51 protein-coding genes and 2 pseudogenes (1 of these 53 cut by a window edge) are annotated in these 56,995 nt (G+C 57.5%); 21 read left to right on the forward strand and 32 right to left on the reverse strand.

The window, feature by feature from the left end:
* Window positions 1-430: pseudogene (locus tag AMR74_RS00005) on the reverse strand (ISH3 family transposase); the annotation flags it as partial.
* A gap of 85 nt (window positions 431-515) precedes the next feature.
* Here AMR74_RS00005 and AMR74_RS00010 point away from each other — a divergent pair.
* Window positions 516-1,716: pseudogene (locus AMR74_RS00010) on the forward strand (RNA-guided endonuclease InsQ/TnpB family protein).
* 261 nt (window positions 1,717-1,977) lie between these two features.
* Here the strand turns inward: AMR74_RS00010 and AMR74_RS18300 are convergent.
* From AMR74_RS18300 to AMR74_RS19465, 9 genes are all read right to left on the reverse strand, one after another.
* A complete protein-coding gene (locus AMR74_RS18300; protein WP_139042944.1) occupies window positions 1,978-2,262 on the reverse strand; it encodes a hypothetical protein in 285 nt (94 codons plus the stop codon).
* Window positions 2,263-2,575: 313 nt separating this feature from the next.
* The gene (locus tag AMR74_RS00015) at window positions 2,576-2,983 is read right to left on the reverse strand and encodes a DUF7475 family protein (protein WP_053770043.1); all 408 of its coding nucleotides are present in this window, start codon (window positions 2,981-2,983) and stop codon (window positions 2,576-2,578) included.
* Window positions 2,984-3,058: 75 nt separating this feature from the next.
* Window positions 3,059-6,601, reverse strand: coding sequence for a UvrD-helicase domain-containing protein (locus AMR74_RS00020; RefSeq protein ID WP_053770044.1), 3,543 nt, complete (start codon window positions 6,599-6,601; stop codon window positions 3,059-3,061).
* Window positions 6,594-7,751, reverse strand: coding sequence for a hypothetical protein (locus AMR74_RS00025; RefSeq protein WP_053770045.1), 1,158 nt, complete (start codon window positions 7,749-7,751; stop codon window positions 6,594-6,596). The genes AMR74_RS00020 and AMR74_RS00025 overlap by 8 nt, the downstream gene beginning before the upstream one ends.
* Window positions 7,752-7,852: 101 nt before the next feature.
* A complete protein-coding gene (locus AMR74_RS19460) occupies window positions 7,853-8,674 on the reverse strand; it encodes a hypothetical protein (RefSeq protein ID WP_240471114.1) in 822 nt (273 codons plus the stop codon).
* Window positions 8,675-8,772: 98 nt separating this feature from the next.
* On the reverse strand, window positions 8,773-9,315 hold the full coding sequence (locus AMR74_RS18305; RefSeq protein WP_139042945.1) for a hypothetical protein: 543 nt from the start codon (window positions 9,313-9,315) through the stop codon (window positions 8,773-8,775).
* 150 nt (window positions 9,316-9,465) lie between these two features.
* Window positions 9,466-9,888, reverse strand: a complete 423-nt coding sequence (locus AMR74_RS00035) for a hypothetical protein (RefSeq protein ID WP_053770047.1) — start codon at window positions 9,886-9,888, stop codon at window positions 9,466-9,468.
* A gap of 365 nt (window positions 9,889-10,253) precedes the next feature.
* The gene (locus AMR74_RS00040) at window positions 10,254-10,457 is read right to left on the reverse strand and encodes a hypothetical protein (RefSeq protein ID WP_053770048.1); all 204 of its coding nucleotides are present in this window, start codon (window positions 10,455-10,457) and stop codon (window positions 10,254-10,256) included.
* Between the two features lie 2,154 nt (window positions 10,458-12,611).
* Window positions 12,612-14,897, reverse strand: a complete 2,286-nt coding sequence (locus tag AMR74_RS19465; RefSeq protein ID WP_240471115.1) for a hypothetical protein — start codon at window positions 14,895-14,897, stop codon at window positions 12,612-12,614.
* A 1,496-nt stretch (window positions 14,898-16,393) separates the two neighbouring features.
* Here AMR74_RS19465 and AMR74_RS19480 point away from each other — a divergent pair.
* Together AMR74_RS19480 and AMR74_RS00055 are read left to right on the forward strand one after the other, a co-directional pair.
* A complete protein-coding gene (locus AMR74_RS19480; protein ID WP_240471128.1) occupies window positions 16,394-16,600 on the forward strand; it encodes a hypothetical protein in 207 nt (68 codons plus the stop codon).
* The gene (locus AMR74_RS00055) at window positions 16,593-16,964 is read left to right on the forward strand and encodes a hypothetical protein (RefSeq protein WP_053770049.1); all 372 of its coding nucleotides are present in this window, start codon (window positions 16,593-16,595) and stop codon (window positions 16,962-16,964) included. The genes AMR74_RS19480 and AMR74_RS00055 overlap by 8 nt, the downstream gene beginning before the upstream one ends.
* A gap of 64 nt (window positions 16,965-17,028) precedes the next feature.
* Here the strand turns inward: AMR74_RS00055 and AMR74_RS00060 are convergent, their stop codons facing one another.
* The 3 genes from AMR74_RS00060 to AMR74_RS00070 form a co-directional block, all read right to left on the reverse strand.
* Entirely contained in the window at window positions 17,029-18,351 is a 1,323-nt protein-coding gene (locus AMR74_RS00060) for an RNA-guided endonuclease InsQ/TnpB family protein (RefSeq protein ID WP_053770050.1), read from the reverse strand.
* 422 nt (window positions 18,352-18,773) lie between these two features.
* Window positions 18,774-20,384, reverse strand: coding sequence for a hypothetical protein (locus AMR74_RS00065; RefSeq protein ID WP_053770051.1), 1,611 nt, complete (start codon window positions 20,382-20,384; stop codon window positions 18,774-18,776).
* Complete coding sequence (locus AMR74_RS00070) at window positions 20,381-21,157, reverse strand: ABC transporter ATP-binding protein (RefSeq protein ID WP_053770052.1); 777 nt, start codon at window positions 21,155-21,157, stop codon at window positions 20,381-20,383. The genes AMR74_RS00065 and AMR74_RS00070 overlap by 4 nt, the downstream gene beginning before the upstream one ends.
* 212 nt (window positions 21,158-21,369) lie before the next feature.
* Between AMR74_RS00070 and AMR74_RS16975 the strand changes: the two genes are divergently transcribed.
* Window positions 21,370-22,626: an RNA-guided endonuclease InsQ/TnpB family protein gene (locus AMR74_RS16975; protein WP_077152230.1), complete on the forward strand. Its 1,257-nt coding sequence runs from the start codon at window positions 21,370-21,372 to the stop codon at window positions 22,624-22,626.
* Between the two features lie 276 nt (window positions 22,627-22,902).
* On the opposite strand, the gene AMR74_RS00080 is transcribed toward AMR74_RS16975, so the two are convergent.
* Entirely contained in the window at window positions 22,903-23,334 is a 432-nt protein-coding gene (locus AMR74_RS00080; RefSeq protein WP_053770054.1) for a transcriptional regulator, read from the reverse strand.
* 132 nt (window positions 23,335-23,466) lie between these two features.
* Here AMR74_RS00080 and AMR74_RS18885 point away from each other — a divergent pair, with 132 nt between their 5' ends.
* Together AMR74_RS18885 and AMR74_RS00085 are read left to right on the forward strand one after the other, a co-directional pair.
* The gene (locus AMR74_RS18885) at window positions 23,467-23,613 is read left to right on the forward strand and encodes a hypothetical protein (protein WP_158293543.1); all 147 of its coding nucleotides are present in this window, start codon (window positions 23,467-23,469) and stop codon (window positions 23,611-23,613) included.
* 183 nt (window positions 23,614-23,796) lie between these two features.
* Entirely contained in the window at window positions 23,797-24,597 is an 801-nt protein-coding gene (locus AMR74_RS00085; RefSeq protein ID WP_053770055.1) for an SWIM zinc finger family protein, read from the forward strand.
* 12 nt (window positions 24,598-24,609) lie between these two features.
* Here AMR74_RS00085 and AMR74_RS00090 read toward each other — a convergent pair whose 3' ends face one another.
* Window positions 24,610-25,782, reverse strand: coding sequence for a tubulin/FtsZ family protein (locus AMR74_RS00090; protein ID WP_082356834.1), 1,173 nt, complete (start codon window positions 25,780-25,782; stop codon window positions 24,610-24,612).
* 345 nt (window positions 25,783-26,127) lie between these two features.
* Here AMR74_RS00090 and AMR74_RS00095 point away from each other — a divergent pair, with 345 nt between their 5' ends.
* Window positions 26,128-26,448: a hypothetical protein gene (locus AMR74_RS00095; RefSeq protein ID WP_053770056.1), complete on the forward strand. Its 321-nt coding sequence runs from the start codon at window positions 26,128-26,130 to the stop codon at window positions 26,446-26,448.
* A gap of 34 nt (window positions 26,449-26,482) precedes the next feature.
* On the opposite strand, the gene AMR74_RS16980 is transcribed toward AMR74_RS00095, so the two are convergent.
* From AMR74_RS16980 to AMR74_RS00100, 3 genes are all read right to left on the reverse strand, one after another.
* Window positions 26,483-26,884 (reverse strand): DUF4864 domain-containing protein, encoded by a 402-nt coding sequence (locus AMR74_RS16980; RefSeq protein ID WP_077152231.1) that lies wholly within the window; start codon window positions 26,882-26,884, stop codon window positions 26,483-26,485.
* A 624-nt stretch (window positions 26,885-27,508) separates the two neighbouring features.
* Complete coding sequence (locus AMR74_RS16985) at window positions 27,509-27,832, reverse strand: hypothetical protein (protein ID WP_077152232.1); 324 nt, start codon at window positions 27,830-27,832, stop codon at window positions 27,509-27,511.
* Between the two features lie 257 nt (window positions 27,833-28,089).
* Window positions 28,090-30,144: a cryptochrome/deoxyribodipyrimidine photo-lyase family protein gene (locus AMR74_RS00100; RefSeq protein WP_082356835.1), complete on the reverse strand. Its 2,055-nt coding sequence runs from the start codon at window positions 30,142-30,144 to the stop codon at window positions 28,090-28,092.
* Between the two features lie 250 nt (window positions 30,145-30,394).
* Between AMR74_RS00100 and AMR74_RS18310 the strand changes: the two genes are divergently transcribed.
* The gene (locus AMR74_RS18310) at window positions 30,395-30,829 is read left to right on the forward strand and encodes a hypothetical protein (protein WP_139042946.1); all 435 of its coding nucleotides are present in this window, start codon (window positions 30,395-30,397) and stop codon (window positions 30,827-30,829) included.
* Window positions 30,830-31,611: 782 nt separating this feature from the next.
* Here AMR74_RS18310 and uvsE read toward each other — a convergent pair.
* Window positions 31,612-32,508: a UV DNA damage repair endonuclease UvsE gene (gene uvsE / locus AMR74_RS00105; protein ID WP_053770058.1), complete on the reverse strand. Its 897-nt coding sequence runs from the start codon at window positions 32,506-32,508 to the stop codon at window positions 31,612-31,614.
* 688 nt (window positions 32,509-33,196) lie between these two features.
* Between uvsE and AMR74_RS00110 the strand changes: the two genes are divergently transcribed.
* The 4 genes from AMR74_RS00110 to AMR74_RS00125 all read left to right on the forward strand — a co-directional run bounded on the left by AMR74_RS00110 (window position 33,197) and on the right by AMR74_RS00125 (window position 36,279).
* On the forward strand, window positions 33,197-34,078 hold the full coding sequence (locus AMR74_RS00110) for a ParA family protein (protein ID WP_053770059.1): 882 nt from the start codon (window positions 33,197-33,199) through the stop codon (window positions 34,076-34,078).
* Complete coding sequence (locus AMR74_RS00115; protein ID WP_053770060.1) at window positions 34,078-34,512, forward strand: hypothetical protein; 435 nt, start codon at window positions 34,078-34,080, stop codon at window positions 34,510-34,512. The genes AMR74_RS00110 and AMR74_RS00115 overlap by 1 nt, the downstream gene beginning before the upstream one ends.
* Window positions 34,513-34,654: 142 nt before the next feature.
* On the forward strand, window positions 34,655-35,044 hold the full coding sequence (gene tnpA / locus AMR74_RS00120) for an IS200/IS605 family transposase (RefSeq protein WP_053770061.1): 390 nt from the start codon (window positions 34,655-34,657) through the stop codon (window positions 35,042-35,044).
* A complete protein-coding gene (locus tag AMR74_RS00125; protein ID WP_053770062.1) occupies window positions 35,041-36,279 on the forward strand; it encodes an RNA-guided endonuclease InsQ/TnpB family protein in 1,239 nt (412 codons plus the stop codon). Before tnpA ends, AMR74_RS00125 begins: the two co-directional genes overlap by 4 nt.
* 134 nt (window positions 36,280-36,413) lie before the next feature.
* Here AMR74_RS00125 and AMR74_RS00130 read toward each other — a convergent pair whose 3' ends face one another.
* Window positions 36,414-37,643: a tyrosine-type recombinase/integrase gene (locus AMR74_RS00130; RefSeq protein ID WP_053770063.1), complete on the reverse strand. Its 1,230-nt coding sequence runs from the start codon at window positions 37,641-37,643 to the stop codon at window positions 36,414-36,416.
* A gap of 375 nt (window positions 37,644-38,018) precedes the next feature.
* Window positions 38,019-39,689, reverse strand: a complete 1,671-nt coding sequence (locus AMR74_RS00135) for a transposase (RefSeq protein WP_053770064.1) — start codon at window positions 39,687-39,689, stop codon at window positions 38,019-38,021.
* Between the two features lie 500 nt (window positions 39,690-40,189).
* On the opposite strand from AMR74_RS00135, the gene AMR74_RS18315 reads away from it, so the two are divergent.
* A complete protein-coding gene (locus AMR74_RS18315; protein ID WP_139042947.1) occupies window positions 40,190-40,519 on the forward strand; it encodes a hypothetical protein in 330 nt (109 codons plus the stop codon).
* 451 nt (window positions 40,520-40,970) lie between these two features.
* Here AMR74_RS18315 and AMR74_RS17000 read toward each other — a convergent pair whose 3' ends face one another.
* The gene (locus AMR74_RS17000) at window positions 40,971-41,819 is read right to left on the reverse strand and encodes a hypothetical protein (protein WP_082356836.1); all 849 of its coding nucleotides are present in this window, start codon (window positions 41,817-41,819) and stop codon (window positions 40,971-40,973) included.
* A 168-nt stretch (window positions 41,820-41,987) separates the two neighbouring features.
* Here AMR74_RS17000 and AMR74_RS18890 point away from each other — a divergent pair, with 168 nt between their 5' ends.
* Window positions 41,988-42,146, forward strand: a complete 159-nt coding sequence (locus AMR74_RS18890; protein ID WP_167551880.1) for a hypothetical protein — start codon at window positions 41,988-41,990, stop codon at window positions 42,144-42,146.
* 84 nt (window positions 42,147-42,230) lie between these two features.
* Here AMR74_RS18890 and AMR74_RS18320 read toward each other — a convergent pair whose 3' ends face one another.
* Window positions 42,231-42,428: a hypothetical protein gene (locus tag AMR74_RS18320; protein ID WP_139042948.1), complete on the reverse strand. Its 198-nt coding sequence runs from the start codon at window positions 42,426-42,428 to the stop codon at window positions 42,231-42,233.
* A gap of 193 nt (window positions 42,429-42,621) precedes the next feature.
* Here AMR74_RS18320 and AMR74_RS17005 point away from each other — a divergent pair, with 193 nt between their 5' ends.
* Window positions 42,622-43,443, forward strand: a complete 822-nt coding sequence (locus AMR74_RS17005; RefSeq protein WP_077152234.1) for an IS5 family transposase — start codon at window positions 42,622-42,624, stop codon at window positions 43,441-43,443.
* Between the two features lie 149 nt (window positions 43,444-43,592).
* Window positions 43,593-44,102 carry a hypothetical protein gene (locus tag AMR74_RS18325; protein WP_139042949.1) on the forward strand — a complete coding sequence of 170 codons (510 nt, stop codon included), beginning with the start codon at window positions 43,593-43,595 and terminating at the stop codon, window positions 44,100-44,102.
* Between the two features lie 387 nt (window positions 44,103-44,489).
* On the opposite strand, the gene AMR74_RS00140 is transcribed toward AMR74_RS18325, so the two are convergent.
* Both AMR74_RS00140 and AMR74_RS00145 read right to left on the reverse strand, forming a co-directional pair.
* Window positions 44,490-44,984, reverse strand: coding sequence for a hypothetical protein (locus AMR74_RS00140; RefSeq protein ID WP_053770065.1), 495 nt, complete (start codon window positions 44,982-44,984; stop codon window positions 44,490-44,492).
* A gap of 1,093 nt (window positions 44,985-46,077) precedes the next feature.
* The gene (locus AMR74_RS00145; protein WP_082356837.1) at window positions 46,078-47,688 is read right to left on the reverse strand and encodes a transposase; all 1,611 of its coding nucleotides are present in this window, start codon (window positions 47,686-47,688) and stop codon (window positions 46,078-46,080) included.
* A 347-nt stretch (window positions 47,689-48,035) separates the two neighbouring features.
* On the opposite strand from AMR74_RS00145, the gene AMR74_RS00150 reads away from it, so the two are divergent.
* Complete coding sequence (locus AMR74_RS00150) at window positions 48,036-49,010, forward strand: deoxyhypusine synthase (protein WP_053770066.1); 975 nt, start codon at window positions 48,036-48,038, stop codon at window positions 49,008-49,010.
* A gap of 229 nt (window positions 49,011-49,239) precedes the next feature.
* Here AMR74_RS00150 and AMR74_RS17010 read toward each other — a convergent pair whose 3' ends face one another.
* Genes AMR74_RS17010 through AMR74_RS00155 form a run of 3 tightly spaced genes read right to left on the reverse strand, consistent with a single transcriptional unit; the run spans window position 49,240 to window position 50,811 of the window.
* Window positions 49,240-49,470, reverse strand: coding sequence for a hypothetical protein (locus tag AMR74_RS17010; RefSeq protein ID WP_240471116.1), 231 nt, complete (start codon window positions 49,468-49,470; stop codon window positions 49,240-49,242).
* Entirely contained in the window at window positions 49,463-49,648 is a 186-nt protein-coding gene (locus AMR74_RS17015; RefSeq protein ID WP_077152235.1) for a 30S ribosomal protein S14, read from the reverse strand. The genes AMR74_RS17010 and AMR74_RS17015 overlap by 8 nt, the downstream gene beginning before the upstream one ends.
* 2 nt (window positions 49,649-49,650) lie before the next feature.
* The gene (locus tag AMR74_RS00155) at window positions 49,651-50,811 is read right to left on the reverse strand and encodes an NAD(P)/FAD-dependent oxidoreductase (protein WP_205625940.1); all 1,161 of its coding nucleotides are present in this window, start codon (window positions 50,809-50,811) and stop codon (window positions 49,651-49,653) included.
* Between the two features lie 52 nt (window positions 50,812-50,863).
* Here AMR74_RS00155 and AMR74_RS00160 point away from each other — a divergent pair, with 52 nt between their 5' ends.
* From AMR74_RS00160 to AMR74_RS18895, 3 genes are all read left to right on the forward strand, one after another.
* Complete coding sequence (locus AMR74_RS00160; RefSeq protein WP_053770067.1) at window positions 50,864-52,150, forward strand: GTP-binding protein; 1,287 nt, start codon at window positions 50,864-50,866, stop codon at window positions 52,148-52,150.
* A 2-nt stretch (window positions 52,151-52,152) separates the two neighbouring features.
* On the forward strand, window positions 52,153-52,419 hold the full coding sequence (locus AMR74_RS00165; RefSeq protein WP_053770068.1) for a hypothetical protein: 267 nt from the start codon (window positions 52,153-52,155) through the stop codon (window positions 52,417-52,419).
* A 138-nt stretch (window positions 52,420-52,557) separates the two neighbouring features.
* Window positions 52,558-52,710: a C2H2-type zinc finger protein gene (locus AMR74_RS18895; RefSeq protein WP_008439973.1), complete on the forward strand. Its 153-nt coding sequence runs from the start codon at window positions 52,558-52,560 to the stop codon at window positions 52,708-52,710.
* An 87-nt stretch (window positions 52,711-52,797) separates the two neighbouring features.
* On the opposite strand, the gene AMR74_RS00170 is transcribed toward AMR74_RS18895, so the two are convergent.
* Window positions 52,798-53,205, reverse strand: coding sequence for a DUF7475 family protein (locus AMR74_RS00170; RefSeq protein ID WP_053770069.1), 408 nt, complete (start codon window positions 53,203-53,205; stop codon window positions 52,798-52,800).
* A 201-nt stretch (window positions 53,206-53,406) separates the two neighbouring features.
* On the opposite strand from AMR74_RS00170, the gene tsaA reads away from it, so the two are divergent.
* Entirely contained in the window at window positions 53,407-53,898 is a 492-nt protein-coding gene (gene tsaA / locus AMR74_RS00175; RefSeq protein ID WP_053770070.1) for a tRNA (N6-threonylcarbamoyladenosine(37)-N6)-methyltransferase TrmO, read from the forward strand.
* A gap of 453 nt (window positions 53,899-54,351) precedes the next feature.
* Here tsaA and AMR74_RS00180 read toward each other — a convergent pair whose 3' ends face one another.
* The 3 genes in view from AMR74_RS00180 to AMR74_RS00190 are tightly spaced (at most 1 nt apart) and all read right to left on the reverse strand, a layout consistent with a single transcriptional unit that may run on beyond the window.
* Entirely contained in the window at window positions 54,352-54,735 is a 384-nt protein-coding gene (locus AMR74_RS00180) for a DUF7124 domain-containing protein (protein WP_053770071.1), read from the reverse strand.
* A gap of 1 nt (window position 54,736) precedes the next feature.
* Window positions 54,737-56,029 (reverse strand): FAD/NAD(P)-binding protein, encoded by a 1,293-nt coding sequence (locus tag AMR74_RS00185; protein ID WP_053770072.1) that lies wholly within the window; start codon window positions 56,027-56,029, stop codon window positions 54,737-54,739.
* On the reverse strand, window positions 56,026-56,995 hold the 3' portion of the coding sequence (locus AMR74_RS00190; protein ID WP_053770073.1) for a metal ABC transporter permease. It continues 89 nt past the right edge of the window; only the last 970 of its 1,059 coding nucleotides appear in the window; its start codon lies off the right edge, out of view; the stop codon is at window positions 56,026-56,028. The genes AMR74_RS00185 and AMR74_RS00190 overlap by 4 nt, the downstream gene beginning before the upstream one ends.

Genomic DNA, 56,995 nt, shown 5'->3' on the forward strand with positions numbered 1-56,995 from the left:
TGGCGTAGGCGTGGAACGCGGTGGTTCCACGCTTTGCGACCGAATGATAGAGGCCGTCTGTGTCGTCTTCGTCACCGTAGTAGGGCCGCAGGTGGAGGTCTGCGCAGACCTCCACCTGCTCGGGGAGCAGTTCATCAAGGTTCTTTCGCAGGAGCGTGTTAGCGACTCGTTCGAGCCGATCCGGCTCGAACTTCGTCCGGAGGTGGTAGAGGATCGTGTTCGCAGCGGGTGTGTTCTGGCTCGAAGCACAGAGCGTAGAGACAGAGGTCCCGTCGGCGCAAGCGCCGACGAGGACCTCGTAGATGTCCTCAGAAGTGATTTGAGCATTATTCGCTAAGGAGAGCGGAACTTCCTCGTCAAGGCGGTTGACGAGAAAGTTAAGAAGCTGGTCCTCATGGATCTCACCGTCTGCTTGCTGGGTCGTAGACACACCTTCAGCAAGCAGACGTTCTAACTAAGCGGCTTTGTGAAGTACTGAGTATCGTCTCAAGCCGTCCGACGCCCACCGCAAGGAGTTGGACCGCCACCGCGATATTTGTAGGCAACTGTAGCAACTGTACAACCACACGCGCTACCGCCTCAACGAGTACCAAGACGCCCACGGCGAACTGCCGTCCATGACCACGCTTCGGTCGGAACTCCCCGACCTCAAGAAATGGTGGGACGGTCTCTCAGACGTATACTCAAAGGTTCTCCAAACCGTCGTAGAACGGCTGTTCGATAACCTCAACAGCCTCTCCAAACTCAAGGAGAACGGCTACGGCGTCGGGAAACTCAACTGGAAATCACCACGAGAGTTCCGCAGTTTCACGTACAGTCAGTCTGGCTTCAAGCTCGACAAGAAGGGCGGTCAGACTGTGCTGTCACTCTCGAAAATCGCGGACATTCCGATACGACTCCACCGCAACATCCCCGACGACGCCAGCCTCAAGCAGGTCACGGTCAAGAAGAAACCGACGGGCGAGTGGTTCGCCACGTTCGGCGTCCAAATCGACCGTGAACCGCCCGAACCCACCGAAAATCCCGAGAAGTGCGTCGGAATTGATGTAGGGATTCTCAAGTACGCCCACGACACCGACGGCACGGCGATCGAGTCGCTCGATCTCTCCGACGAGCGTGAACGCTTGGAGCGTGAGCAACGGAAACTCTCGCGGAAGCAACACGGGTCGAACAACTACGAGAAGCAACGGCGTCGCGTCGCGGAGTGTCACGCCGATCTCCGACGGAAGCGCCGTGATTTTCTCCATAAACTCTCGAACTACTACGCTCGGGAGTACGACCTCGTGGCGGTCGAAGACCTGAACGTGAAGAGGATGATGGAGTCGCCGTCGAACAGCCGCAATACGGCGTCTGCCGCGTGGCGAACGTTCTTTCGGATGCTCGAGTATAAGTGCAAGCGAGAGGGGACGCAGTTCGTGGCGGTCAACCCGAGAGGGACGACAAGAGAGTGCGCGGCGTGCGGCGTCTCGACGGAGAAGCCGTTGTGGGTCCGCGAACATTCCTGTCCTGCCTGCCGGTTTCGAGACGGATAGAGATGCGAACGCGGCGTGGAACATTCTTTGTCGCGGTATCGAGCAAGTAGGAGCGGGACGCTCCGAATTAACGCCTGTGGAGACTGCGCTCCCTACGGGAACCACCACGGTTTCTGCAAAGCGCGTCGTGGAAGCAGGAAGCCCTACCCTCAAGGAACGAGCCGCGTCGGCGGCGAGTGAGTAGGGTAGGGTAGTTCACTGATATATTGTGGTTGGGGTTCGTAGCCCCCTGGAGAGATCAATATAAAAGATAGCCCTGAAGAGGTGGGTTTCCGTGCTGTTTCCGCTATGAACAGGTTGGGCAATTACCCGCTCCGCAAAGCGGAGAACGCACAAGTGAATTCGCCTGTGTTTGTCCGTCCGTTTCTGGACGATACAGACACAACGGTGAAGCCTCGGGGCTCGTCCCCGAGGTACTTCACCTGCACAGATTGTGTCAAGCGACTCAAAAAAAGGTTCCAAGACTACTTCCGATTGCAACACCGACGGCGATTTTCGTACAGGTTTGCCAAGACTGCGAACTGAAGCTATAGAGGAGGAATACAACAGGAACCGCTCCGATAGCCGCAGCAGTCCAGTCTGGGATATACTGAAATGGATTTATCCAAAAATAGAGAACAGTAATACTTACCCCGATTATAAAAGCAAAAATACGAATCCACTGAAACTCTGACCGGTCTGGCCCATTAGATGGATTTTCTTCTTCGAGAAGATCACGCTTAGAGGGCATACTTAAATGTATGTGCCCCCGCCAATATGTTTTTTTGTAGCGCATCAGTCGGAGCCTAATAGCAAACTCTTAATCACTAAGCTAAACCCTTTAATTCGGAACAGTGACTTATATTCACTTCTATCATAGAACTATTTCAAGTTAGAATATATTTGAATAAGAATATTTTAACAAAGCCAGATACAAGTATATCCCTAGGGAGCGCAGTCTCCACAGGCGTTAATTCGGAGCGTCCCGCTCCTACTTGCTCGATACCGCGAGAAAGAATTTCTCAGTGCGGTCGAGAATCCTCGCCTTCAGGGCAATGAGGGTGTCAATTGCTCGTGCGGCTGTACAAATAAACCGACACGATCGCGAGGAAGGCCTCCGCAATTTTCGTAATGGTGACAATTGGGTTAATCTCCCCATTCATGTAGAACGCTTCAATCCCCCACCCTCGGAACGGGAATAACGCAAGAATCGTCACCAACGAGTATACTGCAGCCACAAGGAAAAATGAGCGTCGCCAGAACCGGGTGAAATATACTGCTGCTCCGCCGAGGAAACCCAGTCCGTTGAGCACGAAGAGCACTGCCAGCACAACGCTCATTTCAATCGCTCGTGTCGTCGCCACGAGATGGATGAGTCCCGTAATGAGGGCCAAAAGAACCGCCACATACCCGATCGGTTCCGACGGCCACTGAAACATACTGTCTGACCTTGTTGTATGGTTTGTACCCATACGCACAATACTGACTGAACATATAAAAAGGAACATTGCTATATAGAATCGTGGGAATCGACTGTTTAACCAATTTCAAGTGCCGGAGATCGACTCATCCGACCCAACGAGAGTGCGAACACGGCGCGCAAGGACCGTGGGCGGGAACTGTCCGCACACTGACCTTCGGACACACCCGAACGTTTCGACACTGGCGTGAATTGTCGCTGCCGGGCCAAGCTCTTGGCGGAGGATGTGCTCGTAGGCGGCGATCTGGAGTTCATACCGCGGTTGCGTTGCGTCGTGTGACTCATTCAGCGCAATTTTGAGATCGGCCAGTTGCCACTCGCCTCCGCCCAGATCTATGAGGATATCGGCCTCACCATGAACTTCTACCTCAACCGCTCCAGCAGTCACGAGTCCACTCAAATCGTGGTCGACATAGACAGCTTCTGCTGCTTGGATCTGGGCCCACAGATCGGACTTGAGGAAGTCCGCCACGACTGACACGTGGAAGAAGCTGACGAGGCCACCACGTTCAGTATCTGGAAGCATCTCGATCGACTGCGGCGTTATCTGTTCCATCGCGTGCTGAAGCGCGCTTCGGACGGGCTTGCTCCACGCATCAATCTCGGTGGCCGGCACGTCCATCTCGATGAGGGTGAGTAAGGCCTCGTGGAGACAGGTTCCGACGGCCTCTGGCCCAAGCGTCTCGAACGTGATTGGGAGGTCGTCGGCCACCGTCTCAGTGTCGGTGTGAATCGGCTCGTCAAGGAGGTGGGCACCCACGGTAGCGTCGACATCGTCAGTCAACGGATAAGCTGTACTCGGGTCGAGAAAGCGTGGGACCCACGACTCCAACTGGTCGCGTCGAGGCGGGACGGCACCCGTCACCGATAGCGGCGTGTCGTACATCTCGCGTGTCTCACTGCCGTCGACGTCATTCACACCGATCGTCAAATCACCGGCACTGGACGGCTCGTCGATCGCATACGTGGGTGTTCGTCCAGGCGAAAACTCGAGTGTCTCAAACAGGGTATCGAGCCAGCGATCACGCGGCTGTGCCGTGCCGGGTAACGTCTTCGGAAGCGGGATGACGAGATGGTCACGTGCCCGAGAGAGTGCCACATACAGGAGTCGCCACGCCTCCGCACGCTCGTTGGCTGCGACTGACTGGAGCTGGTCGGGACCAAGCAGGTGCGGGCCCCCACCGCCGGCGCCGTCGAGCCAGTGCTCGGTCGCCCACCGCAACCCGATATCGCGTGATGCAGCACCCTGTTTATCGCGACTGTCACTGCTTGGCGTGTAGAGTCCCCCATCGAATGGTGGCAGTTCGATATCGGGTGCTGTCTCGACGTTCGTCGGCGGCGCTAACGCCGCAACGCCACCCTGCGTCATGAACCGCTGAGAGAACGGGCCAGTGTCCCAGAGCTTGAACCCCGGCGTTGCGAGCACAATCACATCGTCTTGATCGCCTTTGAGCCGATGAACTGTGCTGAAGACGACGTCAGCATCAGTGGTCACACTCGGGATATCGGGCCCCTCGCTCGGAGCCGCCCGAAACGGCGCGAGTAGGTCACCGAGGGCGGCTGGTGGGTACTGCGTGTCCGCTTCCCAGTCGGCGACGGTGCTCGTGAGCGCGTCGAGCGCGGCTACTCGTTGTGCTGCCGGCAGGTCGGTGAACTGGTCGCCCGGGTCGGCTCGAAGCGCGAGTTGCTCGGTGATGTCTTCCAGATACACCGACGCTGGAACGCGATGGAACCGGCCCAGCTGACCGCGAAGATCGCGCAGGCCACAGAGGATGTCTCGGGTTTCGGCGTCGAGGTCGTTGGCCGCACAGATAATGTCAAGGTCGTACCCAGCCCGCTCGAAGCAGTCGTGGGCGCCTGTGAAATCGAACGGCGAGTCAGTCAACAACGCGCGTGTCTGGACCCGATCGGTCGGCGCAGTGAGCCAGTCACACACGGCGAGGACCGCCTTGACCACGGGACACGCAAAGAGTCTCGAACTCGCATTTTGAACGGTCAGTCCTTCGGCCTCGAACGCGTCTTTGTACGCGTCCATCCGCGTTCGCTTTCTGAAGACGACGGTTATCGACTGTGGCGACCCGGTCTCGTCAGTCAATGTCCCATCAGCGAGGCCTTGTGCGATGTACGTCGCAAGGATGTTCGCCTCGCCAGCGCGGCCGTCGGGGTTGACCCACCGTGTCTTGTCGGGCGCTGCCCCACCGGTGAACGCGGCGACGTGGATGCTCGGGTCGGCAGTTGGATCCCGAGATGCGTCGAGACCGGAGTAAGTCGCCGCAAAATCACTGAGCCCCCCGCGAGCTGGATCGTCGAAGACGGGCCGCATGATGGTGTTGATGCCAGCGGCGATATCGGGGGTTCCACGATAAGTTGTTGCGGCTGTCACCGTCGCATGGGTGTCCCAATCGATACCGAGATACTGGCCCTCGCGACAGGCAGTCGTGAACAGCGACGGATCGGCGTGCCGCCAGCGGTAGATGCTTTGGAGTGTATCGCCACACGCGAGGACGCGCATCGAGGGAGTGACAAGCTCTGACAGCGCCGCGTGCTGGATAATAGAGACATCCTGTGCTTCATCGATGATCACGCTATCAAGCCGCGCGTGGTACCGCTGACGAAGGGCTGTGTACTGGTCGGTCGTTGGCCCATCGCCATCGACTGGCCAGTCACGCTTGAACACACTGGTGACAAAGAAGGCGACATCGGTGTGAGTGACCACGCCATACTCGCGGATCAGGGCTCGGTACTGCTCGCGGTAGGCCTCAAGCACGTCACCAAACGCTGTCAGCGTCCTCTCCCATGCGTCATAGAGACGCTGGTCAGCAGCCACAAGGTCGTCCCACTCCGCTGGTGAGAGGGTTTCGTCGGTGTCAACTGCGGCGTCGGCGTCGACGATGTCTGCGATCGTCGCCACGATATCCGCACGACTGCTGGTTCGTCCGTCAGGATACACTGCCTCCTGTGTGGCACGGAGTTTGCGTTCGAAGGCGGCCGTGGTGAGTCGCTGATCGCGACAGTACTTGACAGCGTCAGCAAGCATCTCCTCGGGAGTGGCTGCCCAGCGGCCATCCGGGTATGCTGCTTCCAGTTCGGCTATCGCGTCTTCGTGGGCTGGATCGGCAGCGACGGCGTCATAACACGCGTTGTGAACCGTTTCCAGCAACGCCTTATTCCCGACCGTTGGCGTCTCCTCGAACCCCAGGTCGGTAGCCAGTTCTTCGAATGCGTCACGCAACACGCTGTCGACAGTGCCGATGAACGGTGCGTGCCGGACCCGCGTCACGAGATACGCGGTATCTGACTCGGTGAGTGACGCTGCCTCGGAGATTAACCCATGATCCACGATCTCCCGAATGTGTTCACAGACACCGGGTCCGATCGCGGCCGCCTCATCGGTGGTAAACGACATGACGGCCACGCTCTGGGCGGGAGTCTGGTCGCCACGAGCGTACCGCCGAATGATGGTTTCAGCCGCGATTCGCTGCATCGTCAGTGATTTGCCAGCACCGGCGACACAGTTCATGGTAAACAGTCCCGACTCGGCGTCGACGAATCGGTCTCTGATCGTTGCTTGTGCGTTCCGGAGTCTCCGTGGGTCGTCGTCGTTACTCATGAGGTGTCTTGGTGGGTGCTGGAACGGTATCTGTACTCGCAGAGAGGAGCGCGGCAATCGGCTCAGGAAGCTGCGGTGTCGTGCTCACCAGTTGGGTGCGGGCCTGCTCGGAGACAGTCTCCATCTCGAGTGACGCAAGAAACGGCGAGGGGTACACAACACCACCGTCGGCGGTCTGTGTGTACCGTGTCACGATCACGCCGCGCTCGGCGGCACGCATCGCATCGGCGAAGTGATCGCGATCACGGCCGTTTCCCCACGCGGTTCGCGGCGCAACGATATCTGTCTCACCAGCTCCCGCGAGAACGGCTTCCTGGAGCTCTGTGGGAACAACGCTGTCAATCTGGGCCGGCCACTCGGCTGCTGTCGCGCCGACCGCGATAACGAATGGAACAGACAGCGCCCACACGTCGTTTGCCTCCATTATGTCGATGGCCCAGGCGTTCGAGTGTTCACGGCGGCCCGGGCGTTGTGTCGCCAGCAGCTCACACAGCTCCTGTACAGCGTCCCACGATCGGGAGACCGTCCCGTCTGCGAGCCATTCGTCGTATTTGTGCAAGACCTGATCGACGAGCCGAGTGACCCTGACGGTTGCTCGCGCGGCTGTCTCCGTCGCCATGAGCGCCGGTGAGTCAGCCTGCTTGCGGGCGGGCACGCTCGTCTCGCGATACGCGTCGATCGACGCCCCCAGAACCGTTCCAACTGTCTCTGGCGTTGGCTCGCGCTCGGCATGCGACAGTAGCCAGTCACAGTAGGTTGTGAGTCGCTCGTCCGTGGTGTGTGTCTGTATCGTTTCGGCCCACTCGGCGATCGATCGATGCCCGGGGGGAAGGGCCTCGAGAGCGGCCTGGATCGTCGACTGTTCGAGTGGCCAGCTGGCTGTATCCGTGAGCGGCGCCCACCGCTGCGCCACTGGTTCCAACAGCGTTGTAGCAGCGACGTCGCCGGCGCCAAAGAGCGTACAAATCGCCGCTATCAGCGCGTATGGTTCGGTGCGGGTCACGCGCAACTGTGTCCAAAACACTGGCGTCACCCCATACTGGATGGCTGCCCGGGTCAGCGGCTGTTCATACGGATCAAGATCGCGAGCCACAACGACGATGTCGCGGACGTCCACGCCACGATCGCGAAGTTCGCTGATCGTCGCCATCACAGCACGCGCTTCCTCGCGACGCGTCGGTGCGGGCAATTCGACAACAGGACATGACGGTGCTGGCAGCTCGCCAGTGAGTGCCGTGCGGTGGGCGTGGGTCACAGATTCACCTCTCGCCCGGGATAATCAATGGACAAAAGATCCGGGAGTCGCATGGTGAGGTACTCGCTGGTTCCGGGGCGGAGGTGGAGTTCGATATCTGCCGTTGTTGCGGTACAGAGGCCATACAGGAAGTCAACTTCTGGTGCCGGGATGCTGCTCACACCGACGAGCGAGATCCGCTCGATATCGGGATAGCAATCGGTCCACACCTCGTCGCCGTCGATGAGGCGGCGCGTCGCCCGTCTGAGAAGCGCCGTCTTCGAGACCGCTTTGTCAGTCTGGTCGCGCAGCCACGTCTCGACGGCGAGGCCACCGTCAACCAGTGTGGTCGCCTCGTCCGCAATGGGAGTCGCAAACTCGTCGGTGACATCGCGCAGCGCCGCAATCCGATCCGGATGGAAGTTCGTCATTGATTCGACCTCTGAACGGATCTGCTCCAGTTGTTGGGGATCGACGTCTCGACGGGCAGCAAGCAACGGACGGAGTCCCGATGGCTGATCCGGTGTCGTCGTCGGAAGCGACTGGAGGAGCGCTAAACGATCGACGCGATCGAGGCTTGTCGGGGCCGGGTCTGCAGCTCCAAGCAGTACTTCCGCAACGGTTTTCGGGTCGACAAATTCAAACGCATTCTGTGGCTGTGTACGCTCTCGCAGTCGCCGTTGGAGGTTTCGTTGGTGGAGTTCGGTCGGCGCCAACACGAGTTCTGTCGGCGTCGCTGTGCGGTCAGCACGGTTGAGAAGCCGTTCTTCCTCGCCACAGTAAATCGAGATCTGCGAGGCAATATCGTCGTCAGTCGTGTGGAGGTCCGTTGTCGACATCAGATCTATCAGTAAGTAATGTACAACAAGGCGGTAATAAACTGCTTGCCCCAGAGCGGAAGTAGTCAGATAGTGTACTGAGCTATCAGTTACGTGACCTACGAGATGACGACCGTTGCAAATGCGTGTCCAAACTGTGGGCCACTTGTGATACCATCTGGTGTCGCCTCGATCACATTGAGCTGGGCCATCTTTTTGATTGCCTCATCGAGTGTCGCTTTCAGATCCGGATTGATGGGTTGGTCAGTATTGGTGTCGCCGTGGTCGTATGCTGTGACAAATCGTTCAAGCTGCTCACGGCGCACAGGTTCATCAAGCAGACTCACCGTTTGAAGAATCTGCCAAGCGCGCTCTTTAGCGACAATTTTGAACAGTTCGAGCGGACGAGACGGACCTGTTGATCGATATTGAGACGTCTCCAGGCCCTGTAGCGGCTGTGTCCTAAGTTGAGCCGTTGTGAGCGGTTCCCGACCAACGATCTGCCAGCGATTCTCGGCGTCGCGCAGTTCGATTAACCACCAGCCAGTGCTGTCCTCGCGAGGCACAAATTGGAGTCGGCGGCGAGAGCCCTGCTCCGGGCGATACGTTACAGAGAATCGGGAGGTTGAGGGCACATGATCAGGATCAAAGGATTCTGACATACATATCTGTCAAAACCAATCGTATTTAAAGGCCAAGGGCAGAAAGCATGAGTCGAGTAGCAGTTGGGCCACCAGAGAAGAGTTGGCGCATGAGATTGGCGAGAGTATCGCGTCGGTCCGATAGCGCAGAAAAAAATGGAAACCGGCTGGCTATAGTTCTTCGGTCTCGATCGAGAGGTCGTCAGGCGAGAGCTCCACGTCGTCGACGAGGTCGGCCACGATCTCGGCGGCCGCCTCGATAGCCTCCTTGACGTCGAACCCGAGCGTGGCCTCGATGACCTCGCCGTTGTGGACGACGGTCGCGACGACCGGCTGCTGGGTGTAGACGATCAGGTCCTCCTCGAGCGACTGGTACGGGCCCGCCGAGACGAACTGGCGGGCACACTCAAGCGAACAGAAGCCGACCGTCCCGTAGTCAGCGACCATCCCACGGGCGTCGCAGCCGAGGAGGAGTTTCAGCTGGTCGTCGACGTCGTCGTGACAGCCCTCACAGGCACACTCGATCTCGTCGTCAAGGGTAGTCGTCAGGTCAAACTCGGACTGGGGCGTCGAACCGCGAAGTGTTTCACTCATAGTCGGTTGGTCGGGTCACCCCCTCGGGGGAAACCCTCGTCTCCGGATGAGGCAATAATGTTGCCAGCTGAAGCGAGGTCAGGACTCGGCCGTAGCCGGTGTCTTCGACACCGTGCTGAACGGTGGGTTAGTAGTTGCTGCTAACGTCACAACCAGCCGTCCCACGGAGGCCGTTACGAGTGGGGAGTCACAGAGAGTTTCTCCCACTGGTTACCCATCGAGATCGACCCCGAGATCGACCCCGAACAAACCCGGATCGTTTCCCGTCTCCACTACCGGCTGGTTGCGGTTCCGTCAACTGCCGCAACAAACCCACCAGTCACCGGGCCATAGAGAGGGGGTCTCGACCCTCGCTGAGAAGCCGGTCAGAGGACCCGGCGTTTGCAGTCACTACACGCCACGTCACCACCCCCGAGACGAGTGGCCGACTCACTCGAACAGAAGTCACACCCCTCCGATCCACTCCGGGCATTCATCGACATGAGGACGGCAAGAACCACGCCGACGAGCAGGGCGATTGCGGTGCCGAACGAGACGGTGAAAACGACGAGTGCGAGAAGCGTGTTCATCTTGGGAAAACCTCACCGCTGGCCCGGCCACAATAATGCCACCATTGGGTTGGGGCCTGCCGACACTCCGTCCGAGTTAGGACGGTGTCGTCTCACCGTGTTGAGACAGAACGAGTCCCCACCGAAGGTGGGTGGCTCGTGGACGCCATTTAGTATACCAGATCGTTGAGAGATTCCCGGTGGGGATACTGGCGAGGACTCCCGCCAAGAGGGAGTCGTCGAGGTGGGGGCAACCCACCCAGCGGTGCGACGGCCAGCTGCCCTCGAGGCGTGTCGGTCGCGACCACTGTTGGTGGGGTGGACCCGACACCGTTCGGTCCCCGTCGGCTGTCAGACTCGAAGCGGCCATCTGCCGTGTCTGTGGTGGTGGCGTTCCGTCGCTGGTGACGGCCGACGGCGTCATCATCAGAATACTGAGAGGTCCGTCTCGCTGTGGATCCTGATCGTCGGATCCGAGCCGATGCCCACCGATGGTGAAGCGGCAACTGGTCGCCGCGTCTGTGGTCTCAAGAAGAGGCGGTGTCGATGCCGACTGGTGACCACGTCGTGACCCTCGGTCGGGAGACACCGCGAGTCGAGATCGACGAGTCGAGTCGCATCGACAAGCCCACCCGGACGAGGGGATCAGCGAAGTCGGTCACCGACGTCGGAGGTGAGAATCCCGCCGGGGTCGAAGCCGTTCCACACGGCGTGTGATCGTGGCGATGGTGACAGCCGGTCGGCGTCTGCGGTAGGGCCGACTGTCGGCAGACTCATCAGGTTCCTGAAACAGTCACGAGAGCCGCGACTCGGCGGTGAGAGACTGGTCGACAGCCGATGTGTTAAGGGAGTCTCTCGTCTGTGGATCGAAGAGTAGGTCGACGGCAGTCGACTGGTCCCCAAGGGGACTGTCCCGGTGGTGGTCATCGACCGTCAGGAGATGTGGAGTCAGTTGTGTCGATCGCGGTCGTCGAGACGACGAGTCGTGTTGCGTCCGGGGTCCACCTGACCCGTGGCGAAGTGTGTTGAGAGTGTTTCGAGATTCTGAGAGGATTTGTGAAACAGAGTGTGTCGATGAGGCGGTGGTAGTGCCGACCGCCGTGTAGTGGTGTCCTGTTCTGGTTGGCCGACTGCCCTCTGCGGTCAGTCTCGATCTTGGTGGTCATCCAGCTGGTGATGCTTCTGTCTGAGACCCTGTCTCTCCATGTCCCCTTCAGGGGACTGCTGGGGTGATCCCGGTTGCCTGCTGTATCAGGCATCTTACTCTTGGCCCTTGGGCCTGAACACCCCCCACCCAGAGGGGGTATTACCCGGTATATCACAGACGTACCGGGTCAAATTGGGGGTGTTCTGAGAGGGTGAAAATAAGTCGGTCTCGGAAACCGGCTGAAACGGCTTTCTAGAACACGCTCAGGTATGCGAGCGAGTCATATTTGATTGAGCAGTGATTTTGGTGTGGTGACCCCCGGACCACCCTTGCCGTCTTGCGATTTTGTGAAGTGGTCCAAGGGGGTGGGTTATCACCCCCTCAAATTGCGGTAAATCCCACCCCGTATGCTTATTTTCAGTCTTTAGCGGCGATGTATCTGAAATAGTATACTTTATTGTGGAAAAAAGACAAAAACCACAGTACTGTACCCCCCGGACCACCGCTGCCTTCATGCGGTTTTGTGGAGTGGTCCAAGGGGGGTCCGGATATACTGGCTACCCCCGGACCACCCGCTACGTCTGGTTATTTTCACAAATTCAAATATGCGTTATTCCTTGGCGATATTGGTGAAAATAACAGCAGATATGGCTTGTAGTTCATTACTACCGATTTGACCAAGAAAACAATAACTGGTGCCCACATGCTGGACCCCCCGGACCACCCGTGCAGTCTTGCGGTTTTGGGAAGTGGTCCAAGGGGGTGTTTTCGGCTGAATTGCTGCCTCGAGTTATGGATCAGATAGCAACTACTGCGAGCCCCGTCTGTTTGAGACACCCATCAGTTCTGTGTCGTCGCAACGTTCACAGGTACCATCTAAGCTAGCGACGAAGACCACCAACTCTAGCCCGGCAGGAAGATCAGAATCATGCGTCAAATCCCTGCGCTATGTTCGTGTAAAATATCTGGTTGATTCGAGAAAGAGACTGCCAATAAAATTTGGTCGAGGAATACGTTGGTTGCTCCGGCTACGCGAACTTCCCCTCGAGTTCCGCAAGGGTCGAGCCTTCGTCGGTGAGCTCGATACCGAACCACACACGTTCACGCTCGCCACTACTGAGTCGCGGTCGACCTTCCTTCAGTTCGACGTCGACTTGCGCTTTCAGCGGCCCGGTGAACGCACCCGGCGCGTACTCTTGGATCGCCACCTCATCCACCGACGTATCAGTACTATTACGAATGTGCCGAAGGCAGATTTGCGCCCACGAATTGAACGCATCACGGAGTTCGGCCTTCGGAACGAACACCGTCTCGTCGGTGTCGGTCGTGATCGTCTCGTCTTCCGTGTTGGTGTAACGACGGAGGAACTGCTTCAGTGGGTCGGGCATGTCGTCCCCGATGAGCGGCTGGCCATACTTCCGGTGGATGCTGTCGAACGCAACGTCTTCTGTGTCGACCGAGGGTGTCGTCGAACCGCTCTCGTCCCCGCCCGAGTCACTCCCGGATCCGCTACTGTCTGCGAGGCGTGCGGGCGTGTATCCTGTCGTGTCTACGATATCTTTGAGAACTGGGAAGTACACATCATCCGGGAGCTTGAGGTTGCGCTTTCCAGCTTTGTTCCTGCCCGGCGAGTCGGCATTCTGTTCGTCTGAATTACTGTCGGAATCATCGCTATCTCCACCGAATTGTTCGAGGTCGTCAGACTCGCAATAATCATGCTCGATCGCGTATCCCACAAGCCCCTTCAGGGGGATGGGCGTGTGCTCTGGAACAAGGTTGTTCTGCCGCGCGTAGGTCCACAGATGAAGGTACTCTAAATCATCGAGATTCTGACCACTCGCGGAATCCTTCGGGTCGCGCTTGCCCATGTCACAGAGGGCAAAGTGTTGGAAGTTATAGAGTGCCTCCCGCTTGTGGCAGTAGGCAGTTTCGTCGTCGATCACGACGAAGTAGTTCTCCGATTCACCGAAGTGACCGAAGGGGTTTTTCCCACGGGATCCGGGCGTGAGTCCAAGGTCGCGCAGGTCGAGACTCCAGAGGGGGTTGTGGCTCCCAGTGAGCTCGCGATAGTCGCCCGCTTCGATCCGGTCTTCGATCTCCTGTGGGTCGATGTCCATCGCGGTGCTGGCGTCGTTCACCAGCCCCCCAATGTTGCCCGTCGCGGCGGGGTGTTGAGACGGGTGGATTGTGGGGATGAATCCGAACAGCGAGAGGGGTGGATACACCGCGTTTTGTTCAGGCACAGGATCGAGAACATTACCCTCGCCGCGAAGCGTACTCGCGTCGCCAACAGGCCACCTGTGAGCGGCCGTCAGCGCCCCCGTGTCAGCGTCGGGATCAGCTGGGATGATGTGGGGGTCACGAACGGGGAGATCCACGCCCGTTTCCGTCCGGTCGATCGCCCCGACTGTCTGGGGCAGATCGTGGGCTGTGGGGTAGCCAAGCGACGCCGGATCCATCCCGGTTGGGTACTCGCCAACCGGGTCCGACCGGTCGGCGAGCGCCCGCATCCACGCAGGGGCCGTGGCCGGTCCATCACTCCCGTCGTCGGCGGGCGTCGGGCCATTCCCCATCGTCAGTCGAAGCGCCCACTTAGCCGGCGGCGTGAGCGCGAGCCAACCCTCTTGGAGGAAGTCGTCAAGGTCGCGCTTCTCATCGCCAAACTGCGGTAGCTCTAAGAGCCACACGTTCGTCCCGCCGTAGTCAGTGTGGGTCGGCTCCTCGTCGGGTGTCAGCGCCGTCTGTCCGTCCGCGTCGGCGCTCTCAGCGGTCTCGTCTGTCTCGGTGTCGACGTCGATCATACCGAGCCGCGTCGCGACTTTCTCCCAGAGCTCGTGATCATCCTCGTTGGGGTCGGCGTCGCCCTCGAGGACTTCCTCACGGTAGACCTCGGCGGCCGCTTGGACCGTCCCGGTGAACGTATCGTCTGGCGACGGCGTATGCGTGTCCAGTACCCGACCCATGTTGACGGCGCTATCCACGCCGGGCCCGTACTGGTGAATCTCGATGACCTCGCTGATCGGGCCCTTTCCGTGGAATTCGCCTTCAGACTCTAGCAGGTGAACGGGCACTTCTTCGGCCGTGACGGGCGTTTTGTCCTCCGCGTCGACATCGGCGTCAGCCGGCGGCGCGACGCGAATGTCCTGATCGTCGAGTTTGTCTTGGAGCGTCCCGTCGCGGGCGGCCTCGAGAACCAGCTTCCGGGTGAACATCTCGTCGCCGGGGAACTCACCGGTACAGAACAACTCCCGGATGTTCATGTCGCGTTCACACTCGCGCTCGTCGTGGTCGCGATCTTCTTCGGCCAGTACCACCCCTTTGGCGGGTCCGAATCTTGAAGGAAGTACACGTCGGGGATCTCCCGGCGCTTGATGATCTCCGCGAGCACGTCGCGGTGTTTCATCTTGAACGACTTCGTGACTGGGGAGATGCACGGAATGCCATGCGCATGGGCGGTAATCGCGTCGGCCATCCCCTCCGTGATTGCGAGAGGTTCGCCCTCGACGATGGTCTCCCGGCCGTAGATCGGCTCGTCAGCGATGGTGTAGTTCTTTGTCGTCGCGAGCTTGGCGTACTTCCCCTTCGTGAAGTCGTCGGGGTGCGTGCCGTGTTCCGTATCGAAGTCGGGCTGGCGCCCGATGAAGAAGGCGACCTTGCCGTCCTCGTCGTAGTACGGGAAGATGTAGCGGCCCCGGAAGAGACACGAGAGGTCGTCGGGGTCGTCAGGATCGTCTATCGTGGTGTAATCAACGTACTCCTCGCCGTCCTCGTTCTCGCCGTAGGCGTCGTTCGGGTATGTGAACAGCCCGGTCGCGACCATCGTGTGGTGACTGAAGCCCTGCTCCTCGAGGTGGAAGAATAACTCCTTGCCGAACGCAGGCGCCCACCCGAGCTGCTTGTCATCGACGAGGTCGTCGCTCCAGCCCCGATGGTCAGCGCCGAGATACTGATACGGCTGTTCGTCAGCAGCGAAGTCCTCGGGCTCAGCAATGCGCTCGGCGGCGTCTTCCGTGGACTGGATGCCGGCGGTCTGTGCGTCTTCGTTCGGCGGCATCGCGTCGGCAGCGTCGGGATCCTGCTCAACAGGGTATGCCGGGTCGGGCTCGTCAAGCGCGGTGAAGTACTCGCGTGGTGTCTCGGGTTTCCGGTAGCCCGCCTCGAACGCCTGCTCGTCGTTCCACGTAACGTTCTGGTCAATCGTCGTATCCAGCTGGCTGTGGAAGAAGCGGGCGGCTTCCTCGAGACACGCTTGGACTGCGCCGAGGTCCGGCGTGGGGCTCAAGCGAAGGTCGGTGGGGTCGGCGTCGACGAGCGTGCTGTTAGGCTCGGCACGCGGCTCGCCGGGTGCGGTTTGTCCCGTCGGGCGTGTGTCGTCGACGTCGCTCTCTGCGTCGGCTACGTCGTCTGCGGGCGGCTCTGTCTCGCCGTCGTCCGGGTCGGTGTCGCTTCCGGCGTCTGTCTCGGCGCTGTCCTCGCCCCCAGTGTTCGTCTCGGCGCCGTCGACGTTCGCTGTCTCCGTCTCGGCGTCGGGCGTGGTGTCTGCGTCGTCTTGATCTCCGGCCTCGCTGTGCGCGCCTGTGCGCCCCTCTGATCCATTCCGACTCTCGGACGGGGGAGTATCAACGTTCTCACGGACAACGCCTTGGTAGCGAGTGATGGCGTTCTCATCCCGGCGTACGCCGAGGCACTCTCTGTACAGGGGCTCGATCGCCTGCAAAAGCAGATCGATAGCGTTCGGGAGTACTTTGGTACAGTCAGGATCCTCGGAATCGTCGCAAACCGCGTCGAGCACAACAAGCAGGCCGACGCGATGCTTGAGCAGCTCCACGCCGAGTTCGAGGACGGACTCGGCATCCCAGTGTTCGACGTGTACAAGCGAGTCGACCTCCAGCGAGCGATCGCTACGCAGGAGCGCTCTATCTTTGCTGCCGAGGAGCTCGACACTGACATGGCCGAGGTGATCGCCGAGATTGCGGCGCTCGTCGACGACGAACTCGTGGGGCAGGCTAATGACTGACGACGAGGGCGACGCTAGCGAGGAGCTGGGGAAGACCGGGGAGAAGATGGGCGGCATTGCCGACCGTTTCGGCGCATCAACTGACACGACTGACACGATCGAAACGTCCGAAACAGGCAACACGACTGACACGCTCGCCCCCGGCGATGAGGGGTTCGTGCTGCGAGAGGACTGGAACGGGCGGACAATCTACCTCTCGGACGACGACGTCGACGAACTTGACATCCGCTACTCCGAGGTCAACGTCGAGTGGCAGCGTGAAGACGGCGAGCAGCTACCAAAGAACGAGAAGTTCTACCCAGAAGTAATCCGGGCGGGGCTCTCCGGGACATCGATTGAAGAAGAGCTCGGCCTCAAGGACTAGCTGTTATAATCTTTGACATCCTCCTCCGCGTGAACGCGGAGGAATCCCGACCGCATTTGGGATATTAGGGTTTACAGTCTACCACTTGTTCCTGCGGTTGGAATCCGCTGGACAAGTCGTATAGGTGGACTGCGGGCTGTGCCAACCAGCCGGTACGCCTATCTCCGAACAGCTGTCCGGGAGACTCGGAGTTACTTTTCTCGTTGATATTGAGTCGGATGTTCTCCGCTCCGTTCACGTCCGCGTTGAACGCCGCATCGCACTCCTCGCAGACGTACAAGCCACGCTCGACGCGCTGGCTGTCCTCCTCTCTCCCACACATACAACACGTCTTGCTCGTGGCACTCTCGTCTACTTCCACAACTTCGATCCCCTCGACCTTCGCTTTGTATTCGAGGATGTTGGTGAAGCGGTCGAATGCCCACCCGTGTAGATCGAGGTTGCCGTGCCTGCCCCAGTTTTTCGAGTTGCCGTTCTCGTCCTCACGGACGCCTTCCAAGTTACCGACATTGATACGGCCAACACCCTTCTCGATACATCGTTGGACGACGTGTTTGGCGAGACCGTGGAAGAAGTGGGTGCGGCGTTCCGACCACTTCGCATGGAGACGTGTAGCTCGTTCACCACCGCTGTCGTCGCACTTGGCAATTTCCTTCGGGAAGTAGTACCCGTCCTGTTTCAGACGGGTTCCGGGGTACAGGTCAGCGGCCTCGGTACTGTAGGCGACAGCGGCGAAGTTGCTGATGCCGAGGTCGATGCCCGCTGTCTCGGTACCCGGAGCAGCGGGAGTCTCGATCTCGTCTGTACAGACGAGGTGGAGTTCCCACCGCTCCTTCGCTTGGTAGTAGACGGCGCGAACCTGTTGAAGATTCTCGACGGTGACGCCGGGGCGCGTTTCGTATTCAACAAGGATGTATTCCCGCGCTCGGGGGTGTTCCTTGTGGTTCGCGCCCTTCGAGAGTCGCACGCGATTGTTCTTGGTGTCGTGGCGGATGCCGTTCTGCTTCCACGATACCGTGCTACGCGGGTGTTCTTCGTGGACGCGGTTGCCGTCGGTATCGTAGTAGTTGCGCTTGCGGTAGCCGGGCGGATTCGCCCTGTCGTCGGACTTCCTCTTTTCGTACCACGAGTTGAAGGCTTCAGCGAGTTCCTCCAGAACGCGCTGACTGGACTGCGAATGTAGCCCCTTGTACTTGTTGTGAGTCTTCAACTCGTCTTTGAGGTCGCCGTGATCGGGAATCTCCCCGGTTTCTTCCCAGACTTCTCGGGAGTGGTAGTTGGCGACGTTCCAGAGTTTGCTGGCGCTCCACCCGTGCCGGTCGAGTATCTCAGCCACTTGACTGTGGTTGAGAATTTTGGCGCGGTGGGTGCGGTGGACCTCCAGCATTCTGAACGCCTGTATAACCTGTTATACGAGCTTTTCTTGTAAAGGTTCGGCTGAGAACGTGGAATATTCGGCCTTGCCATCGGCGGTGGATTGTTGAACGGGTTGTCGGATTCATCCCGCGCCTAAAGGCGCGGGTATTCTTCTTGCGATTTATAACCCAAGTTGGTCTGCCATCCATTTTCTCCAGCCTTCCCGAGCATCGATTCCCAAGTAGCGAACATCGTTGTGTCTTCGACGTACGCATCGAACCCATCTTCTGGTATCTCTTCGAAGTCTTTCTCATCCTCGACTGTCCATGGGCTTTTCTCGAAGAACTCCCCGATGTCGCCGAAGTCAGAGAATGAAGGTTTGCTATGGCAATGAGGTCGAGTTAACGGCAAACGTGTACTCGACGGACGGTTCGTCTGAAACGACCGGCGGGGTCACGTTAGGGTATATCGTCGGTGCCGCCGGAGCGCATAGCGGTAGGAGCCGTACGAAACGCCGACCGTCAACAGCAGATACGTACCGAAGAGCACGCCGAACACGGGCGTTAGCACAACGTTTCCGGTGACGGCGAACCACGTCACGAACAGCCCGAGAACCGTTCCGCCACCCACGACGAACAGGTACACCATCATGACGAGCGTCGACGGGACGACCGTTTCCGTCCCCCAGAACTCGCGCTCCTCATAGATCGGATACGCCGAGCCGATACCGACCGCGAACATCGCCGCAGTGAGACACATTCCAACTCCAACGGCGGCGGTCGCCACCGCCTCAAGCACCAGTATCCCGAAACCGATCGAGACGAGCGAGCTGAGAACAGCGACCGGCACTCCAATCGCAACGCCGGCGAGGAGCCGTCCACGGACGAGATCCGCGGATGATGTCTCGGTGAGAAGGAGGAACGGTAGTTGCGGCCGCTCGTCACCGAGCGGGTTCAACCCGAAGGTAGCGCCTGAGAGGTATGTCGCGAGAACGACGCCGCCCCCAGTGATGAGGGGTCCGAGGGCGTCGCCCGAAAACTCGAGAAACATCGTCCCGAACGGTGCGATAAAAAAGACGGCAATCAGGAGATGACTCAACTCCGCCGGATCACGGCGACCGCGTACGAGAATCCCCCACGCGATACGACCGGGTTTAGTCCATGCGAACGGTCGTGGGGCAGAGAATCCGCCGCTCGATCGCCGCACCTGCGTCGACTCGTTGTTGTCGACCGGATCGGTAAACCAGAGCGTAGAGACCTGCCTAGTCGAGACGGCGAGACCGACCGGCGTGAGGGCGATTAACGCCGCGAGCACCGCCACCGCCCTTAGGGAAGTCGGTCTGGAGACCGGTGTTCCGACGAACGCGAGCGCAACGTATTCCACGAGGGGATCGAACGCTACTGTCGACAACAGCCGTTGCACTGAGAGGTCGGATTCGACGATGAACTGCCCGGCGAACTGTGACGCGACGACGAGTCCGACCATCGCGAGGACACCCACCGCTTTCAGGAGACGGCGAAGGCTGGGGAGTTTCCGCAGGAGTCGCAACACAGCAATTCCCCCGGCGTACCCCCAGACGGCGGCACAGCAGACGAGCGGCAGCGCGACCGCCCCGCCCGAAGCAACGAGCAGCGGCGAGCCCATTCCGAGTGCGAATGTGACCACCACTGCCCCGACCGGGATCCCGAACCACAGGGAGAGCCGCCCCACCTCCGCTGTGATGAGCCCGATAACGACTGCTCGCGGGTGAACCGCCAGCAGGACGAAATCCGCACCGTCGATATGTCCGAGCCGTTCGAGGGTCCGAAACACCGATATCGACAGGAGACTGAGAGGAACGAGCGTCGCAGCGGGCGCGAAGAACGGGACCGCCGCCACGGAGCGCGCGGTTTGCCCGAGCACATACGCCGTCGGCAGCGCGAACAGGAGCGCGCCGCCGAAGAACAGCGCCGTAAGCAGGAGTCCAAGGACTCGACGGGGGTTTCCGAGGTACCCACGGAGGCTTCGGACGAACTCCGCCCGCCCAATTTGGAGCCCGTGGCGAACGTCCTGTCGGACGCTCATTCTCTCCGGGAGGCCGCGTCTGTTTCGGGTTCGCTCGTGACGGCGAGGAACGCGTCTTCCAGGGATCCACTCTCGCCAGTCTCCGCACGAGCCTGTACTTCGGTGGGCGTCCCCTCGGTGACGAGTCTCCCGTCGAACAACACCCCGACCTCGTCGGCGACGGCTTCGACGACCGGGAGAATGTGTGTCGAGAGGAACACCGTGGTTCCTGCGTCGGCGAACGCGGTGATCGATTCCCGGATGGTTCGCGCCGCTCGGGGGTCAAGCCCCGATGTCGGTTCGTCTAGATACAGGACGTCCGGGTCGTGTAGGACACTCTGTATGAACGCGGTCTTCTGTTTCATTCCCTTCGAATACCCGTCGATCCGCCTGTCTGCGTCACCAACTAACCCGAATTGGTCGAGGTACTCACCGATGCGCTCGCGGGCAACGGACCGCGAAATGTCGCGAAGATCGGCGACGTATTCGAGCTGCTCGCGGGCGCTGAACTCGTCGTACAGCGGTGGCGTCTCAGGGAGATAGCCGACCCGACCGGCGATCGCACGCCGGTCGCTTGGGTCGACGCCACAGACGCGTACCGATCCGCCGTCCGGATCGCTGAGACCGGTAAGGAGCCGCATCGTCGTCGTCTTCCCCGCACCGTTCGGGCCAAGAAAGCCGTAGACGGTCCCGTGCGGGATGTCGAGCGTGAGACTGTCGAGAGCAACTTCTGAGCCGTAGCTCTTCCGGAGATCGGTCGCCAGAATGGCGGATTCGTCGTGGGTGGAGGGCATACGTAACGGATGTCATTTCTCGAACCGGTCGTCTATGCGTTTCGGAATCATCTTCCGATTATAAAGAACAAGGAGAATACCCGCGCCTTTAGGCGCGGGCTGAATCCGACACTCTGACCGACACCCCACCGAAGCCACTCCAATCGGATATTCCACGTCTGGTCATTGGTTTTAATATATACTTTCTCATAATACATTATGAAAACAGTTCGATGCTGGAGACAACACGCACCTACGTCGCACGCATCACGAACCACAGTCAGGTTCGTGACGACCTCGACCAGTGCGGGTTCTCCGCATCCAAACTGTGGAACGTCGGACGCTACTACATCCAAGGCAGGTGGGATGAAGACGGTAAGATACCCGACGAAGTCGAACTGAAGTCGGAGTTAAAAGACCACGAACGCTACAGTGACCTACATTCTCAGTCAAGTCAGCGAGTTCTCGAAGAACTTGCTGAGGCGTTCACGGGCTGGTACAATTCCGACGATGGCAACAACCCACCCGGCTACCGGAAACGTGGCGACGACCACCCGCGCTCCACCGTGACGTGGAAGAAACGAGCGATCAAGCACGATACGAAACACGGCCAACTCCGCCTCTCGAAAGGCTTCAACCTGAAAGAGTCGCGGTCGGACTTCATCCTCGCAGAGTACGAAACCCGTCCCGATATAGAAGTCGAGAACATCCAGCAGGTGCGTGCCGTCTGGAACGGCGACCGTTGGGAACTCCACCTCGTCTGTAAGAAAGAAATCCCAGTCGAAGACGCACCGGGTGACAACACGGCGGGGATCGACCTCGGTATCAGCAAGTATCTTGCTGTCGACTACGAAGATGGGGCGAGCGAACTGTATCCGGGGAACGTACTGAAAGAGGACAAACACTACTTCACCCGCGAGGAGTACCAGACCGAAGGCGAGAACGGACCGTCGAAGCGTGCGCGGAAGGCTCGACAGAAACTCTCCCAGCGCAAAGACCATTTCCTCCACACGCTCTCGAAACACATCGCTGAGCGGTGTGTCGAAGAAGGTGTGGGGAAGATCGCGGTTGGCGACCTCAGTGACATCCGCGAGGATGAAAACGGCAACTCGCGGAATTGTGGTCAGTCGGGGAACAAGAAACTCCACGGATGGGAGTTCGACAGATTTGTTCGCCTGCTCGAATACAAGGCCGAGGAACACGGTATCCTCGTTGACCGAGTGGACGAAGAAAACACCTCGAAGACGTGTTCGTGTTGCGGGCAGATTCGAGACAGCAACCGAGTGGAGCGCGGTCTGTACGTCTGTGAGTCGTGCGAGACGACGATGAACGCAGACGTGAACGGTGCGGTGAACATTCGCAGAAGGATAACTCAGAGTCCCCCGACGGGGGATATGAGTAACGGCTGGTTGGCACAGCCCGGAGTCTTCCTGTTCGACCGCGAGAGCGGACGGTTCACACCGCGAGAACAGGGAGTCTGTAAACCCTAATATCCCAACGCTCGGGATTCCTCCGCGTTCACGCGGAGGAGGATGTCAAACGTATCGGGGGTGATGCCGCATGGGTAGATAACGACGTGATTAGGGGGCGTAGTCGCTTCTGTACGGCCTTGGAGGATAGAATTGATACGTGCCTTCTGTTCGATTCATCTGTTCTAGATCGAAATCGAGACTGATCTCTCTTGTCTGCTCTGCGCTGGTTCTACTTCCGGAATATCCCAGACGTCGAGTTCTCTGTCCGGCAGAACGTACGCCTTGCGGTGGATTTCAGTTTCGTCTGTTCGGCCGCTCGACCTCCTCTGCGGCCTCGATTTCGTCTGTTTTCTCGACTTCGGCGAATAGTTCTCGGTATGCGTCGGGCTCAAAGAGGTTGTTTCGGTCGAACAGTTCGCGAGCGGCGTCGGTCAGCTGAAAGAACCGGTATGGATGACCCCGTTCAAGCCCCTCACGATCCCGTTCGATGGCCTCGATCAGTCCCACTTCTTCTAGCCGGATGAGATGGTCGGTGAGCGTCGACGCTGCGATACTCGGATTGTAGTATTCGAGTTCTTTCTTCGAGGGCGCGCCTTTCGGGTGACCGACGATGGTCCCGATGATATTCGCACGGGTCGTGTCGTCGAGGGCACTCAACGCTGCGATCGGATCGAGTCCGGCTGAACTCTCGGCTGGGGTGAGCGGGGTGGCGTCAGGCCGGGACATTGTGTATTAGTGTTTGTCTCCCGGCGATATAACCATTTCGGTGAAAATCGAAGTGGTAGCCAGAGTGCTCGCGTATTCCACTTCTGGTCGGATTTCCGTACCGTTAGGTGGCGGTGGTGAATCCTATCCAGTATGACCAACGACGACGCGACTCGTGCCGTCATCGACAAATTGGGTTATCAGCCGGGAGAGACGCTCACACCAGAACGGATCGAGGCAATCCAGACCCCGATGCATGAGAGCCTCGGACGATTTATCAGGCCGTTTCAGAATTGGTAGCGAATACTGATGGCACATAGAGGGAGCCCCAGAGTCTGTTTTCCATCCTATCCCGGCACTCAGTGACCCGCTCTCGGGCCCGTGACCGCTAAAGACCTCGAAGACGACGCTTTTGAAGGGTGGTGGTCACGAGTATGACGTGAGTACCGAGATCCCAGTAGGATAATTTCGGACGTGTTCCGTATGAACATCGACACAGAAACCATCCGAGACCGATGTACCGACCCCGTGTTTGAGCGGGGACAAACCTATCGCAAGGAGGGACGGATTCAGCAGCTCAACCGGTTCGACGAGCGCATTTCAGCAGTCGTCAGTGGATCGAACCCCTACGACGTGACTGTCAAATTCGGTGGCCAAAGTCTTGAGACCCGGTGTACATGTCCGTACGACGGCCAAGGCGACTGTAAACACGTCGTCGCGGTACTCCTCGCTGTCGCAGACGATCCGCCAGAAGACGGGAGTGAGCGTATCGACTCCGTCCTTGCGGACGTCTCTGACGAAGAGCTGCGTACGTTTGTCCGTGAAATTCTCGCCACACACAACAGGGCCCGAGAACAGTTTCTCGCACAGTTCGGTGACGAACACAAATCGGTCGATGAGTATCGACAAGAGATTAGCCACTTGTTCGAGCAACACGCCGACCCGGTCGTGTTCGAAGCGATCGACCTCTCCCGATTCTTCGATATTGCCGAACAGTACCGTGAGCGCGATCGATACCTCGCCGCCGCGACCGTCTATCGAGCAGTGTTCGAAGAAGTCGATGAGAAATTCACTTGGATCGACGGTTCCTACGACCACTACGCACAGACGCTCCAGACAGCTCTTGATGGATACATCGACTGTGTAGTGGCGGTTGATCCCAACCCCGAGGACTTCGAGACGTACGCGGGTGTTTTGGAAACACGGGCATCAACAGAGTCAGAGATTAACAACAGGCAGTTCTGGCGAGCACTCGACGCCCTCGAAGATCGATACGACGAATAGACCACCACGATCTCAAAACAGCGACTCCAGCTCCCCGTCGCTATCCATCAGCTCCGAGAAACGGTCCTCGCTCTCGTCAGTGATCTCCCCGAGATTCTGTTGTGCTTCGATTGCGACCTGCTGGAGTTCTTTCACTCGCGGGACGTTCGTCACGCCGCCGAGCAGTACGAGCGCTGCGACCGTCCCTTCTCCACGCCGCGGATAGTCACCACCTCGGACCTCCATCGAGCCGGTCTGTTCTTCGAGCCACTTGCGACCGTGCTCGATGCCTTTTCGATTGAGATACTCCGGGGGGCCGGCAACCACAAGCAACGCCCGCTCTGTCCCGTTCACCTCACAGGGTAAGGTGAGTCGACCCAGCGTCGCTTTCCGGACGAGGCTCGTGATCCGGTTGGTCGCCTCTGTACTGTCGATCCCAAAATTCGAATCGCCACGAAGTCGCGAGAGCAACCCCTTCCGCTCTGGTTCGTCTACCTCAACGTCGGCATAGCCCAGTGAGGAGATCCCACCCCCTTTGAGCGTGTTAATAATCTCCGAGGAGTCGACCACACTCTCGGCGATGTCGTTTCCTTCGGTTATCTCGCCCGCACTGAAGAGCACGCCAAACCGCTGGACCAGCTCCTCGTTGATCACATCGAACCCCTCCTCAACGGATTCACCCGAACTGCGCCACGCGTCGTTGTCGAACAGCATGAGGTTGTCCACCTCATCGACAAACGTCTTGAGCGACCGAGCGGCGTTCAGCGTGTAGATCCCGCCCTCGTTGCTGCCGGGCAGGATACCGAGTCCATACACAGGTTCGGTGTAGATCCGCTTGAGGTTCTCGGCGATCACGGGTGCCCCACCCGACCCCGTCCCGCCACCAAGCCCCGCAACGACGAGGAACGCATCGATCTCGTGGACCGGCACATCGTCGAGCGCTCCCTGGATCTCATCGATGTCTTCTTCGGCCACCTCTGCGCCGAGTTCGTTATCTGCGCCCACACCATGGCCCTTCACTCGCGATTGACCAATCAGGATCCGGCGGTCTTTCGAGAGGTGGTCAATTCCTTGGAGATCTGCTTTCGCCGTGTTGACAGCGATCGCTCCACGAACAATATCTGCGCCTGTCCGTGCGTCGTAGGCCAAGAATTCGTCGACCACCTTCCCACCCGCCTGTCCGACCCCGATCAATGCGAGTTTCATGTGAACACACCACGTGTAGATACGCAGGTTAGACACATAAAGGTTAGAAGCTCAAAATATCGGAGTGAAGATGTTGACATACGAAAAGCGTCGGTATCTCATACGTGCCCCTGAGAGTATCTCTCGAAGGTCGGTGACCAGGAGACGGAAGCCAGCCATGTCGGCGACAATACATCCGCTGAGAATAAAACAGTGTTCAGACAGGTATTGACGCCATTGTTCAGCAAGTCAAAGGGGTCAGGAATATCGATCCCAACAGACTGTTTGTTCAATAGGACTCCAACGGAGACAGTTGGGTGGTGGGGAAAGCCGTATTAATACTGGGGCTCATATCCCGAGTGTCGAATGGGCCAACAAACGCTCGGCGGCGACGACATCACGCTCTTACGCAAGAGATATCTCCAACGGGTTACCGAGGCACTCCCCGAGGCGGCAGCCGAGGCCGGCGACTGGCCGATTCACCAAGACCACTGTTTTGCCCGTGTGGTGCTGGACACACTGTTCCAAGGAGTCTGGTACGACCACATCGATGGAACTCCCGCATACGAGCAATTGTCAATCGAGGAACTGCGTGAGGCGATCGAGATCGCCGAGAGGATGCTCAAAGGTGGAAAGCGGACCGTTGAGGCGCTAAATCGGCAATCACTCGAGTGGCGGGGTCAGTGACTCAGACACAAGCGTCCACAGGCAGTCGGTCAGGCTACGCTTGAACGACGCTGTCTGTCAGCCAGTGCTCATCGAGTTCGCCGGGTCGACGTCGCGATAATCTGAAAACGTATGTCACTGTCCGCCCGTTGGGACCGGTCAGCGTGACGCGCTGTGTGGCATCATCGTCGTCACGCTCAACGGGGCCTGTCGTTGCCTCGACGTGGTCGATCATGGGAGCATACCGTGGATTGTGCACCATCTTTCGGAAGCGGTCAAACGGGCCTGTAGTCCGTCTGTTCGCCGGGGAAGCGAAGTTGTACGCGACGCCGATACCGGTGTCTTCGAACGGCTCGTCGTTGGTCGCTAGTGCCTTGAGTTGGATTGAGACCACCCGGCCGGGATCGTACGTGGGGCTTGGCGTTGGGAACTCCGCTATTGCGTACTGCTCAGCCATCTGAATGCCAGACTTAGGGTCGCGAGCGGCATTAATCGTCCGCTGAAACGGACTCTAGTTTAGTGTTGGACCTGATATGGAAGCCGATTAGTCGCGGCCGTGACTTCTGTCGTCGCGGTCCAACTTCGCGTCCTGGCCGGCACATTGAAACCACTGTTTTGATTCAGGAACGACGCCCATCGTAATCCCGACGAGCAGCGCAAAGTAGCCGGCGAGACCTCCGAGTGTCACCGCGTGAGGCGTGCCATTGCGAGGCTTTACTGACAGGGTCGCGGCGAGAAGTGCGACAGGCGAACCGAAGCGGATCGCTGGACGGCGCCAGAAGCGAGCCATGCGGTCTGGCCACCGTGCGAACACGGCCTCAACAAGCACCGCGACGGCCGCACCGCCAAAGAACGGGACCGGCCGAAGCATCGATCGTGGAGACAGCCCCTCTCGTCGTCCAGCGAGCCAAACGACGAGTGCGACCAACGTAGCCGAAGCGGCGTCAGTGCGTCGTGTCGACATAGTTCATAGTCTATCGCCCGTTTAAATATCGATATTGGTCGTGACCGACCTGACCGGCGTCACACGCTCTATCCACTGGTGCTAGAAATAAAGCTACGACCGAGCCCGCAGCCGTGCCTACCGCGCCTTGTCCTCGTTGACAGCCGCAAGAACGTGATTGAGTTCTCGGCCGACTGCGTCTACGGCGGCATCAAGTGAATCGAATGTGTCGCTCCCCGCATCACTACAGCCGCGCTTACGGACGAGTCGGACAGCCGCGTCACTCAGGATATCAGGACGTACTGCGATTTTCGCCGCAGTACAGGGACTTTCCTCGTCTGGAAGTCGGTACTCGACGATCCCGCCGGGCTCTTCGTTTCGGTCCCAGTCGCCAGGCGCCGCTGGAAGCTCGTTGACCAGCACTCTTGGATTCGCCGCTGTTGCGACGCTTGTGGTGGACATACAAGTTGTTCGGTCGTCACGCACAAACCAGTGTCGGCGTCTTCCAACCGGGCACCTACTGTACCCGCAGAGCGTTTCACCCGGGTCACAGAATCGGCACAAGATAGCTTGCGGTCACCATCGAAGCCCTCGCTACTGGGTATCGATTCGAGGGTTTAACGGCGAGACCAAGTCGGCTGCTCCTCTGGTGGCACCGCTGAGAGCTGATGAGGACGGTCGTGACGGCGCGTGCTGTCAACGAGCCACTGAAGCGCTTGTCATTCGAAGTCACCGAATCTCGTTTGTCCGGTGGACCGCACGTCTCTCTCTTCGTCACGCTCAGCACCTTCCTCACTATCTCGGCGTTGGCCCGACACCGCTGCGCGGTCGTCCGGCGACGGTTCACCGGCGTTCCGGCCCGCTCCCGTTGGAATCGTCGTCTGCGTACTTGATTCACGTGGATCAGTCACTGTCGGGTTGACCGGCTCCGCCGTGTTCGTTTGCGGTGGCGTCGCTGCGGCTCCCTCGGTCTCAGCAGTGGCGGTGTCTGTGTCGGCGAGGTCACCGAGCGAGGCCTGCGTTCCGTCTGGAGCGTCGGCCTCGACTGTCCCGTGTTTGTCCGCGATGGCCCGCGCAGCGCTATAGCCGCCGGAGAATGAGGCCCGCTTTGCGATCGCTGGGCGTCGAAGCTCTCGCGCGGCCTCGGGCCGCTGGGCCTCATACCGCGACCAGAACTGTTCGCGGCGCGCCTCGAAGTCGACAACCGGACGCGGGTACACCTCACCGACGTGGACCCCACATTCCTGCTGGACGGCAAGCGGCGCCTTCTCGGGTTGATCAAGGAACTCACTGGGCAGGTCGGCGAGCTCGGGAATCCATCGCGTGATCCAGTCGCCATCAGGGTCTTGATCGCGGACCTGCTTCCGAGGATTGTACACCCGCTGTGACGGCTTGCCGATGAGCCCCGCCTGGCTCTGCCACTGCGTGTAGTTGATGCCGACATCGCTGTCGATGAGATGGTGGTGATACCAGTCGGCGCCGATCCACCACGGTTGATGAAGAACGTGGGTGAAAAATGACGCACACATCGCGCGCATCCGGAAGTTGAGCCATCCGGTTTCCTTGAGACATCGCATCGATGCGTCGACCATCGGGAACCCGGTCTGTCCGCGTTTCCACGCGGTCACAAGCTCGGGGTCGTGAAATGCCTCATTACGGTTTTCAAACGCCGGATTGACCGCCTGCTCAGTCCAACCCGGCCAGTCGACAAGCTTCTGGCTGTAATGGAGGTTCCAGACGAGCCGGCTCTCAAACATATCTGCTCCCCGGCACGACGGCGCATTATCGGCGACATACTGGTGTGCCTGCCGGACCGAGAGCAGGCCGAAGTTGAGGTACGGCGAGAGCCCGCTTGTGCCGTCACGAGCGTCCTGCGGTGCTGAGATGTTGCTCGGGTACGACCGGACGCGGTCAGTGAACTCTCGTAATGTAGTCATCGCTGCCCGGTGGGTTCCCACCGGAACCTGCGTCTTCGCGGGGGAGACGTCGAAGTGGCGGTCAACCGCTGCCGGCGTAACGCCAGTGCGGATACTGACTCGGACTGTGTTGTGGTCGTCCCACCCTGGCGTGTGTTGATCGGCCGCGAGCCACTCGGTGATTTGTGTCTGCCAGTTCGACCGCGGCCACTCTTCATCGCGGACGAGTCCGTCACCGGAGACAAACGTGACTGCGTCGCCACACACGTCCCGCACACGCTCGTCTCGCCGCTGACCATAGCGACTGGTGGGGGTCGCCATCGTGATGATATGCCAGCCGCGATCAACGAAGCGAGACAGGATATCGACTGGATCGCCGTACCCGAGCGTCAAACCTGGCGCGTCCGGTCGTTGGAGTGTCTCCGGCTGCTCACTGACAGCCTCGGTCGTAGGCGGCGATGAATCCAGCGTGTCGGCGAGCCGCGCTGCTGAATCCGTCGCAGCCACGTGCGTCGCGTTAGGAGGTGCCGCGGCATACAGTCGGTCGAGGCTTGTAACCGCTTCCTCAAACAAGCGGACCCGAGCGTCACACGCGAGGCCGCTGTCCGCGTAGAACGTTGGGTCGAACACAAACAGCGGGCAGAACACGTCACCATCAGCGACCGCACGCGACACTGCCAGCTGATCTTCCACGCGGAGGTGTTTCCGGTGCCACACAACGATACCCGTCGGGTTGGCGGCATCGCAGACCGCGTCTGGCGTCGGAATATCTGCCGACAGCGGACTCGTTGGCTGTGACAGTTCGTCGCTATCTACAGACGCCGAGCGCTCAGTCTCGCGTTCGGTATCGCCCGGCATTCACATTAATAATATTGCTGGGACAGCGTTTTAATGCGTCGGCCGGTCAACCGAAGTCCCGACGATGTCGGCTGTCAGCGTGTCAAGCGCGCGGTTGGGGCTTGGCGTATCGATTGGCAGGCCGTAACGAGTATCCGCATGGGGCCGGATATTATAATATGAACTGGTGCTCAACTTCTAGCCTTTGGGCGTCACGCGACTCGCCAACGAGTGGCGACAACAACGCGAAACGGCCTACCCACTTCCGTCCATGCCGGTAACTACGCATCTCAGTCTCGTTTCGCCCGATCGGAACGCACTACTAGATGTCATTGATGACGCTGAGGCAGCGTCTTTCGACTACGGACTAGCCCCCGACATCAGCGACGTCCAACACCTGACGGGCACGGAGTCGGATTCAATAGAGGACATCCACGCAGTCACTGACGACGCGCTTCCAGACCACTTCTCGTCAGAATTCACCAGCGAAATATCGCAGTTCGACGGGGACAAGCTATATTACGCGGCCATGCGCGGACTTCCAGTAATTGGACGGATTGTCCGCGAGGAGACACCAGGTCGGCCAAGCGTGGTCATCCAGTCGAACACACAGACCGGGAGTGGCCCCAGTTGTGGGGTGTACCGACACGACAAGCTCACTGGTGACTACGTATTACTCTCGAAGGCTGACAGCCGTCTGGGTTAGTGAGCCGCACGTCAACTGCCAACCGCGTCATGTGCGGGCCTCAAGTACAGAGGGAGGCGTGGACACGCTCCCGCGAGGGCGTCCTGCCTCGTTCGAGGATGTTGCTGCTCCGCTGCGATTCTTTTTGAGTGATGCGGCCGACTACATCAGCAGGGAGAACGTCGCGGTCGATGGGGGACAAATACCTGAGTTCGACAGTTGAATCGATCGGCGTGCGCCACAATTGAGATGCCTCGCCGGTGTGACCAATAAAAAAAGATGCCAGGAAACACGCCAGCTGACGGCCCGCGGAAGATTCCTGTCGATCCGGTGATCCACGTCGAAACGTTTGCGACTCATCGGACATTGACGTGGAAAGCTGGGGGCCGGTCGCAGTTCGTCGAAGCGGCCCGTGCGCTTGACGCGGTTCCATCGACGGCGTCAGTAGTCGTCGACGACACAACCGTTGCCGGGAGGCAACACCACTCAGTCTCGGACCTCGAAAGCGTGAGTAAGACTACGATGTATCTTCGGATCGAACCGGATGCCTCGTGGACGCTCTCATGGGAGCAACGAACGGACCCAATTGTTTCTGTAAGCGGAACACCGTCAGCAACGTTTTGCCGCCGTCTTCACTGCTACACAACCGACTGCTCGGAGTGGTGTGACGAAGCGGTCGAAACGCTACAGAGTCTGACAAAAGACGGGACTGCCTGATTGCTATCGTTGATGAGCACTGTGTGGTGCTGGGCACTAGGCCGCTGAATCACGCTCTTGGGAATCTCGCATGCGGCACGGCCGACCTACGCATCGTCACGAAGTCGTAACACGGCTTGTTCCTTACCGTCTGCTTCGATCACAACGTCGCTGTTCGCCACTAGCCATGCTGGCAGGTCCACGACAAACTCGGCGTGCGCTTGTGGGCGTACGGCCGGGTCACGCAGACAAGCCGGCTCGGAGTAGTGTGCCATCGGCCGGACATCACCCCAGGTCTCTGCTGCGAGTTCGAAGGCCTCACGGTACGTGTAGCCGCGGTCAGCAAACGAGTGGTGGTGGTAATCAAACACCACCGGAACATCAGTTGGCTCGCTAATCAGTTCCACGAGCTCTGAAACGCTCCACAGGGTTTCCTTGTCGTCGTTTTCGACGGTCAGCCGCGCTCGTGCGGCATCCGACAGGCTATCGACGAATGCGTGGAAGCGCTCGGCAGTTGCCTCAACGTCGCCGTACGTCGCACCGATGTGGACTGTGATACCGTAGTACGGTGTAACTGGGAGCCCTAGCAGGTCAAACCAGTCAGCGTGGTACTCTAACGCCGTTCGAGCGCGGTCACGGGTATCTGCTGAGTCACTCGCCGGCTTACACCAGTAGTCAGGGTGGAACGTAAGCCGCATGTCGGTCTCTTTGATGAGATTGCCACAGCGACGCGCAAGGCGGCGGATTTCTTCGTATTCAGGGAGTTCGGAGAGTTTAAACTGAGAGTTCCACGGGATCAGCGACGACGTACAACGGTACGTTCGAATCTCATGCTCGAGATTCCACGTGAGTAGCTCATACAAGTCAGTCAGGTTCTGTTGTGCGAGCGTCGAGACATACGAGAGACCGCGTTCTTCGAACGTCTGTTTCTGCATACCGCGTGTACATCGCACCGGCGGATCGCGGTCGCGGAGTGTCCGGTTCAGTCCTGGATAGCCTATCATTGTGTCTGCTAACGACTGTGGTCGTTTATTTTGTGCGACGTAGTGCCTGCGGGCAGTCGCCGTACCGACCTTCCTGCCAGAACAAACGCTCGTGTCGGAGGTCGATCGGGGATGTTTGCAACAACACGATTAGGCTTCTATACCGTCACCAGTTTTTCTGACTGTCTAATCCACTGGTCAAATAGATTGATGGAAACTATCAGATGTGCCTCCTTCTTTCCAGAAGCTGACCCCACGACCGTACCTGAAACTGTCCGCACCCCAATCGCGAAGTTACCAAGGCCCAAACTTCATTCACGATCAGATATGTCGGTAGATCTGGAGCCTCCCGGTCAAAAGAGACCTCGAACCCAATTAGTGATTTTAGCGTGGCAGTGAAAAATATCTTAAGCGTCTATCTTAGACATCTATCTTAGTTAAGTGTCTTAGTCAGGTGTCTCAGAAATACAACTTAGAGATACGTTCCAGAAAGCGACTTCCTCGGTTGTATGCGAAACCAGGTGAAAGTCCGGGTTGCGAGCAGGATCACAACGTCTATTCTACGTGGGCTGCGACGAGCGAATGTTATGAGAAATCTTAGATAGCAATCTAAGCTGTCTTAGACATATTAGTATCTGAGAAATCTAAGAAACCTATCTCAGAAATGTGTCTGGCATAGATTTATTTGATGCGTATCTAATAATTTGGTATGCTCTCGTACACGGTTTACAGCGAGGCGGGCGGCGTCGGCAAGACGTCGTTGACAGCGAACGTCGCCTGTGCGCACGCCCGAGCAGGGCTTGATGTCTTAGTGATCCCGCTAGACCCACAAGACGGCAATCTGAGTCGTCTGTTCGATGTCGACGACGATCGGAGTGATTCGTCCGCAGATAGTCTTGTTCGACATCTCGTCGATAACCCTGGTGGAGAGTTCGATGACCTGATTCGAACGGCTGAGGGAATCGACATCATCCCGGAGCACAACACGCTCTCGGACCTCTCAGACCACCTTGCTCGCGAAAAGAGCCGGGCAGAGGATTTCGGCGACGCGTACAACATCTATGCGCAGCTCCGCCGTGTACTGGCTGAAAACGATGTACCGGACCGATATGACGTTCTCGTCTGTGACCCGCCAGCGACAGAGTCAGATCACCTCTATAATGCGATTTACGCGACGCGAAACCTCCTCATTCCGTTTGAGCCATCGGCGAAGGGGGAAGCGTCCGTTGAGGGCTTAGAAGAACTTGCGACAAACTTCGCGGACGAATTGAGTATTGACGTCGGCGTCCTCGGTGCGGTCCCGATCGAGTTCAAAGGGACGAAAGACCAGAACGAGATCGTCGAAGAGGTGCCGTTCGAGGTGCCTGAGGTTATCGGCGATCGGACATCAATGATGGAAGGATGTTGGCGACACCAGTGTAGTGCATTCGAATTCGTACGAACGCACCGGAGTCGGCGTCGTGATTACGAAGTTGAGACACTGGCCAAGTTCGATCGGATTGCTCGATTCCTCGAGACCCAAGGCGGAATTACTGCCCCGTCCCCGCCAGAACCAGGCGCATTAGACGATCCTGAGGAGGTGACTGTCTGATGGGGGGATTCAAGGAAGGCACCGTCAACGGGTGGGACGATGAGGAGGAAGAGGAAGATGCTGACAGCGGGCCTGAGTTCGAGGAGGAGACCGTAGGTAATGAGGACGGCAGCTCGGAAGAGCGATCGACCGAAGTGGAGATCGAGACCGAAGCTGACGATACAGTCGAAAGCGGTACGAACAGCACTTCAGCGAGAGAGATCCCCTGGGTTCTCCGGCGAAATAGCATCACTGACGGCCGCGACCAGACGGTCCAGCTTCACCTCCAAGAGGAGACGATGAACGTTCAGCGGAAACAGAAATCCCTCATCGAGGCCCGGCTTGGAGAGAGCGTTCGAAAAGCCGATCTCCGGGAAGCAGCGTTATTGGTCGGACTCCAACACACAGACGATGTCGTTGACGTCCTCCAAGAGTGGGGGTACAATCTGGAATGATAGAAATACGAGCGCATACCCCCGTCTTTACGCGGGGGTCAAGCAGACAATAGCGTACACTTCCAACGACGACGCCACTGCTCGATTTCCCACCAAGTCACCGCCAGTATTAAAATCCTGTGGTCTTATAGTATACAACCGGATGAAGACCACACGGCACGCGACTTACAACCTCAACTACCACATAGTGTGGTTGCCGAAGTACCGCAACTCGGTACTCGTCAACGAGGTCGCAGACCGTGTGCGGACCATCCTCCACGAAATAGCCGACAACAAAAGCGTCGAAATTCTCGACCTTACCGTACAGCCCGACCACGTTCACCTGTTCGTCAGTAGTCCGCCCAAGAACGAACCGGCGCTCCTCGCCAACTGGTTCAAGGGTATCTCTTCCCGCAAGTACAACCATCGATACGCCGACCACGACGGCGAGAAAATCGGATGGGTGCGAGGATACTACGCAGGGACTGCCGGGCACGTTTCGAGTGAGACTGTCGAGAACTACATCCAGCAACACAAGGAAGGCGATTCGTGACCGAACTCACGAAGACGCTCGAACTCAAACTGGTAGAGCCGAACGCCCACAAGCGGAGAAAACTCCGTGAGACGCGAGAAGCGTACCAGCACGCCCTCCAAGATGCCTTCGACGCCCGATGTACCACGCAGACCGAAGCGAACGACGTGGTGGTCAACTACGACCTGAGCGGGTACGCCAAGAACGCGCTCAAGAAGTACGTCCCGCAACTCACGACGACCTACAACGCGGGCGAACTTCACGACGACCACCCTGTTCGCTTCACGAACAAAGGGTTACGGCTTAACCACAAGCCCGAGAACGCGATCGAGTGGTACGTCAAAATCCCGCACCACGAGGACTACCACCTCTGGATGCCAGCACAGCCGAATCCGGAACAGCGAGACTGGCTGGAAGCGTTGAACGCTGGTGACGCGGAGATGGGTGAGAGTCGGCTGTTCGAGCGAGACGGGACGTGGTTCCTCCACGTCACCGCCACCCGCGACGTGGAGGATGGTTCCGAGGTGTCCACTGAAGAACGGACGCCCATCGGTGTCGACATTGGGGAAGCGTCGCTCGTCACGGTGTGTCACCGCGACGACCACGGTTGCCCGACCGCTCCCGAACTGTGGGCCGACGAGGGGAAGACCGTTCGTCGGCTACGCAAGACCCACTTCACCGCCACGAGGCGACTTCAGACGCGCGGAAGCGAGCGTATCGCTGAATCGTTCGGTGACGAACTGTGGAACCAGATAGACGACGTGTTCCACCGCGTCACCCGCGAAGTCGTGGAATACGCCGAGTCCGTCGAGAACCCCGTGCTTGTTCTGGAAGACCTGACATACATACGGGAGTCGATGGACTACGGCGAGTATATGAACCGGCGTCTCCACGGATGGGGATTCGCCAAACTCCACGCACAGATTCGATACAAAGCCGTCGAGAAGGGTATCCCGGTGGAGACGGTGAACCCGCGCAACACCTCGAAGGAGTGCCATGCGTGCGGTGAGGTAGGATACCGCCCGCGACAGGCGACGTTCAAGTGTACGAACGACGCTTGCTGGATGGGCGAGTACCAAGCGGACGTGAACGGCGCGATAAACATCGCAGACCGCTACCTCAGCGGAGAGAGTCGTTTCAGAGAACACGAGAATGACGATGACTCGGCTGAGGATGGGGGGCGTTTGACCGCCCCACAAGACACCCACGCCGATGCTGAAACCCAGCAAGGGACGCGTGGAACGAATGCGTCTTGAAACCGTAGGGTTGAGCAGACGCTCGGCCTGAAATCCCGTGGTGGGATTCCCGCGTCTTTAGGCGCGGGAGGAGGTCAAATCGCAGTAAGTGGTTTATTCATTCTCCCGCTGATCGCTAGACGGCAAGACGAACACTACTCTTCAGATGAGAAGATCTCGCTGCCGACGTCGGACAGTTCGCTAGCTTCCTTGTGAGCGTACATCTTCGACGTCGTCGACGGATCCTCGTGTCGGAGGGCGCGTTGTGCGTCACTGAATCCTGCCTCGTCGTAGTATGCCTCCCCAACACCGCGGCGGGCGCCATGGAGCGTCAGATAGTCTTTTGGATCGGCTGAACAATCCACAGCAGCTTCTTGAGAGAGCTTCTTAAGCGTGTACCGACCGCCCTCAGTGGTTAACGCCGGTGGCGTAAGGTCTCGCTCGCGGAAGGCATCGGCGAGATCAGCCGTGCTGAGGCTGGTGACTGTGTCAATCGTCTCAGTATCGACTCCACGGTCCTGAAGCTGGCTCCGTGCGGCCTCTCGCAATGAGGCAAGGTGGAACGAAGGGAACACGGGCCACGTCTCGGCAGGCGGGTCTAAGAGCGTCTGCCAGCGGCTGAGAGCCCTGACAGGACGGTCAGTTAACGGTGCCTTCTCGACTTTCTGGCTCTTTCCAAGCACCGTCAGAATTTCCTGGTCAGTATCGATGTCTGCCCACGTAATCCCAGTCCGCCGGTCATCGCGACTGGCAGCCAGAACCTCAGCGCCACGGACACCTGAAAATCCGAGGACGTAGACAAGCGCCCGGTCACGAGCGGCTGTGAGTGCCTCTCGACTCCGAGGATCCGCATCAATGGCATCGTGTGCTCGTTCGTCGACGTACGAGACAATGGTCTCACGCTGTTGCTGAGACCAGAACTGTTGTTGCCCAGAATCCGTCGTGGGGCGGTCAGGCATTTCGTCTTTCGCCCGGTCGGTGTCTGCCGGATTTTCTGCGATGTACTCCCACTGCTGGCAATAATGGAGATACGCAGAGACGAGCGAGTAGTAGTTCCACGCAGTAGCGGGTGTGATCCCCTCGGCATCACCGTTCGCCCGTCGAGCGTTCACGCGCCGGGCGAGATGACCAGCATATCGGGCGAGGTGCCGGCTGTCGAGCGCTTCCAGGGTGGTTACCCCGCGACTGTCCATCCATTCAATCCAGTCCGGGACGACGCGTTCGAGCGCTTGAACGTAGTTCCCTGAGCGGTGGATCCCGTCTTCAGGCGAATCTGTTTCTTCGATCGTCTTCGCCTTAGCGTCGAGGAAATCAGGCAGCGGCTCGTCGAGTGCTGTATCGCCGGTCATTTCCCTGGGTTGCGGGCCATCAGCTGGCGGTGCCATCGATTCAGCTTCACCGACGGCGGCGACCCTCAAAAATTTACTTGTGACTACTCGACTAATCCAAAGTAGATAGCAAAATTTTCAATATCGCCCCAATAACCCGTCTAGCGGCTGATTACGGACAAATAGGCTAGATTCTTCGTGTTGTAAATTGCATGTCGCTATACAGAATATGGGCAGGTGGATGTTGAGACTACAGCGGGTTTAGCGGGTGTGAGATGCGTGATTTCGACTGAATCGGTGCGCAAACCTCGGTTGAGCGATGCCTCCGAGAGCGGACTCATGTCGGACATCGAACTATTTCGGGAAGCGACCGAAGTTCGCAAGAGCGCTGCCGCTCACGAGTCGGGGCATCCCCTGAGTCTCAGATGGCCGCTACCCGACCCCCGTCTCCTTCCGGAGCAATGTCAGCGTGTTCTGCGCCGTTACAACGGGTTCACGGTCGTACACACCACCATTCTCACACTGAAACAGCATATCGATCCCCCGCCAAATCGAATACAGGAGACACGCAAACGCGAAATAGAAGAATCGCAGCACGAAATCTTTCGACGTTGTCGCTGCCATGAACCGCTTGATCGACTTGTAGCCGCGCTCGATGTCCCAGCGTTTCCCGTATTCTGTGATCGCGCTGGGGTCGCCGTTGGTCATGAACACGGCGTACTGCCCGTAATCCGTCCGGTCTGAGTTCTCCTTTCGACGGTACTGGAGCGTCGTCTCGTGCCACTCGTTGTTCCCCAGATGGAGTTTGCGGTCGGTGACGTAGCGGTCTTGGTCGCGCTGAAGCAATCGTTTGGCCTGAGCTTTCTCGCTGGTGTGCATCCGCTTTGGTACGACATATGTGACGCCCCGGTCGGCTATCGCTTCGAGAATATGCTGGCTGTCGAACTCTCGGTCCATGAACACGCGGTCAACGTCGACAAGCCCCAGTGCCGAATCGAGGAGATCCTCGACGATCTCTAGGCGGGTGTCACCCTTCCGGATGGGACGTGCGTCGAGAACCAGCGGTACGGAATCACCGACGAGCTGGACGGTCGCCCACTGATAGGCGTACTCGTCGGTCTTCTCTTTCGTGCCGATAATCTCGTCTTTGTGGCCGGTCCGGTCACCGGTGAACGGGTCGGCTTCCGTCGTGTCGATAGCGATACAGCTGCGCTGGTACAGGCTTCGCATCTGGGCCGTCCGATTGACGAGTCGCTGGGCAGCCCCGCGATACATCTCACGGATGCGCTCGATAGACAGGGATCGTATCTGGTCTCGATGATTATGACCGAGAGGCGTCCGCTCGCGTGTCGTGTCGTAGCGGAAGCTGCGGGCGCCCTCATTGGCGGCGAGGTTCTCTTGAAGGCCGAGATACGTTTGTAGGTTCCAAAACGCGTTCTCGTGGATAGCACAACCACTCGCGCGGTCGAGCGAAAACACCGGATAGACGAGGTGGCTGACGTGAGTCGTGAGCTGTTGTTTGCGCTCGAACGCAGATGGGCCGGTCGTCACGTCGTCATCGGTCTGGCGACGCGGAATTGTACGCGGCGGGGTCCGTGGAACCGAGACCCCAGCGTCGGACGCTTTGAAGAGGATCGTCCGCGCGGCAGTTTCGATACACTCGCGGAGGTCGGAGGTGAACCGATAGTGCCAACTCCGCCAGAGCGTCGACTGGTCGGGCACAGTCTCGAACCCGAGGCGACGGCGGAGAGAGGGTCGGTCTTCCAGATACGAGCAGAGTGCCGTTTCGTAGTCCCACCCGTAGAGTTCCTTGAGGAGAAACCCACGGAATAGCACCTCCATCTCGTACGTCGTGCTCCCAGTGTAGCGGTCGTGAGCGTCGAATTCGACGTAGGCTAGCGGCCAGTGAGCGACGAACGCTTCGATAGAGTCGTGGGCGTCGTGGTCGAACCAGACGGTCGCGAGGACCCGGACATCTTCAGCAAGGCCGGCTGTTGAACTCCGGTCGTAGAGGGGCGTCGCACGATAGGCTGGCCAGTCGTAGTAGGACGTCTGGGCGATGCGACGGTACACAGCACGTCGAGAGGATCGTGTCGGTGTCATCGGACAGCGCTACTATAACCGACGACAAAAGCTACTTTGGTGAATCACCTACTCAACAGTGCTCAATACAGATTACCTCACGAACGAGGAACGACTTTACTGGCACCCCTTTAGTGTCCTCGCAGGTGCCGAGTCGGCAGAAACAAAATCACATCTTTGAGCGGCTCTTGCTACGTGTCAGGATCTCCCGCCGAACCCATTCGTTGAGTGTCTGCTCGTGGGAAAGTTGGCCTACCAGAGCAAATTCGCTCCCACACCTGTTGATCGCCGTAACGTCCACCAGAGATAGATTGTTGTACGTCTGGGAGAGTGTACAAAACCCTATACCTGTGTGTACCATAATCAACGCTATGTCCTCCAGACGCGCGTTTCTCACAACAGGCGGAGCTGTACTTGGCACAGTCCTTGCTGGGTGTTCAACGAGTGACGAGGCAGACCCTCCGGCGGGGAGTCTTCGGTTTAGTAATCGTCATGATCTCCCTCACGAAGTGAGACTCTCCGTGACTGACACCGGAGCAGAACGTGGAGAGGACCGCGGAACAGTTACCGGCGACCCAGAAACGGTACCCGGAATTCCATTTACGACAACCGCACAACTTGAGCCAGAGACAGAGCAGGTCTTCGAAGGTGTATTCACAGAACCAGTCTACTATGCGGCTCACCATACTGTTGATGGTGCCGAACCAGCGAACAGTCAGGCTGAATTTGCGTTTAATCCAGCGCCTCCCGACCGTGAGAATACTTCGTTTCTTGAAGTACAAATCGACAGTAGTGGTGTATTCGGATGGGTTATCAATACCACCGAGAACCTGGGGCCATTCGATTCGTAAGGCTCTGTTGAAATCCTCAGTCAGTGATACGTGTTGACTCGGTTGCGGTCAATATAGGGGACTCACGGAACGCTCAGTACAGGTCTCGTATTTAACACTCAAGAACGGTAAAATAGAGATAGTTACTCTATTAGGATACTGCTGAGGATAACACTCGTATGAGTGACCTGAGAGAGATGCTATTCGCAATCGAGATCACATTAGTGGGTATCGCTGCCGGTGTGCTCTCGATTCCGTACAACTCTTTTTTGTTAACTGTGATTGCTGGGGGAATGGTCCTTATCGGATTGCTTGAAGCAGCCAGAATACGATAGGAGCGTCAGTGGACACCGACGGCGTTCAGTTCGCAAGCGCAATCTTGCGGTTGATTCAGCTGTCCAACCTCGGAAGTACCGGCCGTAGATCGTTCAGTACAGGCGAACCGATTATTGACTCTACGCTGATCGGGGTACTAATTCGAAGAAGTCTCAACGTCATATTCATATCCAAGTCTCTCACGTAACTGACGGAACGCATCCAGTATTTTTTCTCCGTCTTCACCAGCAGGAATCTCGACTTGTGGTGGTGGAGCAGCACTCCCCGAACCTAGAACTCGCCAAACCGTTCGACGAAGTAACGACTCCGCGGGCACCGGCTTCCAATCAAGGCGTACGAGGTTCTCAGAAAACAGTGCAGTTACCTGCCTTAGCCGTTCCAAATCATATGACGCGCTCTTCTCTCTATCGGAGCAATACAAAGAGTTCCATTTCAAATCATACGTGGTACCGCCAGTTGTCCACGAGACAAGCCCACCAAACGGAACGACAGCCGAACCTCGAACCTGAGCAAATGTCTCGTTCAATTTCTCGATTACTCCCTCGATTCCCCCTGCGTTGATTTCTCGGATATGGGCCTCATGCGGCACTGAGCGATATAGCCACGACTGGTCGGTCAGAACTACAAATTCGACGAAGTAGAACAGACGGTCCGTCCACGCATCAGTATCACCGTCCGGGATTTCGAGCAATGACTCAACCAATGCCCGATCCTCGGGAAGCGACGCTCGAAATTCATGATCCGAACCGACAAAGATACATTTCGAGTCGGGAACCTGCGCTAGTTCCCGTTGTACAGTCTCAAACTGACCGTGTTTTGGATCAAGCTCTAGGTGAACAACAGTTCCGTAGTCCATCAGAACACAAATCGCCCGGTTCTCGACTGTCACACCGCCGAGCTCGTCCCAGTCCTTGACACCGGATAGACGCCGAGTGACGAGTCTATGCGTCGGTTCTGCAGCATCGAACGTCTCTGTAAACTCCATTGTCGTTACGTACTCTCGCGTTTGTTGAAATCCTCAGCAAGTGATATATTTTGACCCAGTCGCGGTCAGTACAGGATACTCACTAATAGACCAGATCTCCCGATCTTTATATTACAAGGCCGACTGAGATGGCGAGGGATTATTTGTAATGAACAGAACACGATTAATATGAGCGCAAACAAGAGTATCATCGGTCTTCAGGTATCGATACTAGGCTTGGCGGTAGCTAATTTCTACCGAGGATCAGACATATTTGGGTTTGTAGTGCCTGTTGCCCTCTTGTTATATGGTTCGTATCTGGTGGGGAATAACGAGTTTGACCGTTAAGAAACAAGATACGCAGTTCCCATCGACCGGCTGTTTCAGGTGATAATGTATCTGAAGAAGAGGATTTTAACAAAGCCCCAGAGCCTATTCTTCCTCTCTGGATGTCCGGAACGATTCTTTGAGCGCATTTCGAAGAATACTGTTATCTAACTCATGTTCTTCAATACCAGTACTGGTTGCTCGAAACCCGCTTCCCTCATCATTCAGAAAGGCAACAATGAGCGGGTATAGTTCCTGTGCGTCCCTTTCTAGGTCCTGAATCTCGTCCAACTCCTCTATCATAGCATACGATACCTCACCGCTGTCAACTTTTTCTGGGTCTAGGCCAATCCACGTGGCTATTGCTCGGTCGTCCTCGTTAGTATAGTGGCGGATAACTTGGTAGAAATCGAATGGATCTTCCGGACGTATACCGCGCTGAACGGCTCTGTTGAAATCCTCAGGGAGTTACATGTTCGCCGTGTAATTCGACGAGATGAAGGCCCTCCCGAAGTCGCAAATACTCCGGTTTACTGAAAAGGCGATTCATCTGGCACGGCGAGCGGTCTCTCGATACTCCTCGAAGTTCTCTAAACACCGCTACACACTCCCCCAGCACGTTGTTCTGCTGTGTCTCAAAGTTCGAAAAAACACGACCTATCGTGGTCTACTTGATGAATTAATCGAGATGCCACGCATTCGTCGAGTTCTTGCATTAGCCGAACTTCCCACGCCATCAACGCTCTGTAAAGCGTTCAATCGACTTGATATGGCTGTATGGCGTGCGATATTGACTCTCTCAGCGACGCTACTTCCGACGAGCGGTGTCGTTGGTGTTGATGCGTCAGGGTTTGACCGCAGTCACGCTTCGAAACACTACACGAAACGAGCTGAACTCACGATTCAGCAGCTCAAAGTGACGTTGCTGGTCGATACGAAAGTGAATGCGATTCTCGATTTACACGTGACGACGACTCGGAAACACGATAGCCAGATTGCTCCCTCGTTGATCAAGCGCAACCCCGAGGATATTGGCATTCTACTCGGTGACAAGGGCTACGACGACCAGAAGATCAGGCAACTTGCCCGGCAACACGAGGTTCGGCCACTAATAAAGCACCGTGAGTTTACATCGCTCCACAAGGCATGGAACGCGCGCTTAGACGCTGATCTCTACGGCCAGCGGAGTCAATCCGAGGCGGTCAACTCAACGCTCAAGCGGAAGTACGGTGCGTTTGTCCGGTCACGTCGCTGGTGGAAGCAGTTCCGTGAACTCACTATCGCCTGTCTCATTCATAACGTAGATCGATCACTCTGAGCGGTCAATATGCGTACTTTAGATGAAAATCCGCGTGAGTATTAGTGAAATATATTGGCGTTTCCACGTCAAGCAAGAGCACCATAGATCCAAACCATTTTGATTGGGTAATACATTTCTCTATCTAACCGGCTGTTATAATCTCGCTAATGGATCAATTCCAAATTCTCCCGGGCAATTGTGTGGTACATGATGACTGTATCGAGGTCGAAAGTAACAAAATCACTAGAGCTAAGCGTCTCCTGAAAAATAGCCATACACTACAAATAATTCTATCAACAACAGCTCTCTATCTGATATTATCTATTGTTTTTAATACTAGTATATTTGTTAGAGAAGTCGCGGTAAATGGCTTAGTTAGCGGTGTACTTTTGGGAGTTTTATTATTATCAGGGAAATACATCTACAATAGATATTTTGAAGTCTCTGACGAAACTAAAATTGAGCTTGGAACAATCCAACAGATCATCTTATCCAAACCAAATAAGATCGGTCACCCACACATGATCATACAGTATCAGGAGAATGACTCTGAAAAACTCCGAGTAGTTCAATTGATGCCGACGTGGTCTAAGAGTGAAACAGATACTCTATCAGATGTTGAAGATATTTTAGTCCAAAATGGGTTGAATGTGAAATATCGTGAGGATCTTGAGTAACTTTTTTTGACTTCAGCCGCGCAACCCCCGGAAGTATCGACTGTAGATCGTTCAGTACAGAGGCGGCGGTGAGCGATCTCCGGTGCGGTGGCGCGTGCCTGCGAGCGGCCGCGAGTCGCACGCGCGAGGGAGTCGGTCGCCGGAGCGAAGCGACGGCGACCGACGAGGCTGGGGAGGGGTGAGGCTGCGATGCTGTGCGGGATAGGAATCGAAGGGGCAGCCGTGAGGACGAAGCACGGCACAGTAAGCACCACAGCGAGGGAGCTAGCGACCGAGCGAGAAGCGCAACAAGCCGCGCGAGCCCTCGCGGTTGGGGCTTTGGAGGCACTCACCATCGGTCCGAAGTCAGTTACTTATCAATGTCTAACAGCAGCGTGCCACCGAATCTTAACACCGGGTCTCTCTGGACACGAACCTGCCGGCCGGATCGACGAAGACTGAGATGCCACCGGCAATTCGGGCATAGACCACCACGTAGATACAGCCGCCGTACTCCTCGCCAAGAGGCTGGGTGAGGACGGTTTCATCCTCGGACGAGTCGGGACCGTCGTCGGGATACCCCGCTTTCACGTCCAGCCACAACCGTTCCTCACCGTTCCCGAACGGACCTTCGACGATAGCTAAATTTCCGTCACCCCTCTGCGACGCATCGACCTCGAACGAGTCCCAGTAGCGTACGCTCTCGGCGGATCGCAGAACGATTTCGAACGTTCGTGCGACGTCCTGACCGTTTGCGATCTCGATTGTGTCGATAACCGTGGGGTCGTTATCGCTCTCCGTGGAATCACCGCGGAGATCGGTACAGCCCGCGAGACCGACGAGGCCGACACCGCCGAGGCTCTCGAGGAGCTTACGACGGTCAGTAGACAGTTCGGGGACCATTCGTACGATGGATGTATTTCGGATAGATCTGTTTGGTTCTGTTGAAATCCTCAAAAGGTGATAGGTTCTATCCCCCTGCGGTCAATACAAGCCAAGTAATTAATAGACGAAACGCTCTAAATAATACAATAGAACCCCATCATATGTCGCTACAGCAGTATCGAAAACTCACCGGGATTCTCTCCGTTATAGCCGGAGTAGTTATTCTTGGTATCGCTTTGTCACAGCCCAATTTCCGCACAGTTCTATGGGGATTATTTGCTATCTTACTCGGCTTGTTTGGCTATTTTAAAAGTTAAATACTACTCAGTACGCACTCTTCAGCGACCAGCTGTTTCAGGCGAGAATATGTCTGAAAAATAGGATTTCAACAGAGCCGAATTACGATGTTCTATCTCAGAAAGGACGACTGGTTCTGATATATTCCATCAATACGCACCCTTCATCGACCAGCTGTTTCAGTCGATAATGTGTCTAAAGAATAGGATTTCAACAGAGCCCGCTGAACGATAGATTCCGTCTCCTCGTATCCTCGTTCGCGTATTTTCTTGTCGAGATATGCGAATTTTGTGGTATCGTAGACCCTCTCCAAGAGCATATCTCGTTTCTGCCCAACCACCTGCTGCCTCGAATTTCCACGATCGTTTTCGTTATCCTTGCTCATTTTGTATTGCTATTCTAAAATTACAAGTGGTAGATACTAAATTGGTCCCCGTATCTGCTACGCTCGCAGACCAGTATACAACTCTGCCGGATAGACGTGCGGTCGGCACGCAGACATACTGAACGGGTGACTCACCCCCTACTGACGTCGAAGGAAAGGAATGCATCGGTTCCACCTTCTGAAGCTGTGACCGTATACATTGAGATAGTTGGTCTCATCTTCAGTGGGCAGTGGAGTTGCCACAGTTTCGGAGGATAGGCTAGTTTTGGATCGAATGGCCATCAAGTCGTGGTGATTCTCACCGATCAGGCATCGGTTTTGAATCCTTACTCTCGAACTACCGGACGGGCGTACGAAATTGCGTGGATTTTGGCGCTGCTGAATACGGTTGTCACTCTTGAGCGGCGGACCCAGCGAGAGCTCAGCCGATTAGTCGTGCGGGATCAACGCCGAGGCAACGAGCTCAACACACTCACCCGCAGTAATCACAGGTGCGTAGTCCATCTCGCCGTCGATGTCCGCTTTCAGCAGGAAGTCGGTCAGCCGCCAGATATTGTACAAGAGGACCGCGAACACGAAATAGAACAAACGAACGCGGTAGTCTTTCGAGGAGGTCTTCGCGAGAAAGTCACCTTTGATAGATTTGTACTCACTCTCGATCTGCCACCGGCGGCTGTAACGCTGACAGAACGTCTCGGCTTCCTCGGGACCGACTCGAAGATTCGTCGCGAAGACGGCCGTTCCCTCTCCACTCGTCGACGGTACGTACAGGAGCCGCATTGGATGCGATCCAGATTCCACATGGACAGAAGCTGACTCAACAGCCACCTCTTGGTCGTCTCCCTCCATTTGTTTGAGTACATCCCGTTCGGAGCTGGAGACTCGCTTCGGAATGAGGTAGTTCACATCGAGGTTTGAGAGCGTCTGGAACACTTGTATCGAATCGAACTCTCGGTCACAGAGTACTGTCTCGATCGGAACGTGTCTTTTCGTTCGTCGAACGAGTCGCCGAACAGTACGATGGATCTGATTCGACGGGTTGTCGTCCCATCCAGAACTTTCTCGAACCGGTTCCACGGCAAGAACGAGCGGGATATTCTGTCCGATGATCGAGAGCGTTGCGAATTTGAAGGCCCGACTGTCTCTATCTTTCGTACCGCTGACCATCGGCATCCCGTCGACATCCCCGTAATAGGGGATAGTCGTGATGTCGATCGCAGCTGTCACCGGCCGACGGAACGATGCTTCGGATTCGATGACCGAGAGCAGCCGATCGGCCACTGCATCGAATCCATCGATCAGCTCCCCTGGCGCAAACTGTTTGATCGTTCTAAGATGCGTATCGCCGTGTGGGCTGCTGTCCGAGCCGTGTCGATATTGAAACCGAGCCGCTCCTTGCGGTGTCCCGCAGCTGACCATTCCGATGAACGTTTGCAATTCGAAGAACTGTGTGTCTTCGTAGGTCGCGTTCGCAGCGCGACCGGAATCAAACTCATCGAAGCCGTGATCACGAGCAAGTCGAGCCGTCCGGTAGATTTGCTTGTCGGAGAATTCACACCCAGCCGTCTCATCATCAGTGGAGGGGTCCACTTCGTCGACGATCTCTGCTTTCGGCCGGACAGCGGGAGCTGAAAACTCGCGGTCGTGCGATTGTTTAATGACGAAGTGCGAAGCAATCTGGACGAACTCCCGAACGCCCTCGTCGAAGCGTTTCCGCCACGTTCGGGACAACACGGATTCATCGGGGATGTGTTCCAAATCGAGTGGCTCGGCGAGTTCTTGGTACCGAGCCAGCGCTCGATAGCTTGTACCTGTGGCCTCTTTGTAGATGAGGAGCCGAACCATTCCGAGAAAGGAGTGTGGAGTAGGGTGCCACTCGGGATAGCCATCGTTGAGGTATTCGGTTCGAATCGTACTCTCAGCGACGCTCAATAGCAGGGAGTCACCTTCTCGCAACTGTTCAGTGATTTCGATTCCTGTGTTGTAGGCGTTGGTCATCCGGCAGGCACGGTCAGAAAGCGGGTCTAGTGACTCCGCCATCAATTCCCAAGACGGTTGGTTTGACTGTTCTGTTGAATCCGCAGAAAGTGTCTGGATCGGGTCACTCTGTACTCGGCTCTGGAGCGCTGTCAAAAAATCAAATGTGGAATCTTGGCAGAGAGAGTGAGGGCCAAGGTCACTAGGTGGATCGATCTAACTCCTCGATGAGGAAGAGTGAGATGATCCTCTCTTCAGGGATCGTGATCTCCATGCTGTCATCGGATTCAATAGAACAGACCTCGTAGTACTCCCCGATGGGAGAGTTACTGTCAGTCAGTATTTTGACATATTGAAGTTGTACAAACCGATTTCGGGTTCTTCAAATCAGTATAAGAGTACCCAGCTATATGGACAACGACGATTCGTATGACCACGTCGTCCCCGGAAGTGATGAGGAACTCAACACACCAGACGTCCGTGGCTACGACTTCCGCGGAGAATTCGACTTCCACGAGATGCTTGACGCCTACGCGACTACAGGCTTCCAAGCAACACAACTCGCGGAAGCCATTGATATTGCCGACCGCATGCAAGAGGCGGACGCTACGGTCTACCTCACATTCACATCAAATATCATTTCCTCGGGCCTGCGTGAGGCTGTTGCCTACCTTGTCCGAGAAGGATATGTGGACGTTCTCATCACGACGTCTGGGTCACTAACTGAGGATGTCATCAAGACAGCGAAACCGTTCAAGATGGGTGATTGGGACGCCGACGAGGCAGCACTTCGAGATCAGGGTATCAACCGACTCGGGAATATTTTCGTCCCTTCCGATCGATACGTATGGTTGGAAGAGTATCTGTATGACTTCTTTGACGATTTCTTTGCAGATGAGAAGATCCGGACCCCGACAGCCTTTGCACGCGAGTTAGGAAAAACGCTTGATGACGACGATTCTGTGTTGAAGCAAGCGGCAGACAACGATGTCCCGGTGTACTGTCCGGCCCTGACGGATGCTGAGGTTGGGAACTTTCTCTATTATTACCGACAAGGCTACGATTCGGACGTTGGAATCGAAATCTTAGACGACTACGATTCCCTGATCGAAGACGGTCTTTTAGCAGATACAACCGGTCTTATTGCTGTCGGCGGTGGTGTCCCGAAACATCACGCCATTATGACGAATCTCTTTCGAGGTGGTGCAGATTATGTCGTTTATATCTCTACTGGGATGGAAGGAGATGGGTCGTTATCAGGTGCACCACCGAATGAGGCGGTTTCCTGGGGAAAAATCAAAAAAGAGCAAACGAATTATACCCAGGTTGAGGCAGAAGCAACACTTGTATTCCCACTCTTGATCGCAAGCGCGTTCACCGAGTGAATTCGGTCCGTTTCGTCTGAGAGGTGTACCAGACCATTCTGTTTTATTGAATCCGATGACGGCGTTAAGCACACTCGACTCTCCCGCTCCGCTACTGCGTTCAGAGTGAGGCTATCCTGTCGCCTTCTGCGGATTCAAATAATGCTTGGAACCTCACTGGATTCCAAGGATGGTCCTCTGTCACCCGATTACGTCGTCGGCTCTTACAGTCTCCACCTGCTGAAAAGATTCAATCTTTGGTTACATATCGAATAGCTAGTACGTCACCTGATTTGTCAGACTCGTATCTTCCGACGTCGACGGTCGATTCACGGACGTTCCCTGTCTTCGGCATCGTCCCGGAGAGTCCAGCGCCGAGTTCCGACTTCCCGATATTCTCCTTGCCGACGACCACGACGGGTTCCTTCCCATCGTTCTCGGTCGATGGGATCTTGTCAGTGACGCTCCGTGCGTCAGTCATATTTTTTGAATCCCATCTTTGGAGCCAGTTCCCGGAACGATTGCCGGCAGAGCCAGATGTCGTACTTACCGACGAGGCCCTGTTCGCGCCCCGTCATCCGGCAGACGTGTCGGTCGTCGTCTCTCGAATCGTTCGACTGCCCAGTTCCACTGTCTTTCTGCGGAGTATCTCGTGTCATGATTAGCAGTCACACATGTCGGGTTCGCAGCAGGACAAGTCCTCGAGGAACATGTTCTTCTCACGGTACTCGTCGAGGACAGTTCGGTCGACGTCGAGTCTGGTAGCGATTTCGTCGGCCACGACAGCGAAGCGCTGTCTGAACTTGTAGATGGAGCAGAACTGCTGGCCGTTGTGGGCGACCTGTGGACCGGCGAGAAACAGGCCGGGACTGATGGTCGACCCGTCTTGGTCGGTCAGCCGGGGCTGGCCACTTTCGAACTCGAAGTGCTCGTCGACGATGCCGAGTCCACTCTCGAATCCAGTCGCGAGCACTGGCTGATTCCGTGTCGTAAATGACGCGCCGTCGGTCCCGATTACGTCGAAGGTCCCCTCCTCGACGTCGACGCGCTCGACTCGAATTCCGTCTTCGAGGGCGATCGGTGCGTCGTGTTCAAGTGCCTCCCGTAGCCGCTGGCTCGTGTATGGGGAGAGGACTTCGCTCGGGTCCGGTCCTCGAAACTGCCACGACCCGTCCTCGTCGACGACGAACACTTCGTGACCCAGGTCAGCGAGTGCGAGGGCCGCGTCGATACCACTCTCGTACCCGCCGACGACGACGATGGGGTCCTCGATACACTCGTCGGCGAACGCACTCCAGGACTCGACTCGGGAGTTGTGGAGGGAGTGATTCGCGCCGGGGAACGGATCGTCGTTCGGTTGCTCGAACTGCCCGGCCGCCCAGATGACGAATCGACTCTGGATGACGCCGGTTGACGTGTGGAGTATGAATCCGTCGTCGTGTCGTTGTACCGACTCCACGTCTACACCGGTTCGGATGGGTAAGTCGTGAAACTCGACAACTCCTTGGAGATATTCAGCGTACTCTCCGCCGGTCGAGTGTTCACGGTCGAGCGCAAATGCGGGCGAGGTGTCAGTGGTGACGGCGTTGAGGTCGCGGCAGCCGAAGCTGTTGCTGGGAAACGATGGCGTAATGAGGCGCATCTCTTCTGGCCACTGTTGGAACGACGCCCCGACATCGTCTCGCTCGAGGATGGCGTAGGAGTCGAGACCCAGATCCGCGAGGACGGCCCCAACACCGACGCCTGCGGCGCCTGCCACGACAATCGCTACGTTGAGCGACTCGTGTTTACGTGCTTCTTCGGATGTCACTGTTAACAACATAGGATAGTAGATAGCCAATTATAAATAATATGCGCTATGGTCTTAATAACAGATGAGTCGAGAGACGATTCCCGTCACCGTGCTGAGCGGCAACCTCGGCGCGGGCAAGACAACCGTGCTGAACAACCTCCTGAGCACGCGAACGGACCTGGACGTCGCGGTCCTCGTCAACGACATGGGCGAGGTGAACGTCGACGCCGAGCGCGTCGCCGAACACTCGGACATCTCGGAGGACGACGAGGATCTGATCGAACTGTCGAACGGCTGTATCTGCTGTGAGCTACGCGGCGACCTGCTGGACGCGCTCGCGAAGCTCGCACAAGCCCGCGAGTTTGATTACTTGGTCATCGAATCGACCGGCGTCGCCGAACCGTTGCCGGTCGCCCAGACGCTCACCATGGGATTCGATCAAGGCGACCTCGATCCCACGGAGTTCTACGAGGAGACCGGCATCGAAGTGATGGACTACTACGAACTCGACACGACCGTCACTGTGGTCGATGCCCACCAGTTCTGGACAACGTTCGATTCGAAGGAATCGCTGATGGACGGCGACACCGAGAAAGACCTCGGAAGCCTCTTGATCGAACAGATCGAGTTCTGTGACGTCCTGCTGTTGAACAAGTGCGACCTCGTCGACGAGGAGACGCTCGGCGAGATCGAAGATATGATCGAAGTGCTACAACCGCGCGCGAAGATCATCCGAACCGAACACGGCGCCGTCGATCCCGGCGAGATCCTCGACACAGGACGGTTCGACTTCGAAGCGGCGAGCCAGTCCGCGGGGTGGCTACGGGAGCTCCAGCAGCCGCACGAATCTGCTGAAGAGGAACACGGTGTCACGTCATTCGTCTACACGTCGCGCCGTCCGTTCCACCCCGAGCGGTTCGCCGAGCTCCTCGACTCGTTCCCCGCAAACGTCGTCCGCTCGAAAGGCCACTTTTGGCTGGCGGGTCGCGAAGAAATGGCACTCGGATTGAACGTTGCGGGACGGTCGATCCGAGTCGGGTCGGCCGGTGGTTGGATTGCGACGCTGCCGGAGAACGAGCGCGAGAGCTACTTCGAGGCCAATCCGGAGCTCGAAGAGATATGGGACGACAAGTGGGGTGACAGGGGGACCCAGCTCGTGCTCATCGGTACGGACATGGACCACGACGCGCTCCGCACCGACCTCAATACGGCCCTGCTGACCGACGAGGAAATGGACGCCGACTGGACCGCCTTCGACGACCGGTTCCCGACGTGGGACGACGGAGACTCCGCCACACCTGAAGAGGGGACCGAGGAGCCGACCGAGACGACCGACGACGGCGCCGAGGAGGTCGGCCTCGCGGACTGACGATGTCCTCGCCACGATCCCTCTTCCGGACTGTCGTCAACAAGAACGCACCGCACGAGACCCGTAAAGCGGCGATCAGCGAGCTCGCCGAGATAGACGCGACGACACAGCTTCGCGTGATCGTCGTCGCAGACGGCCTCAACGGGTCGTTCCGCCGGAACGCGTTGAACGCGCTTGGTCGATGCCGAGCGACAACAGAACTCGGTGAGCTGGTCGACGACGCGAGCCTACCGACAGCGCTCCGAGAGCGGGCGGACCGGCTTCGCTAGCGCTCGATGCGGTTGGTCAAATCTCGTTTTGAGCTCGGAACTTAGTTAGTAAGTGCTCCAATTTAATATTCTAAAGCAGTTTTCACACTCCGTTTTTTAATAACACTCTTGTATATATGGCCCTGAGTTGTTAATGTAATGTCGTACACCTGCTCCAGCTGCGATGCACAGTTCCAGAGCGCTGCCGGCGTGACCCAGCATGTCGCGCTTCACCACAACACGTGTGCCGAGTGCGACGAGAATTTCGACGACACCGATTCGTTGCGCAACCACATCCACGAGAACCACTGAGCGATCAAGGAGAAAGCCTCGCGCTTCAGCGCGAGGGGAATGTCAAAGAGAATTGAACCGCAGAGCAAATTCGAACCGGTGAAGCTGTTAATCGCTTGTGCTGCTGTACAGGTAAACCGACACGATCGCGAGGAAAGCTTCCGCAACCTTCGTGATGGTGACAATTGGATTAATCGCCCCGTTCATGTAGAATGCTTCAATCCCCCAACCCCGGAACGGGAATAGCGCAAGAATTGTCACCAACGAGTACACTGCAGCCACCAGGAAAAATGAGCGTCGCCAAAACCGGGTGAAATACAGTGCTGCTCCGCCAAGGAAACCTAGTCCGTTAAGCACGAAGAGAACCGCCAGCACAACGCTCATTTCAATCGCTCGCGTCGTCGCCACGAGATGGATGAGTCCCGTAATGAGGGCCAAAAGAACCGCCACATACCCGATCGATTCCGACGGCCACTGAAGCATACTGTCTGACTTTGTTGTATGGTTCGTACCCATACACACAATACTATATGAACATATAAAAGTGAACGTTATTATATAGAATCGTGGGAATCAGCTGTCCACTGTTTCGGAGGATAGGCTGGTTTTGTGTCCAATATCTATTGACTTGTGGTGCTATTCACCAATCACTACGCCGCGGAAAATATCTGTCTCGGTCACGATACTGATTTTTCGGTAGAAGACGAAGCAACGAATGTGCCCAAAGACACGTTCAGCTACGAATCGATTGGAGTGATTCGGACGCCGTTCGAATCAGCAGAAGGAATGCCGATTCAACCGATCGGGGCAGATTCAGTCACAGGAACTGTCGAAATCGAGGCGTCGTATGCGGACGGATTAGCGGATCTTGCCGAGTTCTCGCACTGTATGCTGTTGTACCATTTTCACGCATCTAGCGATGAAGCTCCCCTACGGATCGAACCGTTTCTCGATGACGAACAGCGAGGAGTCTTCTCGACACGGGCGCCACAACGTCCGAATCCGATTGGCCTCTCCGTTGTGGCAATCGAGTCCGTCACAGAACAAGAACTGACCGTGAGCGGTATCGACGTCGTCGACGGGACACCATTGCTTGATATCAAACCGTTCGTTCCCGAGTTCGATATTCCGTCCGAGGTGGAGACAGGCTGGCTCGATGCGTCGGAATCGACGATCCGATCAGAACAGGCCGACAAGCGGTTTCTCTGATAAAGATACAAGTGCATACCTCCGTCTTCAGGCGGAGGTCGAGCGACACTCGGCTCGTTTGTTCCGGTAGTTTGAATCCTGTGGCCTCCAGTTGTCACGGATGCTACGGAATCGGTGAGAGGCCGTCCCCGAACCACAAGGGGTGGTGAACTAGCGGTGGTCCACACGGCAATGACACGGATTCCGACGGGGCCTCATTGGCCGGGCCACAGCCCTACGAGGGAGACAAACGAGAGTTTCCCCGGTGTGTCGCCGGTTCCCTCCGAGTGCGGGTTGGAACCAAATGGCGACGACCGCCCGAATCCGATGGTCGGATTCCTCCGCGTTTACGCGGAGGAGGAGGTCAATTCCCGGTCGCTACTCGTGGATATTCTGAGCGAGTTTCCAGTCCTACAAACGAGTTGTCTTACCGCGACAGGCGAGCGCTTTATATATTCAGCTTCATTCATCTCGCTACGGCCAGTTGCCGCCAGTTGAGGACGTAGTCTCAATCTCCCAGTCCGCAGTGCCCGCAGCGTCGGTCACTAATTGAAACGTCCAGTCGGGTACTGTCTCTACCACCCTCGCGGTCTCGTCTGTCCCGACGAATACGTACCGTTCCGTCTCGAAGTGTCCTCGGACCGCCGTCAGCGCCTCCGCTATCGAACGTGGTCCGGACAGGAACTCTTGGTGATATCCGGCCTCTCGCACTCGCCGTCGTTCGATGTACGACGGCTCCGAGGAGACGATCCCGACGTTGCTGGTCCAGGTAGTGGCATCTTCAAGGGCACGGGCGGGCCGCGCGAGTTGCTCGAGTGCGCCAAGCGAGACGGCGAGCGTGAGATCGGTCGAAGCCACGTCACGATCCTCCTCGAGAGCTCATCGGTAGGGGGTCTGTCCGCGCCTGATCTGGTGGGTCGAGAATCCGCTCTGCGGCCCGGCGGGCACCGACGATATTGCGAGCGAAGGGACCGACGCTGGGCTCCGCGAGCGCGCCCGAAACGTACACCGCGGACTCAGTGCTGTCGGTCCGTCTCCATGCGAGGGTTCGATCGTCGAGGACGGGAAATCCCTCGGCCCCGCGTGCGAGCGACAGCGACTCGCTGACGCGGTCGACCAACGGCTGCTCGGGAACCGGTTCGAGTCCGGTCGCGAGGACGACGCGTGCGGCCGTCGCTCTCGTGCCGTCGTCGAAGCGGAGGGACAGCCCCTCGTCTGTCGCGTTCGCAGACGTGATTTCGCCTTGCCGGTGTTCAAGCGCACCACCGTCACGCGCTTCGGCCAGTCGTCGTTCGACGTACGGCGGGATCGTGGCGTCGTTGCGGGCGGACCGGATCCGATCGAGACGAGCCTCCGATCCCGGCGGGAGCGTGTGGATTTCTTTGCCGATGTGACGCCAGTTGATCCAGTGCGGGTCGGCCTCGGTCAGTTCGATTTCGAGTTCGTGACGCGACAGGAGTGTCACCGCGGTCCGCTCTGCCAGACGCCAGGCGAGGTGCCCGGCAGTGATACCCCCTCCGACGACGAACGTTCGCCCCTCGAACGGGTCGGGCGTCGCCGGGTCGAACGCTTCGTCCCAGACGTGTGCGAGCGGCGCGTCGTCCGGGAGCGACGCCGTCCACTCTGGGAGCGTCGGTGTCGCACCGAGCCCGACGGCCAAGACGACGCGGTGGGTCTCAATCGCTCCCGCGTCCGCTTCCACCAGATACGTCTCTGTGCCCGCAGACCGGGAAACATTGGTTATCTTCAACCGATGATGACAGTCGGAAAGCTCACGACGCTCGATAACGTCGCGAGCGTGGTCGAGAAACAGGTCAAGAGTCGGTCGGTCCGGGTAGTTCTTCGTCGACACGAGTTCGTTCGCTCGGTGGTGTCCTTCCGCGAACGACTCGAGCGAGAACGACTCGGTGTCGATGTGGTGGACGAACGTCGACCGGAGGGTCTCCATGCCGCACTGATTGGCCTTCTTGGCGAACGAAGCGAGTAACTCCTCGCGCGGGTCGAGGATCCGAATCTCGTCGCGCGTGTACTCACCCTCCGTAATGAGGTGGTTTGCGAGGCAAGTGCCGTGAATTCCGCCGCCAACAATCACGTACTCGTAGGGGGGATCACCACTCAGTGAGTGATCAGCCGTCAACCTACCGACTGTCACTCTCGTTTTCCTCCGTCGACTTCCAATTCTTTTCGGTGGTGATTGGACTGACGATCACTGAACCGTTGTACGATCGGAAGCCGATACCCCAACTTTCGACTACTAAGCGCGACGGCGTACACTGCAATCGCCGCGACGACGATCGAGCCGCCGGCCGCAATTCCGTAGACGTACGACAGCGTCACACCGGCTATCGCCGCGAACTCGGCGGCGAGGATCGCCAGTAAGATGGATTGCTTGAAGCTCTCGGCGACTTGCGCCGCAGCGGCGACCGGAACGACGAGCATCGCAGCGACGAGGATGACGCCCATAATCTGCATCGCGCTGACGACGACCAGCGCCGTGAGCACGACCATGAGGCGTTTGTATAGGCGGACGTTCAGTCGCGCCGCGCGGGCGGCCGTCGCGTCGAATGTGACGTACAAGAGTGGCCGATAGGCCAGCGTGACGAGGCTACCGACGAGGACACTCATTAACGCGAGGATACCGACGCTCTCCGTCGAGACAGTCGCCAAACTGCCGAATAAGTAGGCGTCGATACCGACCGCGATGCCGCCGTCGGTGGCAGTGATGAGGATGCTGCCGACGGCGAATCCTCCCGTCAGGACGATCGCCAGCGAGGTGTCGCTGTACGCCCCGGCGTGTTCGACGAGCAACTCTACGAGTAGCGCCGTGACGATTGCGACCACGAATGCGGTGAACAGCGGCGACAGCGTGAGCGAGAAGGCCGAATTGAGGAACAACCCGACGGCGACGCCGGCGAAGGCTGTGTGTGCGAGCGTATCGCTGATCATCGCCATCTCTCGATGGACGAGGAACGTCCCGACGACCGGCCCAATGAGAGCGATACACAACGCAGCGAGGTAGGCACGTTGCATATACGGGTATTCGAGCATCGGCATGCCGAGCAGGTCGGCCAACACGTCCATTCCGGGACCAAAGACGTAGTTGAGGAACCACTCGATA

Origin of the sequence: Halorubrum tropicale (assembly GCF_001280455.1) — an archaeon.
In the GTDB taxonomy this organism is placed as follows: Archaea; Halobacteriota; Halobacteria; order Halobacteriales; family Haloferacaceae; genus Halorubrum; species Halorubrum tropicale.

What these genes read in the sequence shown, in the direction of transcription:
- AMR74_RS00070 (WP_053770052.1), bottom strand. Translation starts at nt 21,157, where the DNA reads ATGCCCTCCACCCACGACGAATCCGCCATTCTGGCGACCGATCTCCGG.
- AMR74_RS00130 (WP_053770063.1), bottom strand. Translation starts at nt 37,643, where the DNA reads ATGGCACCGCCAGCTGATGGCCCGCAACCCAGGGAAATGACCGGCGAT.
- AMR74_RS00040 (WP_053770048.1), bottom strand. Translation starts at nt 10,457, where the DNA reads ATGAACACGCTTCTCGCACTCGTCGTTTTCACCGTCTCGTTCGGCACC.
- AMR74_RS00170 (WP_053770069.1), bottom strand. Translation starts at nt 53,205, where the DNA reads ATGGGTACGAACCATACAACAAAGTCAGACAGTATGCTTCAGTGGCCG.
- AMR74_RS00095 (WP_053770056.1), top strand. Translation starts at nt 26,128, where the DNA reads ATGGGCCAACAAACGCTCGGCGGCGACGACATCACGCTCTTACGCAAG.
- AMR74_RS00140 (WP_053770065.1), bottom strand. Translation starts at nt 44,984, where the DNA reads ATGGTCCCCGAACTGTCTACTGACCGTCGTAAGCTCCTCGAGAGCCTC.
- AMR74_RS00150 (WP_053770066.1), top strand. Translation starts at nt 48,036, where the DNA reads ATGGACAACGACGATTCGTATGACCACGTCGTCCCCGGAAGTGATGAG.
- AMR74_RS00020 (WP_053770044.1), bottom strand. Translation starts at nt 6,601, where the DNA reads ATGAGTAACGACGACGACCCACGGAGACTCCGGAACGCACAAGCAACG.
- AMR74_RS00065 (WP_053770051.1), bottom strand. Translation starts at nt 20,384, where the DNA reads ATGAGCGTCCGACAGGACGTTCGCCACGGGCTCCAAATTGGGCGGGCG.
- AMR74_RS19480 (WP_240471128.1), top strand. Translation starts at nt 16,394, where the DNA reads ATGCTTGAGCAGCTCCACGCCGAGTTCGAGGACGGACTCGGCATCCCA.
- AMR74_RS16980 (WP_077152231.1), bottom strand. Translation starts at nt 26,884, where the DNA reads ATGGCTGAGCAGTACGCAATAGCGGAGTTCCCAACGCCAAGCCCCACG.
- AMR74_RS00100 (WP_082356835.1), bottom strand. Translation starts at nt 30,144, where the DNA reads ATGCCGGGCGATACCGAACGCGAGACTGAGCGCTCGGCGTCTGTAGAT.
- AMR74_RS00115 (WP_053770060.1), top strand. Translation starts at nt 34,078, where the DNA reads ATGGGGGGATTCAAGGAAGGCACCGTCAACGGGTGGGACGATGAGGAG.
- tnpA (WP_053770061.1), top strand. Translation starts at nt 34,655, where the DNA reads ATGAAGACCACACGGCACGCGACTTACAACCTCAACTACCACATAGTG.
- uvsE (WP_053770058.1), bottom strand. Translation starts at nt 32,508, where the DNA reads ATGATAGGCTATCCAGGACTGAACCGGACACTCCGCGACCGCGATCCG.
- AMR74_RS00145 (WP_082356837.1), bottom strand. Translation starts at nt 47,688, where the DNA reads ATGGCGGAGTCACTAGACCCGCTTTCTGACCGTGCCTGCCGGATGACC.
- AMR74_RS17000 (WP_082356836.1), bottom strand. Translation starts at nt 41,819, where the DNA reads ATGGAGTTTACAGAGACGTTCGATGCTGCAGAACCGACGCATAGACTC.
- AMR74_RS18305 (WP_139042945.1), bottom strand. Translation starts at nt 9,315, where the DNA reads ATGTCAGAATCCTTTGATCCTGATCATGTGCCCTCAACCTCCCGATTC.
- AMR74_RS00155 (WP_205625940.1), bottom strand. Translation starts at nt 50,811, where the DNA reads ATGTTGTTAACAGTGACATCCGAAGAAGCACGTAAACACGAGTCGCTC.
- AMR74_RS18890 (WP_167551880.1), top strand. Translation starts at nt 41,988, where the DNA reads ATGAGCGCAAACAAGAGTATCATCGGTCTTCAGGTATCGATACTAGGC.
- AMR74_RS18320 (WP_139042948.1), bottom strand. Translation starts at nt 42,428, where the DNA reads ATGATAGAGGAGTTGGACGAGATTCAGGACCTAGAAAGGGACGCACAG.
- AMR74_RS00060 (WP_053770050.1), bottom strand. Translation starts at nt 18,351, where the DNA reads ATGCTGGAGGTCCACCGCACCCACCGCGCCAAAATTCTCAACCACAGT.
- AMR74_RS18895 (WP_008439973.1), top strand. Translation starts at nt 52,558, where the DNA reads ATGTCGTACACCTGCTCCAGCTGCGATGCACAGTTCCAGAGCGCTGCC.
- AMR74_RS00025 (WP_053770045.1), bottom strand. Translation starts at nt 7,751, where the DNA reads ATGGCGACGATCAGCGAACTTCGCGATCGTGGCGTGGACGTCCGCGAC.
- AMR74_RS18310 (WP_139042946.1), top strand. Translation starts at nt 30,395, where the DNA reads ATGCCGGTAACTACGCATCTCAGTCTCGTTTCGCCCGATCGGAACGCA.
- AMR74_RS00090 (WP_082356834.1), bottom strand. Translation starts at nt 25,782, where the DNA reads ATGAAACTCGCATTGATCGGGGTCGGACAGGCGGGTGGGAAGGTGGTC.
- AMR74_RS00160 (WP_053770067.1), top strand. Translation starts at nt 50,864, where the DNA reads ATGAGTCGAGAGACGATTCCCGTCACCGTGCTGAGCGGCAACCTCGGC.
- AMR74_RS17005 (WP_077152234.1), top strand. Translation starts at nt 42,622, where the DNA reads ATGAAGGCCCTCCCGAAGTCGCAAATACTCCGGTTTACTGAAAAGGCG.
- AMR74_RS00085 (WP_053770055.1), top strand. Translation starts at nt 23,797, where the DNA reads ATGAACATCGACACAGAAACCATCCGAGACCGATGTACCGACCCCGTG.
- AMR74_RS19460 (WP_240471114.1), bottom strand. Translation starts at nt 8,674, where the DNA reads ATGTCGACAACGGACCTCCACACGACTGACGACGATATTGCCTCGCAG.
- AMR74_RS00110 (WP_053770059.1), top strand. Translation starts at nt 33,197, where the DNA reads ATGCTCTCGTACACGGTTTACAGCGAGGCGGGCGGCGTCGGCAAGACG.
- AMR74_RS16985 (WP_077152232.1), bottom strand. Translation starts at nt 27,832, where the DNA reads ATGTCCACCACAAGCGTCGCAACAGCGGCGAATCCAAGAGTGCTGGTC.
- AMR74_RS17010 (WP_240471116.1), bottom strand. Translation starts at nt 49,470, where the DNA reads ATGACTGACGCACGGAGCGTCACTGACAAGATCCCATCGACCGAGAAC.
- AMR74_RS16975 (WP_077152230.1), top strand. Translation starts at nt 21,370, where the DNA reads ATGCTGGAGACAACACGCACCTACGTCGCACGCATCACGAACCACAGT.
- AMR74_RS17015 (WP_077152235.1), bottom strand. Translation starts at nt 49,648, where the DNA reads ATGACACGAGATACTCCGCAGAAAGACAGTGGAACTGGGCAGTCGAAC.
- AMR74_RS18300 (WP_139042944.1), bottom strand. Translation starts at nt 2,262, where the DNA reads ATGCCCTCTAAGCGTGATCTTCTCGAAGAAGAAAATCCATCTAATGGG.
- AMR74_RS00015 (WP_053770043.1), bottom strand. Translation starts at nt 2,983, where the DNA reads ATGGGTACAAACCATACAACAAGGTCAGACAGTATGTTTCAGTGGCCG.
- AMR74_RS18885 (WP_158293543.1), top strand. Translation starts at nt 23,467, where the DNA reads ATGACCAACGACGACGCGACTCGTGCCGTCATCGACAAATTGGGTTAT.
- AMR74_RS00035 (WP_053770047.1), bottom strand. Translation starts at nt 9,888, where the DNA reads ATGAGTGAAACACTTCGCGGTTCGACGCCCCAGTCCGAGTTTGACCTG.
- AMR74_RS00055 (WP_053770049.1), top strand. Translation starts at nt 16,593, where the DNA reads ATGACTGACGACGAGGGCGACGCTAGCGAGGAGCTGGGGAAGACCGGG.
- AMR74_RS18325 (WP_139042949.1), top strand. Translation starts at nt 43,593, where the DNA reads ATGGATCAATTCCAAATTCTCCCGGGCAATTGTGTGGTACATGATGAC.
- AMR74_RS00135 (WP_053770064.1), bottom strand. Translation starts at nt 39,689, where the DNA reads ATGACACCGACACGATCCTCTCGACGTGCTGTGTACCGTCGCATCGCC.
- AMR74_RS00165 (WP_053770068.1), top strand. Translation starts at nt 52,153, where the DNA reads ATGTCCTCGCCACGATCCCTCTTCCGGACTGTCGTCAACAAGAACGCA.
- AMR74_RS00080 (WP_053770054.1), bottom strand. Translation starts at nt 23,334, where the DNA reads ATGTCCCGGCCTGACGCCACCCCGCTCACCCCAGCCGAGAGTTCAGCC.